We start from the raw sequence: 55,030 nt of genomic DNA on the forward strand, positions 1-55,030 counted from the left end.
GGGGCGGGCGTGGGCGCGTCCTGGGCGGGTTCGGTGTCCTCTGCGGGGGCATCCCCCTCCGCAGCGTCCTCCCCGCGCGTGGGCGCCGTGTCGGCCACCGGTGCGGCAGCCTCGGCGGCGGCGCGGCGCTCGGCGTTCCGGCGCGCGATCGCGGCCGCGCTCTGCTCGTCCTCATCCGGCGCATCGCCCGCGTTCGGGTCGATGCCGATAGCACGCAGCCCATCGTCGGTGATCTTCAGCAGCATCTCGTCGCCCTCAACCGTCCACTTCGCGATCGCGTCATCGGCGGGGTGGTGCACGCCGATCACCAGGTCCTGCTTCAGCAGCGCCTGCGCCACCTTCTGCCGCGCGCCGGCGGGGAGCCGCTCTGGCGGGTAGGCCAGGTGCTCGGGATGCTCGGCGGCGGCGGTGAGGATCGCGCGCTGGGTGTCGGAAAGCTTCATCGTCGGGGTCTCCGGTTCCGGGAGCCGACCCTCGGCCCCCGACTGCCGGGAGCCCCGCCGGGCAGAACCCGGTTGGGGCGGTGCGGTAGCGTCCCGCGCCAGGCGGGGTATTCGCCCCGCCGGAAGTGCTGATCCGCGATGTCCTTCAGCTTTGCCGTGGCGTCCGCGAGCCAGGCCGTCTCGCCTCAAAGCACCATCTCGGGATCCGCGCCGAAATGATCCGCACTGGCCTGCTGCAACTCGGCGATCAGAGTGTCGAACTCGGCCTTGTGCTTCAGGAACGCGGCGAGGCTGCGCTCCTGGTTGCGTGCGGCGCGGGCGTCTCGGTCGGTCATTGTCCTCTCCGTCTGCGGCGCGCTGCTCCGCGCGTGACGGACCATTCGCGCTGTGGCGAGGGCTGAGCCAAGCGCGATCGAGCGTCGCGTTGCTGCTATGAATAGGGGGTTCTGATCACATCATGATCGCTGTCGCGCAGCCGGGCCGCGTGGCCTCGCAGCGCGAGGTGGCGCGCCGCCTCGGCGTCTCCCACACGGCCCTGCAGAAGGCGCAGCGCGCCGGCCGCATCGCGCCAGAGTCCGATGGCGCTTGGGACGTCGAGAAGGTCCGCGCGCGACTGGCCGATAGCAGCGATCCCGTCCGGAAGACGGCGACGCTCGCGCAGCCGACGCCGGCAGCACCGCGGCCGGTCTCGCCGCCGATCGCAGCGCCCGCGCCCGATCCGCTGCCGCGTGCCGCCCAGAACACGTTTCCACGATGCGCGCACGGCGAACGAGGTGCTGAAGGCGCAGGAGCGCAGGCTGCGGCTCGATGAGCGCAAGGGGAAGCTGGTCGACAAGGCCCGCGCCCTGCTGCTGGTGCACCGCCTCGCCAAGGAGGAGCGCGACGCCATCCTCGCCTGGCCGGCCCGTGTGGCTGCCGAGATGGCCGCCGAGTTCGGTGTCGACACGCACCGCCTGCAGACCATGATGGACACGCGGCTCCGCGAGCATCTCGCGGCCCGGCATGATGTCCGGGCGAGCGTCGGCTGATGGCGGGCGAGCATCTGCTGGAGGAGGTCGGCCGCTTCGACGGCGACGCCGAGATCCTGCAGGCCTGGCGCGACGGCATGGCGCCGGAGCCGGCGCTGCTGGTCTCGGAGTGGGCGGACAAGCATCGCGTGCTCGGCTCGCGCGGCTCTGCCGAGCCCGGTCCGTGGCGCACGGTCCGCACGCCCTACCTGCGCGAGATTATGGATGCGCTGTCGCCGGCGCAGGCCGCGCGTCGCGTCGTCTTTATGAAGGGGGCGCAGGTTGGGGGTACGGAATGCGGCAACAACTGGATCGGTTACGTCATCCACCACGCGCCGGGCCCGATGCTCGCGGTGCAGCCGACGACGGAACTGGCGAAGCGCTTCTCCGATCAGCGCATCGATCCGCTGGTCGAGGAGACGCCGGCGATCCGCGAGCGGGTGGCGCCGGCCCGCTCGCGCGACAGCGGCAATCGCCAGCTGTCGAAGGAATTCCCCGGTGGCCAGCTGGTGATGACCGGCGCGAACAGCGCCGTCGGCCTGCGCTCCATGTCGGCGCGGTTCCTGTTCTTGGACGAGATCGACGCCTATCCCGGCGATGTCGAGGGCGAGGGTGACCCGATCGCGCTCGTCGAAGCGCGCCCGCACCTTCGGCTGGCGACGGAAGGTGTTCCTCGTCAGCACACCGACCATCGCCGGCCTGTCGCGGATCGAGCGTGAGCATCTGGCGACCGACCAGCGACGCTACTTCGTGCCCTGTCCGCATTGCGGCCACCGCCAGCACCTGCGCTTCGAGCGGCTGCTCTGGGACGCGGGCGAGCCCGAGACGGCGCGCTACCTCTGCGAGGACTGCGACGGCGCGATCGGCGAGCAGCACAAGGCGGCGATGCTGGCCGCGGGCGAATGGCGGGCCACGGCCACGGCGACGGACCCGCACGCGATCGGCTTCCACATCTCGGCGCTCTGCTCCCCGCCGGGCTGGATGCCCTGGTCTGAGATCGCCCGGCTCTGGCTCGCCGCGCAGGGCGACGACCGGGCGATCAAGACCTTCCGCAACACCGTCCTCGGCGAAACCTGGCAGGTGGCAGGCGAGGCACCGGACTGGCAGCGGCTCTACGACCGCCGCGAACACTGGCCCGCGGGCACCGTGCCGATGGGCGGGCTGCTGCTCACCGCCGGCGTGGACGTGCAGCGGGACTGCCTCGAAGCGAGCCTCTGGGCCTGGGGCCAGGATCGGCAGTCCTGGTTGGTGGAACACCGCGTGCTGGCGGGCAACCCGTTCGAGGCGCCGGTGTGGAAAGAGCTGCGCCTGCTGCTGCGCGAGAACTGGCGACACGCCAGCGGGCACCGACTGCCTGTGGCGATGGCGGCGATCGACAGTGGCGACGGCATGACCACCGCGGAGGTCTATTCGTTCGTCCGCCGGGCCGGTGCCGGCCGCGCGATCGCGGTGAAGGGCCAGGACGGTCTCAGCGCCGCGGTCGGCCAGCCGGCGGCGACGGAGGTGCGGCGGAACGGGCGGAAGCTCGGCGGGCTGAAGGTCTGGCCGGTCGGCTCCTCCTTCCTGAAGGGCGAGACCTACGGCTGGCTGAAGCTGGAGCGGCCGACGGAGGAGAGCGGCGATCCCTTCCCGCCGGGCTATGTGCACCTGCCGGTGCATGCGGCCGGGGAAGAATTCTGCCGCCAGCTCACGGCGGAGCAGCTCGTGGCCCGCGCTGGCCGCAACGGGTTTCGCCGACTGGAATGGGTGAAGACGCGTGAGCGGAACGAGGCGCCGGACTGCCGGGTCTATGCTCGCGCTGCCGCGGCGGCGCTTGGCATGGACGGCTGGGGCGAGGGTCGGTGGGCGCGCATGGCTGATGCGCTGTCCTTGCCGGCAGCCGAGCTTCCCACCGGCGTGAATGTCACTCGGCCATCGCCGTCGCCAGTCGCGACTGACGCCCACCGTCCGCGCGGCTGGCTCGCGCCGCGCAGCGAGTGGCTGCGCTAGCTAGGCCACATACGGCCTGCGCCGCAGCGGGCTAAGCTGGCCCCAATTGATCACGAGCGGAGCGCCGGCTCTATTGAAGGGCGTTGGCGATCGACGACGGATCGCGGCGACACGGGGGTGGGTCCGATGACGGCGGCAGCCATCGACTTCTGGTTCACGATGGGAAGCACCTACACCTTCCTTACGGTCAGCCGAATCGACGAAGCGGCTCGCGCGGCCGGCGTCCACGTTCGAATGCGGTGCTTCAAGAGTGTCGGCGCACTCACCGGCGGCACGCAACTGCCGTTTCTACCAGATACGGCGAAGATGAGGTACATGTGGCGCGACATCGCACGCCGCGCCGACAAGCTTGGACTGAAGGTCAGCCTGCCAGCGCCTTATCCGGCGCCGAGCCCGCCGCGCGCGAACCGTGTGGCGACGGTGGGCATGCGCGAGGGATGGGGTCCAGCCTATGTGCGGTCTGCGTATCGTCACTGGTTCGAGCGCGGCGTTGGCAATGGCGGCGAGGAGAACCTCCGGTTCGCGCTCATGGACTGTGGGCAGGGCGACGCGATCGATCGGATACTCACCCTGGCCGACAGCGACGAGGTCGTGCAGGACCTTGACCGCGCGACGGAGGAGGCGCGGGGGCTCGGCCTGTTTGGATCACCAAGTTTCGTCGTAGGGAAGGAAGTGTTCTGGGGTGACGACCACCTCGAAGAGGCACTTCGCTGGGCGAAGCACGGTCGCTTGTGATGGTTGCTCCGTCTGGTTGACCTTCTGCAGTCCACCTGAAGACGGCGAGCCATTTCCGAGGTGCTGAGGCGCCACTCGCGGCGCTGCCTGTGCCAGCGGCCCGACGCGTGATGCGGCCGTGATCGGCCAGAGTGCGCTGGCATGCAATTGCCTAGGCGCGATCCGGTATTTACGCCGAGCGGAGGCCGAACATGGATCCGACCGTGCTCGCCTGGGCGCTGGCGCAGCCCGTCGGCAGCCGCGCGGCGGCGCTCGCCGCGGCGTACACGGGCGGCACCACGCGCGTGACCTTCGACGGGCGCATGGTGGAGTACCGGAGCTTGGATGAGCTTGGTCGCGCGCTGGCCGTGCTGCGCGGTGCGGAGAGCAATGCTGCGCGTCGGCCATCCGTCACGCTGGCCAGCTTCTCGCGCGGGGGAAGCAGGTGATGGGGCGTCTCCGGGATGCCTGGCAGGCGCTGCGCGGCTACGCCGCCGCGCAGGACCAGCGTGCTTCCGCCTGGGCGCCCTCCGGTGGCAGCGCCACCTCTGAGGTCGGCACCGCCGCCGCGACGGTCGCACGGCGCGCCCGCGATGCCGTCCGCAATGATCCCTATGCCAGCCGCATCGTCGATCTCTGGACGGGGAACGCGGTAGGCGCCGGCATCACCACGCGCTGGCCGGACGCCGCGCACAGCGGTGCGTGGCAGCGATGGGCGGAGAGCACCGGCTGCGACACAGAGGGGCGGCTGGATCTCTACGGGCTGCAGGCGCTGGTCATGCGGGCGGTGGTCGAGAGCGGCGAATGCTTTGTGCGCTTCCTGATGGCGGAGCCGTCGCCCGCGAATCCGATTGGCCTGCGGCTGCAGGTATTGGAGGCGGACCACCTCGACACGTCGCGGAATGGCATGCTGGCGGGTGCCGCCACGATCCAGGGCATCGCCCTCGGCGAGGCCGGCGAGCCGATCGGCTACTGGCTGCACCGCGTGCATCCCGGCGCCGGCTGGATCCTGCCGAGTGCTACCTGGCTCGGCAGCGAGCGCATCCCGGCCGGCGACGTGCTGCACGTCTATCGCAAGCGCCGACCCGGCCAGCTGCGCGACGTGTCGTGGCTCGCTCCGGTGCTGCTCCGCCTGCGCGACCTCGGCGACTATGAGGCCGCCCTGCTGATGAAGGCGAAGATCGAGGCCTGCCTCGCGGCCGTGGTGACCGAGGAGGGCGCCGATGCGCTGACCGGCACTGCCGCCGGCCTGCTCCGGGACGCGCACGGCCGCACCGTCGAGAGCTTCGAGCCGGGAATGATCCTCTATCGCCGCGGCATGGGTAGCGTGGAGGTGGTGAACCCCTCCGGTGGTGGATCGCATGCTGCCTTTGCTCGCCGCGCGCTCGAGGCCGCCGCGGTCGGCGCTGGGCTGACCTACGACCAGGTCTCCGGCGATCTGACCCAGGCGAACTACTCCAGCCTCCGCGCCGGCAAGATCGAGTTCCACCGGCTCTGCGAGCAGGTCCAGTACGGCATGCTCATTCCCATGCTGGTGCGGCCCGTCGCGGACCGCTTCCACGCGCAGGGCGCGCTGCTCGGGCTGTGGGGCACGGACATGCCGGACGGCGTGTCACACGTCCCGCCGGCGCACGAGATGATCGACCCGCTGAAGGACGCCACGGCTCTGATAGCCCAGGTCCGCGCCGGCTTCGTACCGCAGCCGGAGGCCGCCGGCGCTTTCGGCTACGACTTCCGCGCGGCCGCGGAGATGATCCGCGAGGCCAACGCCCTGCTCGACGAGGCGGGAATCTCGCTCGACACCGATCCGCGCCGCGTCGCGAAATCCGGCAGTGCGCAGGATGCAGCACAGATGGCTGCGGTGGAGATCGCCGCAACAGGCGCCGCCGCACCGCCCCGCGAAGCACCAGCACAGGGCTGATCACGGCGGGGTCGAGCCACAGCGCGGGTTTCTCGGAAGTGCGGCGCAGCCTATCCGCCAGTGATGGGTGTTGTGGGCGGCGGGATGAGGTCGCCGGGCGGTCGATCACCCAGCCGGGAATCGAGCTCGCGGCGCAGCGCGTGCTCCTCGAAATCCAGCGTCGTGGTGTCCCGCGCCGACCCATGCCACCACCGCACAAGCGGGTTCTCCGATCGCGCAGCTGCGCGCTCTGCCTCGATCTCGCGCAGGCGCGCGCGGACCTCGGCGAGGCTCATCTCCTGGGGCAGCCGCTCATGGGCGCCCCCCGCTGGCAGCGGCAGCGGCAGGTTATGCCTGCCAAAGCTGGGTGGCTGAGCGTTCCACGCAGCTGCGGCGGCCACGAATGTCTCGCTTGGCGTACCTACGCTGGCCACCTCGACTGGTTCGAGCCGCGGCACGTTCTCAGCATCGGACCGCCACCCCCATCGGATCGATCCGTAGTAGGTGCCTGCCTGTCGACCCTCGACGGCCAGCGCCGCGGTCTCGAAAGTCTGCCGCGATTCCGGACCGTGCCCGGACAGCCGTGCCGTATCGTCCAACCGCGCCGGCTTCTCATGGGGTACGCCCGCCTCGTCGGTATAGCGACAGCCCCAGGCGATCTCGGCCATCGGCTCGGAGGCGCCCAGCGTCGGCTGCGCGGACGGCGGGTTCTCCATGCCGTAGATCGGTGTGTGATGGGCTGGGGGCCGATCGATCCAACTGCGCCCGCCGCCCTCTTCCGGCACGGAGCGGCTTTCTGCCCTGAGCGGGTTGTAGAAGGGGTTGCCGTTCCGCACAGTCGTCACCCGCTGCACGAACCCGATCCGCTCCGCGTCCACCTGCGGACCGGGCACCAAGGCCAGCGTGATGCTGCAGCCAGCATGGGCTGCCCCGTCCGGCTCGCTGGTCAGCTCATAGCGCGTGACGTCCCATGTGCCGCCGAGCGTCTCCAGCAGGGGCTGCAGAGCGAGCGGCGCAGCTTCGAGCCCAACCGCCGGCGCGCCGCCTGCCTGCTGGACCACATGCGCCAACTCATGTGCCAGGATCCCGCGTTCCGTCGTCGCCCCTGGCGCGCGGCGCCCCGGCGCGAAGGCGATGTCCGGCCCGAGTGTGAAGGCGACGGCACCCAGGCGGCCGGCCAACGTCCTGCTGCGCGGTCCATCATGCAGTCGAACCGCGCCCAGATCGCGGCCGAGGCGGCGTTCGAAATAGGCGCGGTCAGGCGCCGGCAACGGCACGCCAGCCTCGCCGAGCAAAGCGCGCAGCGGCGCGATACCGCCAACTGGGTTGCCGGCCCACAGCGGTGCTGGTGGTTCGGGACCGAGCAGCCGCGCCGCGGCCCGCTCGGCCGCCCGCTCACGGTCACCAGCCGCGCCGTCACGGGTAGCGCGCAAGACATGCACAGCTGCGAAATTATCGCCTGCGCTGTCAGCGCCGCAAGCTCCAAGCCGGCGCGACCTTGGCCGCTCGCTCCACCGCTTTGCTCCCGGCGCAGCTTGGCTGCCACGGTGTGAGAGTTCGATGCGTGGCCTGCGCGTCTCCGCAGCCGACGCCAGACGGCGGACGTGATCCGCCCAGGACGCCGCGCAGATGGCGGCGGTGGAGATCGCCGCCACTGGCGCTGCGCCGCTGGCACGCACTGAGTAGAACCGAGAGTATTCGCGGGACGGCAGAGGGCATCAGCACTGCCTATCGGCCCTGGGCAGTGCGGTCCTTGAAATGATCGTCCTACTCGGCGAAACGCAGAACCATGTTGTCGCCATCGGTGAGAACGCGATGGATCAGCTCTCGGTAGAAGGGCTGTCTTGAAGAGCGCGACGTGAATCTCTGAAAGCCCGCTTCATAACGGCTTCGCCAAGCGCCTGAGCAGGACAGTGGCTGCGGCGAGGACGAAGAAGGCGATGGCGGAGCTGTGCGTCGCTTCGTGGTCGCGAGCGAGGCGGCGGCATCGGGCGGTCCAGGCGAAGGTGCGTTCGATCACCCAGCGGCGGGGCTGCACGGCGAAGCCGCGGTGGCCAGGGTTCGGGCCGACGAGTTCGACGCGGACCTGCGTGGCGCCAGCGACGCGCTGTCCGGCATAGGCGCGATCTGCGTAGCACAACGCGATGAAGGGCCAGGGGCGACGCGAGGTGCGCAACAGCGCGACCCCGCCATGACTGTCATGCAGATCGGCGGGCGAGACGGCAGCCAGCAGCAGGCGCCCATCAGTGTCCACGAGCGCGTGGCGCTTGCGTCCGACGATGCGCTTGGCAGCGTCGTAGCCGCGCCGCCCGGCAACGCCGGTGCCGCCCGAGCGAGCTACCTGGGCGTCCACCACCGCAGCCGTTGGGGAGACGTCGCGCCCGGCCCGCTCGCGGTCGGCCGTCGCCAGCGCGTGGGCCATCCGCTCGAAGGCGCCGCTGCGGGCCAGCCGCAGGAACCAACGCAGGACAGTCTGCCAGGGCGGAAAGTCGCGCGGCAGGTGTCGCCAGGCGCAGCCGGTCCGCAGCACATAGAGCACACCGTCTAGCAGCGTGCGCATCGACCATCGGCGCGGCCTTCCGCAGCTCGCCGGGCCGGGCAGGAACGCCTGCGCGATCTGCCACTCCGCGTCAGTGAGCGACGTTGCATAGGGCTGGGCCAAGCGCACAAGCTTGGCCCGGGCGGCGGGGGTCCACATCGGCAGCCTCGAAGGACGTCAGACACCCCTCGAACGCTGCGGACCGCCGCTCACCCCGCCAACGAGCTAATCGTCGCTGTTCTGACGCGGTGCGAAGGCTTGGCCAAACGCGACGTCGCTCGTCCCGGCGAAGCGCGCGCGCAGCTCGCGCTTGAGCAGCTTGCCGGCCGTGTTGCGCGGCAGCGCGTCAGCCAGGATGACCCGTTTGGGTACTTTGAACGGCGCAAGGTGCGCGCGGGCGTGCGCGACGAGCTCCCGCTCCGCCTCCTCCGCCGTCATGCGCGGGGCCTCGGCTCGGAGCACCACCACGGCCGCGACCGCCTCGATCCAGCGCGGGTCGGGCACCGCGATCACCGCCACCTCCGCGATGGCGGGGTGGGTGAACAGCGCCTCTTCCACCTCCCGGCTGGCCACCAGGGTGCCGCCGGTGTTGATCAGGTCCTTCGTGCGGTCGACGATCGTCAGGTAGCCTTCCGCATCGGCTGTGGCGACGTCACCGGAGTGGAACCAGCCGCCCTCGAAGGCGCGCGCGGTCTCCTCCGGCATGTCCCAGTAGCCGACGAGGAGCTGCGGCGAGCGGTGCACGATCTCGCCCCGCTCGCCCGACGCCACGTCACGCATCTCCGCGTCCACGAGGCGGCTCTCGACGTTGAGCACGGGGCGGCCCACGGAGCCCGGGCGTGCGTCGTGCTCCTCGGGCTTCAGCACAGTCGCGAGCGGCGCGATCTCGCTCTGGCCGTAGCAATTGAATGGCCGAACGCCGGGAAGGCGGTCGCGGAGCTCATGCAGCACCGGCACGGGCATGATCGAGGCGCCATAGTAGATCTTGAGCAGAGAGCCGACGTCGCGCCGGCCGAAGTCGGCGTGGCGCAGCAGCCCGATCCAGACCGTTGGCGGCGCGAAGTAGGAGGTCACGCGGTGCCGCTCGAGCAGCTCCAGCACGCGCGCGGGCTCCGGCGCTTCGATCAGGATCGTCCAGGCGCCGACGAGGAGCGCCGGCATCATGAAGACGTGCATCTGCGCGGAGTGATAGAGCGGCAGGCTTCCGAGGATGCGGTCGCTGCCGGCCAATTCCAGGTCCACGATGCAGCTGATGTACTGCGAGATCAGCGCGCGGTGGGTCATCATCGCGCCCTTCGGTGCCCCGGTGGTGCCGGAGGTGTAGAGCAACTGGACGACGTCGCCGTCGCGCACGTCCTCGCCGGGGGGCTTGTCACCGGGTGAGCCCCAGCGAGGGTCTAGCGCCGTCGCCACCACGTCCAGCTCGCCGCCGTTGGCGCCGTCGAATGTGCCGGCGATGGCGATCCCGAGTCGATGGCGCACCTGCTCAGCCGTTGCGCGCAGCGCCGGCTGGGTCAGCAGGGCCGACGCACCGGACTGGCGAGCGATATACTCGAGCTCGCCCGCGGTCAGGGCGTAGTTGGCGGGCACGTGGACGAGCCCGGCCCGCGCGCAGCCGAGCCAGGCGAGGAGGTAGCCGTCGGAGTTGCGGCCGTAGGCGAGAACCCGATCGCCGGGCTTCAGCCCAGCGGCGAGCAACCGGCGCGCGACGCGGTCCGCGGCGAGGTCGAGCGCGGCGTAGGTCCAGGTCCGGTCATCGAACACGAGGGCGTCGCGGTCCCGGAAGCGCGCGGCGGAGCGCCGCAGCGCGTCTCCGATCGTGTCGCGCCGGATGCGGGGCAATGCCTCAGGGGCAGCCGAGCCTGCAGGGCCCATGGTCCTCTCCTCGAGCGGAGGCGCCCGGACGCCGGCGCGCCCGAAGACAGGCTAGGCGCCATGCGCCGGCGGAGTCACGCCAAATGGCCGGGCAGGGTATCCGCGGCACGAGTGGAGGTGACGATCGGCAGAGCGACCGCTCAGGCGCGGTCGCTCCGTCGAGCTACGTTGCGATGCGTTTCTGAATCGGGCTCTGAGCCGGACTCCGGCTCCGTTGGAGACACGCATGTGCTCGAAATCGGTTCGGCGATACCGCCATCAGGCCGCCCGGCGCCAAGACTTTCGATGCTGGTACTGCGCCTTCCCGATATGGGATGAGGATCCCGCCACCTTCGCTGAGCGGCACAGCCTTTCCGTACGGCTTGCGCAGCGCTTCCGCTGCACAGCGGAGCATCTGCAAGCTCGATCCACCGGCGGTGCGGACACGTCCGACAACATCGTGGCAGCTTGTGCGCACTGCAATTCGACGCGGCACAGGCGCAAGAACCCACCCTCGCCCGAAGTTTTCCGCACCCAGGTCGCGAGGCGGATGGAGCGGGGCCGCTGGCATCCTGCGCCGGCACACAGCGCGTTTGCGGTGAGCCGGGAAGCGACGCCGATGAAGGACGCGGAGATTGCTGCCACCGGCGCTGCGGCTCCGCAGCGCGAGACCCCAGCACAGGGCTGATCATGACCGCGACCGACGAACCGGGCTGCAGCGATGCCGCGCCGGAACCTGCTATTGCGGCCGCCGTGGCCGACGTTCCGCTCGTGGCGCACCGCGCGGCCACCGCGCCTGCCACCGTCGACCGTGCCGGACGCACCGTCGAGGTGGTGTGGTCCACCGGCGCGCGGGCCCGGAACTTCGTCCCCGCCCTCGGCCCCATCACCGAGGAGCTGGAGATGTCGCCGAACGCGGTGCGCATGGATGCGCTCCACTCCGGCAACGCGCCGGTGCTGAACACCCATCGCAGCATGGACGCCCGCGACGTGCTCGGCCGCGTCACCGCCGCCCGCCTCGATCGCGGCCGCAGCTACGCCACCCTGCAGTTTTCCGCCGCCGCGGACGTCGAGCCGGTCTGGCAGCGCATCGCGGACGGCACGCTGCGGGCCGTCAGCGTCGGCTACCGCGTGCATCGCTACGAGCTCCGGCCCGACGCCGCCACCGGCACCACCATCCACCGTGCGGTGGATTGGGAGCCCTTCGAGATCTCCGTCGTGCCGGTCCCGATCGACCGCGACGCCGCCGTCCGCGCGCAGGGGGACCAGGGCTCCCCCACGCCCGCCATCGAACTCGCCCTGCCCGCTGAGGATCCGCCCATGCCCAACACCACCGACACCCCGGCGGCGCCGGAACACCCGTCTCCGCCCGAGCCGGAGCGCACCGCGCCGTCGTCCCCGCCGCCCACCGACAACGCAGCGGAGGCCGTGCGCGCCGAGCGCGGCCGCATCGCCGGTATCGACACTGCCGTCGAGGCCGCCCGCGCCCTCCTGCCGGGCGACAGGGTGGCCGCCCTGCGCGCCGAGGCCGTCGAGCGCGGCTGGTCCCCGGACGACACCCGCCGCGCCCTGTTCGACGCCCTGGTCCGCCATGCGCCCCGTCCCTCCGTCCCGGCCAACCCCGCCGCCCACGGCGCGCCGCCGCGGACGGAAATCCTCGACGCCATGGCCGAGGCGATCGCCGCCCGCGCCATGCCGGGTTACCAGCCCCAGGGCACCGGCCGCCACGCCGAGTTCATGGGCTGGCGCCCCTCCGACATGGTCCGCGAACTCCTGTCGCTGGACGGGCAGACGCAGGTGCCGCGCGATCCGGTGCGCCCGGCAGAGCGCGCCTTCCACACCACTTCCGACTTCCCCGCGCTGCTCTCGGCCGCGGCGAACAAGATGCTGCTGGCCGCCTATGCGCCGGCGGCGCCGACCTACCGGCAGATCTTCCTCCGGCGCGATTTCCGGGACTTCAAGCCGCACCGGCACCTCCGCATCGGCGACTTCCCCGTCCTGCAGCCGCTGGCCGAGAACGGCGAGATCCAGGCCGGCACCATGTCCGAGAGCCAGGAGATCGTGCTCCTGCAGACCTTCGCCCGGCGCATCCGGGTGACCAGGCAGATGCTGGTCAACGACGACCTCGGCGCCTTCACCGACTTCGCCGCCATGATCGGCCGCCGCGTCGCCGACTTCGAGAACGCCACGGCCTATGCCCTGATCAACCTCGCCAATGGCGATGGCCCGACGCTCACCACTGGCAACGCCCCGGTCTTTGCCACGGCGGCGGGGCGGGCGAACAAGGCCGCGGCAGGGACGATCCTGAACGAGGACAACATCGCGGTCGGCCGAACCGCCATCATGAAGCAGCGCACGCTCGACGGCCTGCCCATCTCGCTCGGCCGCAGCATGCGGGTGCTGGTCGGCCCGACGCTGGAGCTGTCGGCGCTGAAGCTCACCGCGGCGATCACGCCGGGCAGCTCCGGTGCGGTGAACCCCTATGTCGGGCTGCTGCAGCCGGTGGTGGAGCCGCTGATCGCGGCGAACCGCTGGTATCTCTTCGCGGAGACGCCGACCACGCCGGTCTATGTCTACGGCTACCTCAACGGCGTCGAGGGGCCGCAGGTCACCACCGGGCCGGTATCCGGCGTCGATGGCATCGAGGTCGGCGTCATCTTCGACTTCGGCGTCGGCGCGATCGACTGGCGTGGCGCCTGGTTCAACCCGGGCAACTGATCCCCTTCAACCCACCACAGCCGCTTCGTCGAGGGCGCCCCCTGGGGCGCCTTCGGCGTTTCAGGAGACGCATAAAGCCATGCGCAACATGATTCGCCCCGAGGCGCGCTCCATCCCGATGGCGGTGCCCTATGCCGGGGGCATCCTCTCCGGCCAGGGCATGCTGGTCGGCGCCTTCTTCGGCGTCGCTGCTTCCGACGCGGCGCAGAACGCCACTTTCGAATGCGAGACCCGCGGCGAGTTCGATCTCGCCAAGGACCCGACTCAGGCGATGACGGCCGGGGCACGGGTGTTCTGGGACAACACCAATCGCCGCCTCACCACGACGGCCATCTGCAACTTCCAGGTGGGCATCGTCACCGAGGCCGCGCTCGCAGCCGACACCACCGTGCACGTCATGCTCGCCCGCGTGCCGGCTGCTGGGGCGTGACGGCCTTCGACGCCGCGCTGGCGGTGCTGGCGGCGGATCCGCACCTCGGGACCGACGCCACCTGGCAGCGCGGCGCGGAGCCGCCGGTCACGCTCCGCGTGCTGCGCTCGTCGCCGGACCAACTCCGGGACGCCTTCGGCACCACGCTGGTCCAGGCCACGGACGTGCTGACCGTGCGGGTCGATTCCCAGCCCGACATCCAGGCCGGCGACGTCTTCGCCCTCGGCGCCGAAGTCCTCACCGTGCAGCACACCGAGCGCGACGCCACGGGCGTGGCCTGGCGCGTCCTCTGCCAGCGATAGGAGCCGGCCATGCCGCACAACAGCCTGACCGGTTGGGCCATCCTGTTCGACCTGCTGCTGGGCGCCGCGGCAGGCCTCGCCGGCGGCTTCGTGCGCTGGAACCACCCGGAGCGGCGCCGGCTTGGCTTGTGCCTGGTCTGGGAGGTGCCCTCCGCGCCGCTGGTCGGCAGCGCCGGCTACGCGCTCGGTGGCCTGCTGGAGTTCAACGAATATGGCCGGTTCCTCTTTGCCTTCGTGTTCGGCTACCTCGGCCAGGCGGAGCTGAACGATCTCGCTGTCGCCCTGCTGCGCCATCGCGCCGGCCTGCCGCCGCGGGATCCGCCCGCGTGAGGCTTTCCGCCGTCGTCGGCGACCTGCGCAAGGTGCTGGCGGCGGAGGCGCGCACCGGCGAGCGCGCGGCCATGTCGGCGATCCGGACGGAAACCGATCAGGTGAAGGGTGAACTGAGCCAGCAGGTCACGGGCTCGCTCGGCGGCAATGCTCGTGGCATCGCCAATGCCTGGTGGTCACAGATCTTCCCGCGCACGGGGCGGTCGCTGCGGCCGGCCGGGCTGGTTTGGACGAAGGTGCCGGCGATTATCGACGCCTTCGAGCGCGGGGCTGTCATTCGCGCCAAGGGTGGCCGCAAGTTCCTGGCGATCCCAACCGGCTTCAACGCGGCCAGGGGACGGCGGGGGCGTGGTGAGAAGGGCATGCGCGTCACGCCTGGGCAGATGGTCGCCTCAGGCCAGGCCTTCCTCCGCCCGTTCAAGTCCGGCCGCGGCTATGTCTGGTGCTTGCCGCTGCGCGCGGGCGAGCAGACCGGCCGGCGCCGGCGCACCCGCCTCATCGCCGGTGGCGTGGCCGAGATCGGCACGAGCAACCGCAAGGGGCGCGAGGCCTGGGCGCGCGGCATGCTGGAGCGCGGCATGGCGCCGATGGTCCTGCTGCTGCCGCAGGTGACGCTCACCAAGCGCCTCGACGTGAAGGGCGCCGCCGAGCGCGGCCTGCGGCGGCTGCCCGGCAGATTTGCCGCTGCTTGGGACCGCGAGAGCGGGAGGGCAGCATGAGCAAGCGGGAGAACGCCATCGCAGCGTTGCACAGCCGGCTCGTGACGTCTCTCACGACTCAGAACCCGGCTCCCGTCGTGCTGCGCAGCGAGACAATCCCGCAACGCATCCCGCACGGCGGGCTCGTCGTGCTGCGTGACGGTGACACGGTGGAGGAGACGGCGATCCTTTCGCCGCTCTGCTGGGCCATTGAGCATCGAGCTGACGTCGAGGTCACCGTCGTGGGCGCGACGCCCGCGGCGCGCTCCGCGCTGCTCGACGCGCTGCTCGTCGTCATCAGCGACGCCATCACTGCCGACCGCACGCTCAGCGGGGCGGTGGAATGGGCACAGCCCGGGTCGCCCGAGTTCCAGGACACCGAGTTCGAAGGCGCCGCGGCGGCGCGATCCGCCCTCGTGCTCGTCACCCTCTGGTTCACCACCGCCGGCACCACGCTGGCCTGAGACCCTGCCGAAAGGACGACACCCATGCCGCGTGCCATCGGCGCCAACTGCCGCCTGCTCATGCTGCCGGAGGAAACCTACGGCACCGCGCCGACCGACGACTTCCGGCGCATGCCCTTCCTGTCCTGCGATCTCGGCGCTGAGCAGCCGCTGCTCGATGCCGACGTCCTCGGCGTCGGCAATGGGCGCGATCCGGCCGCGCCCTTCCTCGACACCGTGACGGTGCAGGGGCAGGTCGTCGTGCCGGTGGACTTGAACAACATCGGTCACTGGCTGCGGCTGCTGCTCGGCCCGCCCATCACCACCGGCACCAGCCCGAACTTCACCCACAGCTTCGGCTCGGGCGCCGCCATGCTGCCGTCGAACAGCATCGAGATCTGCTACCCCGACGTGCCGAGCTACGATCTCTGCACCGGCGTGCGCGCCGACACGCTGGAGATCGACTTCTCGCCGAGCGGGCCGGCCACGGCGACCTTCGGCCTCATGGGCCAGGGCTCGGCACGTGGCGCGTCCTCCACCGGTGGCACGCCCGTCACCGCCGCCTACACCGCTTTCAACAAGGCGCAGGGCGCCATCAGCCGCGGCAGCAGCCCGCTCGCGCAGGTAACTGGGGCGCGGCTCAACTACGCGAACAGCATGGAGATGGTGCGCACCATCCGCGTCGGCCGAAAGGTGGAAGGCGTCGATCCTGGCATCGCGCGCGCCACGGGCCAGATCACCGCGCGCTTCGCAGACACTACGCTGCTGACGCAGGCGCAGAATGGCACGCCAGCGGAGTTCGCCTTCAACTACACGATCGACGCGAACCGCAGCATCACCTTCACGATGCACGAGGTCTACCTGGCGCTGGCCAAGACGCCGATTGAAGGGCCGGCCGGTGTCGAGGCGAGATTCGAGTTTCGCGCCGCCTTCAACTCCACGGCGACGCGCATGATGACCGCGGTGCTCAAGAATGATCTGGCCGCGGCCGTGTACTCGTGAGGGCTATTCGGTGCGGCCGATCTGCCGCAGGCTTCGAGGCCGCCCTCGCTGCTGGCGCTGGCGGCGCGACGCATCGTCACTCGATGCGGACGCCCGCGCGCTCCACGACGCCTCGCCACTTGTCCATCTCGGCCAGCACGAAGCGCGCGAAGGCCGCGCGGTCGAGGGTGCCGGGCTCGGCGCCTTGCCCCGCAAAGCGCTCGCGCACTGCGGGGCTGGTCAGTACCTCCCGCGCCTCCGCGGCGACCCGGTCCGCCACTGGGGGCGCCATGCCGCCGGGGCCGTACAGGCCGAACCAGGCTGTTGCCTCGAAGCCCCTGATGCCGGCCTCGTCCATCGTCGGCAGGTCCGGCGCGGAGGGCGCCCGCGTTGCGCTGGTGACCGCGAGCGCCCGCAGCCTGCCAGTAGCGAGATGCGGCAGCACCGTCGGCAGGCTGTCGAACATCATCGGGATCTGCCCGCCGAGGAGGTCGGTCATCGCTGGGGCCGCGCCGCGGTAAGGCACGTGGACGATGTCGAGCCCCGCCATTGCCTTGAACAGCTCTCCCGCCAGGTGGTTGGCGCCGCCGACGCCAGTGGAGCCGAAGCTGAGCCTCCCGGGATTGGCCTTGACGTAGGCAACAAGCTCCGCGACCGACCTCGCGGGCACGGAGGGATGCACCACGAGCGCGTTCGGAACGGTCGCGACCAGCGCTAACGGCGTGAAGTCCGCGCGCGGGTCGTAAGGTAAGCTGCGCATGAGGCTCGGGTTGATCACGTGGTGCGTCGCGGTCAGCAGGAGCGTCGTGCCGTCCGGCACTGCGCGCGCGACGTCGGCAGAGCCGATCGTCCCGCCGGCGCCGCTCTTGTTCTCAACCACGACGGTCGTGCCGCGGCCCTCCGCCATGAGCTGCGCGAGGTCCCGCGCCAGGATGTCCGTCGTGCCGCCGGGCGGGAAGGGCACGATGATGCGCGTAGCGCGTGCTGGCGCCTGGGCGCGGGCCGCCGCGGCTGCCAGCGGTGAGCCCGCGGTGGCGAGGAGCAGGGTTCGGCGCAGCAGGGGCATCTCGTCCTCCCTTGGTGGCCGCCTTGCCCGGCGGCCGCATTATTGGCGCCCACCAGATGAAGCGCCGCCGGCGGGCGAAAGCGGCTGTCGCGTCGTGGCCTCAGACGGCGGCTAGGTCCTTCGGGAACTCGGCCATGGCCTCACCCTGGGCGATGAGCTCGCCGCGCTGGTTGCGCACTTCCACCTCCAGCGTCGCCCAGCGACCCTTCACCGTCTCGAGCTTGCGTGTCACGCGTGCCGTCGGCGTGATGGTGTCACCGGGGCGAACGGGCGCCTTCCAGCGTGTCTCAAGCCGTCGATGCTGGCCACCGCGGGCATAGGTCCAGTCCGTCAGCATCCGGCTGATCAGGCCGAAGTTCGTCATCCCATGCATGATGATGCCGCCGAACTGTGTCTTGCCGAAGCTGCCCTTCATGTAGTCGTCGTCGAGGTGCAGCGGGTTGTAGTCGAGCGAGGCATCGCAAAAGGCACGGATGGTCTCCCGCGTGACGGCGAAGGGCTCGCCGCGCACCGCCTCGCCCTCGGCGATGGCGTCCCAGGCGTCGGTCATAATCCTGGCGCTCCTGCTCACATCGGGCGGATGGTCTGACCGCGGCCTGCGCAGATCACCTCGTCCCTCTCATTGAAGAACACGTTGTCGTGCACGGCGAAGAGCCGGTCCTTCCGGATGAACTTGTCCAGGCACCGCGCCTCCAGCCGGATCAGGTCGCCGGGCCGGGCGGGTCGGTGATAGGTCCAGCACTGCCCCGCGTTGATCGTGCCCGGGCTGCGCATCCAGTCGTCCGGCGGCGTACAAGAGAACATCAGCAGGATGTGGATCGAGGGCGGGGCGATCAGCCCGCCATACGGCGAGCGCCGCGCGTAGTCCTCGTCGAAGTAGAGCGGGTGCATGTCGCCGACGGCGCGGCAGTAGCCGTGGATTGCTTCTAGCGTCAGCCTGTAGGGGAGAGTCCGGCGGGGCTCGCCAGGGACCAGATCGTCCCAAGTCTTTCGCGCCGCGGCATCCTTCCAGAAATCCGTCTCGAAACTTGGCTCCCTGGCCGGGGCTGTCGTGCCAGTCGGCTGCGACATCGCGCTTCCTCCGCTCCGTTTGTCCGATGGTGATGCGGCGCGCCTGCCGGCGCAATGGGCAGCGCCGTGAGGCTATATGCGCCGCGCGCCTCATCGCCCTTGGCTGACGGCAGTTTTCCACTTCCTGAACGGGGTTCCGCTGCATGCTCACCCTCGACATCCCCGTCGAGCCGTATTGGCTCGACCTGCCACGCGGCGTGCGCGTCGAGATCCGGCCAGTCACCACCGCAGTGGTGGCTGCGGCGCAGGCCGCCGCGTCGCGCCGGCTCGGCGCGATCCGCGCCGCAACGCCGGATCTCGATCAGGACATGTCGCGCGGCCTGTCCTTCGCCTTCCTGGTCAAGGCGCTCGCGCGCCACGCCGTTACCGCCTGGGAGGGCATCGGCGACGCGGCGGGTTCGCCGCTGCCGCTGTCGCCTGAGGCGGTCGAGCGCCTGATGGACCTCGACGACATCGCCGCCGCCTTCTGGGACCGAGCCACAGCGCCGGTCGCCGCCGTGGCCGCCGAGGGAAACGGCTAAGGGCTCGCGCCGTCTGGCACTTCGGCCGTGGGTCCGATTACTGCCGCGGCTGCGATGCGCTCAGCCGCGATTGCGGCAACGCCTGCCCCTACACCGCCCATGTACCCTGCACGGTTGAGGGCGCGGCCGTGTGGAGCGCCGGCACCGCCTGCGTGACGGCGAGCAGCGTCGGCGCTGATCTCGATCTCGCCTGCGCGCTGGCGATGGCGCGCGAGCTAGGCGCCTCCGGCTGGGCCGTCGCTGAACTGCTGACCGCGCTGCGCCTTGGCCTCGCCGAGGGTCTGGCGGCACGGAACACTCCCACCCCGGACGCCGGAGGTGTCGCCCATGGCGGATAGCACCCGCCGCGTCTCGGTGCGGCTCTCGCTGGATGACGCCGCGCGCGTGAAAGCCGGGCTGCGCGAGGTCGGCGAAACCGGACAGCGGAGCCTGGAGCGGATCCAGGACGGCGCCGACAAGGCCTCGCGCGCGCTGTCGCTGATGGACGTCGCCACCCGCGGCATCCAGGTCGCCGGCGATGCCGTCGCCGCACGCGCCCTGGTCCAGGCCGGTGACGCGCTCACCCAGAGTCTCTCCCGCCCGCAGAACGCCACCGGCTCGGTGGAGCGCGCGGGGCAGGTCTGCGAGGCGCTCTACCGCAACGCGCTGCAGACCGGCGTCGCGGTCGGCGAGAGCGTCGATGCCTTCCAGCGCTTCTCGATCGCCGCCCGCGAGATCGGCGCCACCTCCGACCAAGTGGTGCGCCTCGTCGGCGGCCTGCAGCGCGTCGCCATCGTCTCCGGCGCCTCGGCAGGGGAGATCAGCAGCGCCACGCTGCAGCTCGCCCAGGCGCTGGCCTCCGGCGTCCTCCAGGGCGACGAGCTGCGCTCCATCCTCGAGGCCATGCCGCTGCTGGCCGAGGGCCTCGCGCGTGAGCTCGGCGTCTCCATCGGCCAGCTGCGGCAGATAGGCTCGGAGGGCGCCGATCAACGTGGTGTTCAACGTCAGCACGCCCGACGTCGGTGGGTTCCGCGCCAGCCAGGGGGCAATCCTGGCCGAGTTCCACCGGGCGCTGCGGCGGAGCCAGCGGAGCATCTGATGGCCTTCGACGATGTGCGCTTTCCCGACCGCATCGCGCTGGGTGCGGAGGGCGGCCCGACCTTTGCCACCATCATCACCACCTCGACCGGCGGCCACGAGCAGCGCCAGGCCAACTGGGCGGAGGCACGGCGGCGCTACAACGTTGCGACGGGCCTCAAAGGGCGGGCCGACGTCGAGGCGCTGCTCGCCTTCTACATCGCCCGGCGCGGCCAGCTGCGCGGCTTCCGGTTCAAGGACTGGTCCGACTACCAGCTGCCGCGCCAGCTGATCGGCATCACCGACGGCACGCAGGCCACGTTCCCGCTGGTGAAGCTCTACAGCAGCGGCGGGAGCAGGTGGCGCGGCGCATCACGTGCCCGGTCGCTGGCAGCGTGCGCTGCTGGGTGGCCGGCACGGAGCGCAGCCTCGGCCCCGGCTCGGCGCAGGTCCAGGTCGATGTCGCGACCGGCATGATCACCCTCGGGACGGCACTGCGCGCCCTGGCGGACCAGGTGGTCGAGGCGCAGTGCGAGTTCGACGTGCCGGCGCGGTTCGACACCGACGCGCTGTCGCTGACGCTGCGCACCCATGACATCGGCGAGTGGTCCAGCATCCCCGTGGTGGAACTGCGCGAGCCGGATGAACCCGAGACGCTCTAACCGCGCCCAAGCACCCTCAGGCCGGCAGTCCGAGCTCAACAAACTGATCAAGCCGCGATTTCCAGGCATCGAGTATGGGACCTGGGAGCGACGCCGCTACACGCTCCACCGAGATTCCTGCATAGGCGTCACGCAGGCGACGGACCGCTACGCGCGCCTCCTGGCGCGCATCGAGCGCGATGAGGCACGGCACCAGCGTGACGTTCAGCCAGTTCGCACGAGGGTTCTCCGTGAGCGCCCTGCGATGCCAAACTGCAGCCTCCGCGTGGCGGCCAGCGCTGAGATACGCGCCGCCAAGGCCAGCCCAACAGTTCGCAAGCGGCGCACCTCGCTCCTTCAGCGATATAGCTCGCCGATACTGCGTGATGGATCGCTGCGCCTTGCCGTAGTTCAATTGCAGGCAGGCACTCCGCTCCCATGCCCAGGCGAACGACGGATTAATGGCCAAGGCGCGCGCCAGCAAAGCGTCGGCCAAGTCCGCCTGGCCTGCCCAGGTGGCAACGCAGCTGCGCGCCGTCAGCACGGACGGGTCACCGACCTGATCAAGCTCTGCCGCACGGGCTGCTAGGGCCTGCGCCTCGGACCGCCCAGCGGCTGGATCGCGCATCTGGTGATAAAGCACCAGCTGCATGCGGCACCATGCTTGCAGGGCGACGGGGGCTGCTGCCAGAGGATCCAGGTCTGCTGCCTGCTCCACGAGTTCGAGGGCACGCCTTGCGCTGTCCGAGTCAGCCGCCAGCACGAACGGCATCGCACGCGAAAGCAGGCCGCACGCGTTGAGCTCGGCCGGCGACCGCACGAGCTCGACCCTCTGATCTGCCCCCTTCAGACACTGCTGGATCGCGAGACCAGCCGACAGGACGATCCGATCTCGCAGCCCGAATATGTCACTCTCTGCGCCCTCGAATGCGTCGCCCCAGACGTGACGTCCCTCAGCCGCCAGGTCGACAAGGTAAAGGACAACGCGCATTCCGCCGCTTGCCAAGGACGACACCTGCCCGGCCAGACAGTGGCGTGCAGCAGGCAGCCGGGCACCCTGCGCTGGCGATGAGCGCGCGAGGCGTACGGAGATTCCGTACGATTGGAAAAGTGTCTTGGCGAGTTCCTCGGCCACTGCCTCGGCGAGCAATCGCTCATCCATTCGGGCAGCGACGGAGCGTATTGGCATCATCACAAGCGAAGGCGCCTGCCGATGGACTGCCACATGAGGCAGCCGGAAATCCGCGGCACTGCACTGTCGAGAGAATTGTAGCTGAGAGCGAGCGTCTTTCGGATCGAGTGTCGCCTGCGCAGCCGTGCCTTGGCCTCGCATGAGCGTCGCGGACGGGTTCTCACCGAACCGCCGTCGATAGGCAGCAGAAAAGCGGCCGAGGTGCGCGAAGCCGAAACGCGTGGCGACGTCAGTGACGGTAATCGCATTGTGAGCAGGTGAGAGGAGCGCGTCATGCACGGCGCTGAGGCGCATGCTCTGGAAGTGCGCAAGCGGCGCCTCGCCAACGAACGCCAGAAACTGCCGGTGCAGAGTTCGTGGCACCACACCGGTGACCCGAGAGAGTTCCTCTGCTGTGATGCGCCGTTCCAGCGCCTCACGCATATAGAGGATGGCGATCCGCACACCGCGCGGAACGGCTCGTGCAGCGTTCGGAATGACGGGGCGGTTTGTCTCCATCGAGATCGCTCCGACCGGCTCGGACGTCAGCCTTGCGTCAGCGCTGTCCTGGGCAAGCGGCCGACACAGGTTAGCGGACCGCGGCTGCGGCGGGGTGCCGAATCTGTCCGATACCGGCTGGAGTTGACCGAAAGCGGATAGTGGCCTTGCGCCCCGCCGCCGCACGCTCTCGCCCGGCAGCGATTTCAGCCGAACCAACGCGCCGCGCGAGGAGAGACGTCATGTCCCTGCCGAACTGCCTGGCAGCCGTCGTGCTCTTGATCGACGTCTCGGGGTCGATCGACAACTCGCACTACGCCGCGCAAAGGGACGGTACCGCGGCGGCTTTCGAGCATCCTCAGGTGATCACCGCGATCGAATCGTCGGGGGGCATCGCGGCGACTGTGGTGGAGTTCGCGTATCGGTCTACCACGCAGCTGTCCTGGACGATCATTCGAGATGAAATGTCTGCACGGCAGTTCGCCACCGACATTCGGGCACTCGGCCGCAGCGACAATGGCTTCATCACCGCAATCGGTGATGCGATAGAGCACGGCCGTGCGCTGCTGCGATCGGCGCCCTGCCTGGCGGAGCGCCGTGTCGTCGATGTCTCCACCGATGGTTATGCGGAGGGTGGCCGCATCGGTCCGGTTCAAGCGCGCGATGCGGCGGTCGCCGATGGAATCGAGATCAATGCACTTCTCTTCGATGCGACCGTAGACCCGGATGCTGAGCCGTATGACATGGATGAGATTCACGCCGCAGAGGATTGGCTGCGACGCAATGTGGCGACGGGGTTTGTTCGCCTTACACACCGGACGGGCACCTATGGTGACGCATTCCGGCACAAGCTGGTCCTGGAGATTGCTGGTCACCCGAGATGATCCGGTGCGCTCGCCCTGGACATTGCGCACCCATGACCTGGGCGAGTGGTCCAGCATCCCCGTCGTGGAGCTGCGAGAATGAAATCTGTCTCCGCCGGCCTCGCCGCGCATCTCGCCGGCCAGGCTACCACGGTGGCGACGCTCTGGCGTGTCCAGCGCCGCGACGGTGCCGTGTTCACCTTCACCGACCACGACCGCGACATCGTCTATGGCGGCGAGACGTACTTGGCCGCGCCCGGCTACCAGCGGGCGGCGATCGCCACCGGGGCTAGCCTGGCCGTCGACGAGACGGAGTTGCTCGGCCTGCTGGACAGCGCGGCGCTCGATCCAGCCGAGCTCCGCGCGGGCCTCTGGGACCACGCCGAGGTGCGGATCTTCGCGGTGAACTGCGCGAACCTGGCGGACGGCGAGCTCAAGCTTCGCCGAGGCCGACTGGGCGAGGTCGTCGCGCGCGACGACGGGTCCTTCAGTGCCGAGCTGCGTGGCCTGGCGCAGCCGCTTCAGGCGGTGATCGGCTCGGTCTACCAGCCCGAGTGCCGCGCCGACCTCGGAGATAGCAGGTGCAAGCTGGACCTCGCCTATGGCGCCTGCTGGACGCAGCAGGCCGCGGTCGAGGCGGCGATGGACAGCACGACGCTGGTCTTGGCCGATGACGGCATTGGTGCCTTCGCCGGCAGCTATTTCGCCGGCGGCGTGGCGATCTGGCAGTCCGGCCCGAACGCCGGCATCGCGCGCGAGGTGCTCGCGTGGGACCAGGCCAGCCGCACCATCGCACTCTTCGCGCCGCCACCGGTTGCGCCGGCCGTCGGCGACGTGCTGCACCTCCAGCCCGGCTGCGACAAGCGCAAGGCGACCTGCCAGGCCGTCTTCGGCAACTACCTCAACTTTCGCGGCGAGCCCTTCGTGCCGGGCGTGCTGGCCACGGTCAGCGCGCCGGCATGACCATCGATGAGGCGGCGCGCGCCTATCTGGGCACGCCCTGGCGGCATCTCGGCCGCAGCACCACCGGCCTCGACTGCATCGGCCTGGTGCTGCTCGCCGCGCGCGACAACGGCCACGCTCTGCCCGACCCGGCGCCTTATGCCCGCGAGCCGCAAGGGACGGCATTGCTGGAGGGCATCCTGGCCCACGCGGTGCGCGTCCCCACGGTGGAGCCAGGCGACGTGCTGCTGTTCCGCATGGGCCTGTATGGCGGGCATGTCGGCATCGCCTCCACCCATCCCGCTTGGCGCGCCCCCGCCTGCATCCACGCCTACGCGCCGCACCGCCGCGTCGTCGAGCAGCCCATGGAGGGTGAGCTCGCCGCCGCCCTCATCGGCGCCTTTCGCCTGACGGAGTAACCGATGGCCCAGCTTGCCGTGGCCGGAGGCGGCGCCGCGCTCGGTGCGGCCCTCGGCTTCGTCATCCCCGGCGTCGGCACCCTGCTCGGCGCCCAGATCGGCTGGGCGCTGGGCGGCGTCGCCGGCGCGCAGCTCTTCCCGCAGCGCGGCCAGGACACCCAGGGCCCGCGCCTCACCGACCTCACCGTCCAGACCTCGAGCTACGGCGTGCCCATCCGGGTCGCGACCGGCCGGATCAAGCTCGCCGGCAACGTCATCTGGACCACCGAGATCGAGGAGGTCGCTTCGAGCCAAAGGGTGCGCGGCGGCAAGGGCGGCAGCCGCGGCCCCCGGCAGACCACCTACAGCTACGTCCTCTCCTGGGCGGTGGGCTTGTGCGAATGGCTCTCGCCCTCGCCGAACGCGCAGCTCCTCAAGATCTGGCTCGACGACAGGCTGGTCTTCGACGCCGAGGCCGCCACCGGCGTCATCCAGGTCCCGGGCCTGACCTGGCGCTTCTATCCCGGTAACGAGACCCAGCTGCCCGACCCGCTCACCGCCAGCATCGAAGGGGACGACGCACCCGCGCACCGTGGCCTGGCCTATCTCGTCTTCGAGCGCGTCCCGTTGGACCGCTTCGGCAACCGCATGCCGAACGTCACCGTGGAAATCGCCGGCACAGCCACGCGCAGCTTTCCCGAGCAGCCGGGCCAGCCGCCGGCCGCGCCGCTCTTCGCCTCCAGCCCGAGCGACTTCTTCATGGGCTCGGGCTGGAGCAACCGGGTCGCCGTCGATTACCGCCGCGGCCGCCTCTACGAGGGCCGCCGCCGGGCAGGGACGTTTGGTGGCGGCGCCGACGAGATGATCCGGGTCTACGACCTCGTCACCATGCGGACCATCGGCGAGCACCGCATCGACCAGGTGCTCGGCCACGTCTTCCCCGAAGGCGGCCCGCCGGACGACAGCAGCACCACCGCCAGCATCCTGCATGTCGGGGTGGACGGCTTCCTCTACATGACGGGCGGGCAGACCATGCGCGTGCCGCTCTGGAAGATCGATCCGGACACCATGCGAGGGGTGGCCTATTTCGGGCCGCTGCAGGGGTCGAACCCGGTCTTCGACAGCGACGACACCATCGCGCTGTTCGTGCCGATGCAGATCGCGAGCGTCGCCGTGCCGCAGCCCGATGGCAGCACCCGCTCGCTGGTGATCGTGCAGGGCGGGCAGGCCGGCGCGGTGACGATCGACGCCGCGATGATGAGCTACGTTTGGGGTGGGCGAGACGCCGTCTCGCCGCCGGCCATCCCCGGCGTGCACGGCATCTTCCACACCGACCGGCTGGACGTGCAGCTCGTGCCGGGCGACCGCCGCCCTGACGGCGCCGATCTCTGGTATCTCCGCGGCACCGGCTGGGACATCGACCCGCGGATCGAGGTCATCCGGCTGACCTACAGCCCCGCCCTCGCGGTCACCCGGACCGACGTCCCGCCGATCGACGTCCAAGCCGAGATCGATACGGGCGGGGCGCGGCCGCTGATTCACCATGCGTGGTGGGACGCCAGCGACGGGACCCTCGTCCTGACCATCAGGTCGTGTCCCATGGCGTGGTGTAGGAGCGCGATGATCCTCGGCGGGTTTTGCCGCCGGGTCAGGCTGGCACGGCCGAGAGCCTGACGGCGGCAGTATCGCTGAGGGTGCTGATGGCTTCCAGGGTCATGTAGCGCGACCGCCGGGTGGCCCATTCGTCGAACTGCTCGAGCAGGATGGCGCCGACGCGGCGGATGACGGCGGTCTCGTTGGGAGAGATCCCGACCACGTCGGTGCGGCGCTTGATCTCGCCGTTGAGGCGTTCGATCGGGTTGGTGCTGTGCAGCTTCGTCCGGTGTGCGGCAGGGAAGTGCATGTAGGCCAGGACGTCCTCCTCGGCACTGTCCATCAGGGTGGCGAGCTTCGGCACCTTGGGGCAGAGCTGGTCGGCAACGGTGCGCCACTGGGCGTGGGCGGCGGCTGCGTCCTCCTGGGCTTAGGCGGTGCCGATCCAGGCCGAGACGATGCGGCGCTGGGCCTTGCCAGCGTGCGCCAGCGCGTTGCGGGCGAAGTGCACGCGGCAGCGTTGCCAGGTGGCGCGCAGCACTTTCGTCACGGCGGCCTTCAGGCCGTCATGAGCGTCGGAGACGACGAGCTTCACGCCAGCCAGGCCGCGCCTCTTCAGGGAGCGCAGGAAGTCGAGCCAGAAGGGCTCCGCCTCGGAACTGCCGACCGCCATGCCGAGGACCTCGCGCCGCCCGTCAGCATTGACGCCGACCGCGATGGTCACCGCGACGGGGACGATCCGTCCGGCCTCGCGGACCTTCACGTAGGTGGCGTCGAGCCAGAGATAGGGCCAGTCGCCCTCGATGGGGCGGGCGAGGAAGTCGCGCACCCGCTCGTCGATCTCGGCGCAGAGGCGGCTGACCTGGCTGCGGCTGATGCCCTCCATCCCCATGGCGCGCACCAAGTCGTCCACGGAGCGCATCGAGATGCCCTGGACGTAGGCCTCCTAGATCACCGCCGTCAGTGCCTTCTCCGCCGTCCGGCGGAGCTCCAGGAAGGCCGGGAAATAGGAGCCGCGCCGGAGCTTCGGAATCCGCAGCTCGACTGTGCCGACGCGGGTCTGCCAGTCGCGGTCGCGGTAGCCGTTCCGCTGCACCAGCCGGTCCGGGCTGCGCTCGCCATGGGCGGCGCCCGTCACCTCGCCCACCTCCAGTTCCATCAGGCGCTGCGCGGCGAAGCCGATCATCTCCCTGAGGAAGGTCGCGTCGGAGCCCTTCTCCAGCATCCGCCGAAGGGCCATCGTCTCGTCGGTCATCGTGGTCGGTCCAAGGTCAGGGGTTGTAGGTCTCGACAACCCAACCCTACCGAGGATCACCGCGGTGGCCGCCCGGGGCGCTCCGCTTCGCTCAGCCAGGGGCTTCGCTACGCGCCCCGCGCTCTCCCACTCCTACACCACCACCCGGGACGCGACCGACAATCAGCAACGCCGGCAGCAGCGCCGGACCCTACAGCCGCTACTCGACCTTCAAGTACGCCCCCGGTTCGGGGGTGATCTGGAAGCTGGTCGACCACGCGCCGGTGGGTCGCTTCAACGGCGGGCCGGGCCGGATGGAGCGGGTGCTCGGCAGCACCTGGGGCCTGGGCGGCGACCTGGTACTGCAGACCGGCACCGGGCTGGCGACCTGGAACGCCGACGGCGCCGACTTCTCCAACCGCTTCTGGCTCGACGAGCAGGCCGCGGTGATCGGCTTCCCCGCCGGCTCGGATCTCCCGACCAAGCGCTTCCTGACCCGCGCCACGGCCACCGAGCTCACCCTTGGCGATGTCGTCCAGCAGCTCTGCGTCCGGGCCGGCCTCGCGCCGGGGGACATCAACGTCGCGGGCCTCACCGACAGCCTGCGCGGCTACCTCCTGCCGCCCCCCATGTCCGCCCGGGACGCGATCACCCCGCTGGCCAGCGCCTTCCTGTTCGACGCCGTCGAGCAGGACGACATGCTGCTGTTCCGCAAGCGCGCCGGCGGCGTGGCGGTCACCGTCCCCTACCCCGACCTGGTGCAGCAGCGGGCGGACGCGCCGGCGCTGAGCGAGCAGCGGGCCCAGGATGCCGAGCTGCCGCGCGAGCTGACCGTGCGCTTCCTCGATGTCGACCGGGCCGGGGAGCCGAACGCACAGTCCTGGCGCCGGCCGGTCAGCCCAACGCCGACGGTCGCGGCCACCGCCAGCAGCACGCTCGACCTGCCGATCCCCCTCACCGGCGGCGAGGCGAAGGCGATCGCACGGCGGCTCATCACAGCGACCTGGCGCGAGCGCACCCGGCTGACCTTTGCCGTGGGCCCGCGCCACGCCCGGCTGGTGCCGACTGACCCGATCACCCTCGGACTGGCCGACGGCGCCACGATCCGCTGTCGCGTGCTCTCGACGCAGCTCGGCGCCAACTGGACGACGCGGATCGAGGCGGTGACGGAGGACGCCGCAGCCCACGTGCTGACCGCCCCGGCGGACGGCGGCGCGGGCTGGGTGCCGCCGATGCTGCCGCTGCCCTATGCCGCCCGCCTGCTGCTGCCCGACCTGCCGCTGATCCTTGACGCCGATGATCTCGGCGGCGCGGGCCTGCGCGAATAAGCGCTGCTCGGCGGCTATCGCGGCCAGGCGTTTCGCGGGGCGGCCCTGCTTCGCAGCCCGGACCTGCTGGCCTGGGACGAGATCGGCGCCGTCACCCGCTCGGCTACCTGGGGTGTGGTCACCGCCATGCCGGCGCCACCGCTCAGCCCTTGGACCTGGGACGAGGCTGGGGTGCTGGAAGTCGTGCTGGAGAGCGGCGTGCTGGAGGGCGCCACGGCGCTGGAGGTGCTGAACGGCGAGAACACGGCGGCGCTGGTCGGTCCCGGCGGCACGGCCGAGGTGGTCCAGTTCCGGGATGGCGCCGATCTCGGCGGCGGGCGCTATCGGATGACAGGCCTGCTGCGTGGCCGGCGTGGCACCGAGGACCAGATCCCCGCCCGCGACACGGGCGACCTCTTTGTGCTGCTCGACGACGCGCTGCGGTTCCAGGCCGCGACTTCGGAGATCACGGCTACCCGCCACCATCGCGCGCCGACGATCTAAGAAACGGTGGAGACCGCGCCGGCCACGGTCAGCAAATTGGCGCGCGGCCGGGCGGAGCGGCCCTACGCGCCCGCGCATGTCACCGGCACCCGCGACGCCAGCGGCAACCTGACGATTACCTGTGTGCGTCGGACGCGGATGGATGGCGGCTGGGCCGACTACACCCGCGAGGTGCCGCTCAATGAGACCGCTGAAGCCTACGAGGTTGAAATCCTCGAAGGCGGCACCGTGGTGCGGACCATCACCGGATTGTTCGCACCCACCGCCACCTACAGCGCCGCTGACCAGACAACGGACTTCGGCTTGGCCCAGGCCTCCGTCCCCGTCCGCGTCTACCAGCTCAGCGCCATCGTCGGCCGCGGCATCGCAGCAAGGGCCACCCTATGACCACCCCGAACCTTGCCATCCCGCTCATCGTCGCCAGCCAGAGCCATAAGGAGGTCACGGCCAACGCGGCCTTCTCGGCGCTCGATCGCGCCGTCACCGGCACCTTCGTCGCGGATGTCGCGGCCGGTAACGTCACGCTCACGGCCACGCAGTATCGTGAGGCCCTCGGCGTGCGCGTCATCAACGCCACCGTCCCAGGCCGCGCAGTCGCCCTGCCGCAGGTGGAGCGGTATTCGATCATCAGCGTGGACGAGGCGACCTCGACCGAGGGCATCACGGTCCAGCGCGGCACGACGTCAGTGGTCGTCTCCGCCGGCGGCGCCGCGCTGATCCGCACTGATGGCACCGCGAACGGGCTCGCTGTGATCCTGCAGGGGGCGGATGGCGCGGCCGGTGACTTACTGGCGCTCAGCGACACGCCGGACAGCTATGCCGGCCAGGCGCTCCGCATGCTGCGCGTCAACAGCACCGAGGACGGGCTGGAGTTCACCGAGGCGGGCGGATCAGGGGCGGAAACCTTCCCCAATCTCACCAACACGCCGAGCAGCTACGCCGGGCAAGCCGGCCGCGCGGTGGTGGTCGCAGCCGGCGAAACCGGGCTCGGCTTTGGCGTGCCGACCACGCCCGTCGTGACGCACGCCGACCCCACCCTCGCGCCTGCCCTGACCCAGGCGGGCCAGTGGTTCCGCTGCACCAGCGCCTGCACGATCACCCTGCCGGCCGATGCCACCACCGCCTTCCCGGTCGGGACGTCGCTCACCTTCTCGCAGGCCTCCGCCGGCGCGCTCACCTTCGCCGTCGGCGCGGGTGCGACGGTGAACGTTGCGGCGACCCACTTGGCCAGCACCAACGTCCTGCACGCCGTCGTTCAGGCAACCAAGCTCGCCGCCAACACCTGGGTGCTGTTCGGCAACCTGAGGACCGCCTGATGATCCACCCCGGCGCCGTCGCCTCGATGCAGCGGTCCCTGATCGGTGAACTCTGGATCTACGGCAGCTACACCAGCTCGCAGTCGCTCTCTCTCGGGCGAGTGTTCTGGAACGCCGAGGTCGTCGACACCCTCAACGTCTTCGGCGCCAGCAGCAGCACCGTCACCGTGCCGGCCGGGGTGGGATCTGCACGCATCTGGGCGCGCGTCATGCAGGATGGGCTGGGCGGATCACCCGCTGGCACGATCTACGCCCGCCTCGAGCGCAGCACGAATGCCGGCTCGACCTGGACGACGGTCAGCGAAGCGATGGGCTTTCACCCCGGCGACACGGCGGACCAGACGCTCGATGTGCCGAAAGTCACCCTCGCGGTTTCGCCCGGCCACCAGTTCCGCGTCGTCTGCGGCCCGAGCGGCACCTTCGGGCGCGTCTCCTACAACAATGACCCGAGCCGCAGCTTTCTGCGGTTTCAGTGGGAGGCGTGAGAAGATGCGCGGCCTGTGCAGATCAGGATCATGGGCTCCGACGGGCAGATCGAGCTCGGGGCGCTGCGGCTCTACAGCTGCCGGAGGACGCGCCGGCCATCCTACACGGCTACGTGTCGCTGCCGGTCGCGAACGCAGGCCATTGCGTCGGAGATGAGCTGAGTGCGAACGAGCATGGCCGGCGCGTCGCTCGCCGGCCACCTTCCCCCAGGGCGGTGCAGATCGGCCCCTGGATGGTGAATCAGGCGGGACGCATTCCGGCCGCCCTTGCCGCCTCGCCCCAGCGGGTGGTCTCCTCTGCGATGAAACGGCGGAACTCGGTCGAGCTGCTGCCGACCGGGTCGAACCCGCGCATCGCCAGCTGTGCGCCAAGCCCCCCCTGCACCGCTGCGCGCACGTCGCGCTCCAGCTTCTCGACCAGCGGCGCAGGCAGCGCCGCTGGCCCGAGCAAGCCGACCCAGCCGCCCCCCGCGAAATCGCGTACGCCCAGTTCGGCGAGGGTGGCGATGTCTGGTGCCTGCGGCGAGCGTGTCGCGGACGTCACTCCGATGGCACGGACGCGGCCAGCCTCGATCTGCGGCAGCATGACGGAGATGGCATCGAATGTCATGTGGACCCGCCCGGCCTGCAGATCGGCTTGGAGATCGCCCGAGCCACGATACGGCACATGCTCGATGTTCGCCCCGCTACGTAGCTTGAACAACTCGGCCACGAAGTGCGTCGCAGTGCCGACGCCGCCGCTGGCGTAGGAGAGCGGCTGACGCTTCGCAAGGTCCAGCAACTCCTGCAGGTTGCGCACCGGAAGGCTGGCAGGAACCACCAGCACGAGGGGGTTACGCGCGATCAAACTAATCGGCGTGAGGTCCTTCTGCGGATCATAGGGCAGGTTCGCCATCGTGTAGGGCGCGCCCACGATCTCGCCGGCGGCGGAAACCAGGAGCGTGTAGCCGTCCGGCTCTGACCGGGCCACGGCGGCGGCGGCGATGGTTCCGCCAGCGCCGACGCGGTTCTCGATCACCACCGACTGCCCCCAACCCGCGCCGAGCGTATCGCCCAGAAGGCGTGCCGCGATGGTGATGCTGCCGCCCGCGGCATAGCCGACCTGGAAGCGCACGGGGCGTGCCGGCCAACCCTGTGCACGCGCCTGAACGTAAAGCAGCGGTAGCGCGCCAAATGCGGCGACGAGGCCGCGTCTGGAAGGCGTCATGGTCTGGTCTCCCTGCGATCGTCGGACGGATGTCGAACACGGGGCCGACGTATTGCGCCGCGAAGCGGGGTCCTATTTAACCACTTCGAAGAAGCGTTTGCGGAAACGCCAGCGACCGTCCCGCTTGATCAGCGTGTCGTGATAGAGACCCAGCATCTCGAAGCGGATCGGCTGGCCTGCCGGCCGCATGAAGATCGCGCACTCCGCGAGTGACTCGCAGCGGTCCACGGTCAGGGTGATGATCGCCGGAGTGGCCGTGATCCGCCGCTCGCGGAAATCCGCGGCCTCGTGCCGGGCCATCAGGCGTTCCCAGTTCGCCTTGACGCCCTTGCGTGGCGGGATGGAGGGGTCGGACGATGCGAGTTCCGTATCTTCGTCGAACACCTGCTCCAGTAGGTCCTTGCGTCGGTCATCGATGGCAATGCCATAGCGGCTGTAGACGTCCAGAATCTGCAGCCGGTCTGTGATCTCCTCAAGGCTGAACGTGGCTGCGGTCATCCGATTGCACTCGCGCTCTCGGTGCCAGCCGGCTCGCGGCTGGGGCGATCAGCAAAGTCCGGAGACGTGCCCATGACCTTCCTCCACCCCTGCCCATCCCTACAGCAGCACGGCACAGCCGCACCACATGGTCGGGCTGCTCGCCGGCATTGTGCGCCGTGCGTATCCTCGTTCGGATGGTGCACAGGTGGCAGCGTTCAGACAAGCGGAGAAACGATCTGACGCGCGTTGTCCGCTGGGCCGCGTATGCTGGCCTCCACCTGTCCGATCCCCGCGAGATGCGCTGTCAGCCGAGCGCCGCGGGATGGCAAGCTCAGTGGATGGATGCGGGCGCCGGTGATCACGACCTGCCCTGCACGCAAGCCGCCGGTCCGGTCGCAGGCATGGTTGGCCAGCCAAGCAAGGGTGCCCAGCACGTCCGCGGTCGAGGGTCCACCGGTCGCAGCGCCGACCACCGTGTCGTCGAACGTGAGCGACATCGCCACGTCGGCGAATTCCACGGTCTCGAAACGGGCAGTGCCGTCGCCCTTCACCACGCCCGCGCTGCTGAGAAGGTCCGCCAGGCTCTCGGTTCGCGACACCGCGGTCCGGTCGGCAAACCGGGATCCGAGCAGTTCGAACGCGCCCGTGACATAGGCGATGGCGCGCCGCAGATCCTTCGGCTCATAGGGAACGGAGCGCGGCGGCAGGTCGCGTCCGATGACAACCGCGAGTTCCACCTCGACTTCCGGCCAGAGCAGCGCATCCCAAGCGATGCTGGCGCCGGACTCCATGATCTCGGAAGCCGGGATGGGTGAGCAGCGCGGGGCTGCCCCGGCTGCAGGGTGAACGATCTTCCAACCGCCGATCCCGCCGAGCCGCGAGACCACAAGGTCCTGGATCGCATAGGCCTGCTCGACGCTGCGCGGCGCGAGGTCCGGCGGAAGGCCGGCGGGCCTGGTGCGGGTTCTGCGGATCTCCAGAAGGAGTTGCGCGGCCTCCTCGGCGGGAAACGTCATGGTCGGTCCGTGATCTGCCATTCTCGCCAGCCCATGCTTTGTACGACACGTCGCGCGGGAATCCGGGCCGCCCGTCGACGTGTCCAACCCGGGGGTTTAAAGCCAAATTTGGTCAGCGGTCGTACCGTGGGCACGTCGACACCCGGAACCGTCAGGTCGCGGATCTGCACACCAGGCGGTGGTTGCGAAGCAGCGGATCTGGCGCCGTGGCATCCCCGAGGATGTGGCGGAACTGGTCGCGTTCCCGAGGCGCGCAGGGCATTGCAAGTCCGAGGTGTCGCGATGCGGGTGAACGGTGGATCCAAGACAGCAAAGTTCGCGATCACGTTCGCGTACCGGACTGCTTTACGCAATCCGAACGCCTTGATAGCGTCCGCAACATGGTTGCTGGCGCCGGGCGTTCTTCGCGCACCGTTCTCGTCACCGGGGCTGCCGGCGGGCTGGGATCGATCATGGTCCGGGCCCTCCTGTCTGATGGGCATCGCGTCGCCGGCGCCGATGCCGATGATGCGGCACTTGGCGCGCTCAGCGAGAGCCTGGGCCGCCCGCCAGGATTGCTCGCCATCGCGTGCGACCTGGCCGCGCCGGCGGCCTGCCGCGAGGCGGTACAGGCCACTGTCGCAGCTTTCGGCAGCCTCCACGCCGTAATCAACAATGCGGGCATCGGCAGTCGCAGCGTTCCCGCCGCGCGGGTGCAGAGCCAGCCCGCCCTCGATGAGATTCCCTGCGATGTGTGGGACCGCTTCTTCGCGATCAACACGCGTGCCCCGATGCTGCTGTGCCAGGAGGCTCTTCCCTTTATGCGCGCGGCGCAATGGGGACGAATCGTCAACGTAACCACAAGCTTTCGGTCGATGCTCAACGCGCTTCCATACGGCGCCTCGAAAGCGGCACTGGAATGCATGTCCGCTGTCTGGGCACGCGAACTGGGTCAGCTCGGCATCGGCGTGAACGTCTTGGTTCCCGGTGGTCCGACTGACACGGCCTTCGTGCCCGACATCGGCATGGCGCGCAGCAGCATGTTGCGACCGGAGATCATGGCCGCGCCGATACGCTGGCTACTGTCCGATTCATCGGACGGCTTCCACGGCCGCCGCATCACGGCCGCGCGCTGGCCTGACGGAGGCGTCGGTGTCGAGGCGGCCGTCGTCGCCAGCAGGCCGATCGGCTGGCCGGAGCTGGCCGGCGACGCCGTATGGGGACATGCACCGACCGCGGCCGAGAATGGCGGTGCTTCGACGTGATCAGGATCTGGGGTCGACAGTCGTCGGTGAATGTTCAGAAGGTGCTCTGGACCTGTGACGAACTCGGTGTTCCGTTCGAGCGCATCGACGCTGGCGGCCTCTTCTCGGACCTGCAGACGGCGTCGTTCCGAGCGCTAAATCCGAACGCTCGCGTCCCGGTGCTGGAGGATTCCGGCTTCGTCCTCTGGGAATCGAACGCCATCGTCCGCTACGTCGCCGCGACATTCGGCGCGGGCCAGCTCTGTCCGCTCGATCCACGCGCGCGCGCCGACGCCGAACGCTGGATGGATTGGCAGCTGACGGACATTCTTCCAAGCATGCGGACCCTGTTCTTCCAGCTCGTTCGTGCGCGCGACGACGAGAAGGACCCGGCAGCCACGGAACGCGCCCTGGCAGCCGCCGCAACCTCGTGGCGGCTCCTGGACGAGCACCTCAGGGGCAGACGGTTCGTGACCGGTGACGACCTCTCGATCGCCGACATCCCGCTCGGCACATTCGTGTACCGCTGGATGGCGTTGCCGGTCGAGCGCCCGCCGTTGCCATCGCTCATGGCCTGGTTCGAGCGCCTGTGCGGAAGCCCGCACTACGCCAGGAACGTAATGCGGCCGCTCGAATGAACGGGTGTGGCGCTGCGTCCGCGCCGGACGGCGCGTCGGATCCGAGCCTCCCGCCGCTCGAGCGCCTCCTCCGGTCGGGCGCGATCGGCAGCGGTGCGGCGGTGAGCCTCATGGCCGCCGCGACCGCGCATGGGCTGGTCCACATCACCGACAGCGACGACGGCAGCCCGCGTGGCTTCTTCTGCGGCATGGGCGTCTGCGGAGAGTGCACGGTGACGCTCTTCGACGGGTCATGCGTCAGGGCCTGCATGACATCGTGCGGGCAAATCGGAGCCTCGGCCGCCGGGCAGCCCTCGCCCGATGTCCCGGAAGAGCCGGATCTACTGGTCATCGGTGGCGGGCCGGCCGGCCTCGCGGCTGCCCGTGCGGGTGCGCTGCATGGCCTGCGCGTCGTGCTGCTGGACGAGCGGGACAAGCTGGGTGGGCAGTATTACAAGCAACCCAGTGACGCGGCAGCCGGAGTCACGCCGGATTTCCAGATGACGTCAGGCGCGCGCCTGATCGCGGATGTGCGTGGCCTTTGTGTCCAGGTCGTCACGCAGGCTGTCGTCTGGGGCGCATTTAGACCAATGGAGTTCGCGGTCCTCATCGGGCATCGCACCGTTCGTATCCGCCCTCGGCGCGCCGTGCTCGCCACCGGCGCCTTCGAGCGCGGCCTGCCGCTGCCAGGCTGGACCTTGCCCGGCGTTATGACCACCGGCGCTGCCCAGACTTTGCTCCGCGCCCATGGCATCCCGCCGGGTCGACGCGTCTTGATTGCCGGAAACGGCCCCCTGAACTTCCAGCTCGCCTACGAGCTCTTGAAAGCAGGCGCGCAGGTCGTCGCCCTGGCAGAGGCGGCCTCCACTCCGGGCTGGGCCTCGCTTCGGAGCGTTGCCGGCCTGATGCACGCACCGCCGTTGCTGGCGCAGGGCTTCCGCTACCTCGCCTCCATTGTGAGGGCCGGGACGCACCTTCACTACACGACGGTGCTGGCGGGCATCGAAGGCGACGGCCGAGCGCAGCGCGCGCGATTGCGCCGGATCGACGCGAGCGGCAGGCCAAGCGCCTACGATGTCGCGACCTACGACGTGGATCTTGTGTGCATGGGCTATGGGCTCGAGCCTCAGAACGAGCTCGCGCGGCTGCTTGGATGCGATCTTCGCCACGATGCGGGGCGCGGGACCTTCGCCGTGGCGACTGACGAGGATGGCGCGACGAGCGTTCCGGGCGTTCTCGTCGCCGGCGACGGTGGAGGACGGGTGGGCGCTCATGCGGCCTTGGCGCAGGGCTGGCTAGCTGGCTGCCGTGCCGCGAGGGACCTCGATCGTCCAACCCCGCCCGAGCTGCTCACCGAGACGCGGCGTTGCCGTGCGCGCCTCGCGCAGCACCGGAAGTTCCAGTCGGCACTCTGGAGCCTCTTCCGCGCTCCGGAGCTGCGCCACGAGCTCGCGGCGGCGGATACGCCGATCTGCCGATGCGAGAATGTCAGCTTGGCCGAGATTGAGGCCGAGCTCGATGGCGGCGTCACCACGATTGGCGCCCTCAAGCGGGCAACGCGCGCCGGCATGGGGCGCTGCCAGGGGCGCTACTGCGGGCCGGTTCTCATCCGCCTGCTCGCCACCCGTTCTGGCACCCCTTTGGCCGAGCCTCGCGCCTTCGCGCCAAGACCCCCGGTGCGGCCGGTTCCGATCGCGTCGGTGGCGCGAGGCCCGGAGTCCTGAGGCATGGCGGCGGAGGTAGCAGCGGGGGACGACGAAGCCGACATTCTCATCATCGGGGCGGGCATCGTCGGAGCCCTGATCGGATTGCGCCTGGCGCAGTGCGGCCAAGATGTGCTGGTTCTCGATGCAGCGGACATCGGTGCCGGAGCATCGGGGGCGAACGCCGGAAGCCTGCACGTCCAGATCAACTCCCACTTCGCCATCGCGACTGAGGCGCATGTCATTCGCGGGGTGGACCACGCCGCGCCCCTGCATGTGGCCGCGATTGAATCGTGGCGCCGGCTGAACGACGAGCTCGGCGACTCGATCGAGCTCGGATGCGAAGGCGGCCTCATGGTGGCGATGGCCGACCGGACGGATCTTCTGGCCGCGATGCTTGATCGGCAGCGCCGGCTCGGCATACCGGTGGAGCTTGTCACGGGCAGCGCGGTGCGGAGGCTTGCGCCCTACCTTTCTCCCGAGGTGGAGGCGGTCCTGTTCTGTGCGCTTGAGGGCCGGGTCAATCCCATTCTGGCCACGCCGGCGGCGATCCGGGCAGCCCGCCGTGCCGGAGCACGATTTGCGTTCTCGACACCCGTACTTGACCTAACGCGCCTGACCGGCAGCTTCGTGGTCAGGACGCCGACGGGCGTCGTTCGCAGCCGCATCGTCGTTAACGCAGCGGGAGCAGGCGCCGCGGACATCGCGAAACGTGCCGGCGTGTTCCTGCCGGTCGAAGCCCGCCCATTCCTGATGAATGTTACCGAAGCGACCTCTGCCTTCGTGCCGCATCTGGTTCAGCAAGCCGGTCAGCGGTTGACCCTGAAGCAGGCTAGACGTGGCAATCTCATCATTGGTGGCGGCTGGCCGAGCACATACGGCGAGCGCGGCGTGGAGGTGCAGCGGGCAAGCGTGGAAGGGAACTTGGCAGTCGCGCTCGCCTTGGTCCCGCGCCTCGGCAGGATCAATCTTCTTCGCAGCTGGGGCGCAGACATCTATCGGGTTCCCGACATCTGTCCCGTGTTGGGTCCGAGCGCAGCCTGCCCTGGCTTCTTTGTCGCTGCAGCAGTTCCCAACGGCTACACGCTTGCACCCCTCTGTGCCGAGATTACGGCGGCCCTAGTGCAGGGAAACGCGCATCCGCTGTTTCACGATGGACTGTCGGTAGACCGGTATCCGCCGAGTATACGGCACGGCATCCAGTAGGATGCGGCTGGCGAGCGAACCCAAGCTGATGTGAGGGTCCGGATCGGGGCACGACGCACCTTGTTCTCTGATATGCGCCCGCTGCTCCACGGGCGCGGACGGATCGTCCGCCTCGACCGGCGACGGTTCAAACCCCGGTGCACCCGCCCCGCCAGTTACGCTCTGGTTCGCCACTCTACGCCGCGTTTCGCTCAGGGTCGCGCGGTGCCCTTCACACGCCTTCGACCCCGCTCGATAATCTGTGAGGAATCGCATGTCGCCGCTCGCGCTTGTTGCGCCAGCCGGCTCGGGCGCACCGGGGCCAGCCATGGTCGGGGCCGCCGCCCTCGGGGAAACCGCATCCGTGACGGCCTTGAGGTGGCGTAAGCCGCGCAGGCTCAGCGCGGGTCGATGATGCTGACCACCGCGCTCCCGCGCTTGCCGCCGCTGTCCACGTGGCGATGCGCTTCCGCGATCTCGTCGAGCCGATAGCGCGCCCCGATCACGGGGCGCAGTAGGCCCGCCGCCAGCATGTCCGCGACGCAGGCAAGCTTGCCGGGGTCGTTCGCGGCGAAGCCGCACAGCACGCGCGGCCCCTGCCCCAAGGACGTCAGCATCATCTGCACCAGCTCCCCCAGGCCGAAGGAGAGGAACAGGTGGCGCCCGCGCGGTGCCAGTGCCGGCCGCCATGCCGCGAAGCGGGTCACACCGATCGTATCGAGGAGGATGTCGTAGCCGCCTGGCGTCGCACCATCCGGACCCGCCCGCCGATCGATCACCGCGTCGGCCCCGAGGTCACGCACCAGCGCGGCGTTCTCCGCGCTGCACAGGCCCGTCACATGGGCACCGAGATGCTTCGCGAGTTGCACGGCGAAGACCCCGACGCCGCCCGCAGCGCCGACCACCAGCACCCGCTCCCCCGGCACCAGCCGCGCCACGTCCCGCAGGAAGACCAGCGCGGCGAGCGCACCGAAGGGTGCGGCAGCCGCCTCGGCATGGGTCAGGCCGGGCGGCTTCGGGACGATCGCCGCGTCGTCGCGAACCGACAGGTATTCCGCATTGGCGCCGCGCGTCGTGATGCCGAACACCGCCTGGCCCGGTCGGAAGCGCGTGACATCGGCACCGACCGCCTCGACCTCCCCCGCGAACTCCATGCCGGGAATCGGCTGCCTGGGCCCTCGCAGGCCGAAGGCGAGACGGATCGGCAGCGCGAAGATCGCCGGCGTACGCGCGGCGCGCAGGCGGGCATCGCCCGAGGTGACGGTGGTGGCATGGACCCGCACGCGGACGTGCCGCCGACCGACGGGCGGCATCGGGACCTCCTCGATCCGCAGCACCTCCGGCGGTCCGTAGCGGCGGTGGATGGCGGCCTTCATCGTGGTCTCCCGGTCAGCGGGATCCGTCCTGCTCCTGCGTCCCTGCAGGAGAAATTGCCGGAAATCGCAGATAATCCATACAGTTTCGCATGATTCGGCAGATGCCACCTTTCGACTGGACCCTCGCGCGGGCCTTCCTGGCCACGGCGGAGACCGGCTCGCTGTCCGCCGCCGCACGTCTGCTCGGGCAGGCGCAACCCACGATCGGGCGCCAGGTCGCGGCGCTGGAGCGGGCGCTAGGTATTGTGCTGTTCGAGCGTGTCGGCCGCGGCCTCGCCCTGACGCCCACCGGACGGGAGGTGCTGGAGCATGTCCGCGCCATGGGCGAGGCCGCGGGCCGGGTGTCGCTCGTTGCGTCGGGGCGGTCGCAGGCGATCGAGGGGCCGATCCGCATCACGGCGAGCGAGGTCTATGCAGCGCACCTGCTGCCGCCCATCGTGGCGCGGCTGCGTGCCGCGCATCCCGGCATCACGGTGGAGATCGTCGCCGACAACCGCCCGATAAGCCTGCTGCGGCGCGAGGCCGACATCGCCGTCCGCAACTTCGAGTCCCGCGATGCCGACCTCATCGTGCGCAAGGTCGCGGATGATCATGCGCGGCCCTATGCCACGCCGGAGTGCCTGCATCGTCTGGGCCGCCCGAGCCGCTGGACGGACCTGACGGAGGCGCCGTTCGTGGGCTTCGACCGAACGGAGCTGATCATCGAAGGCCTGCGCGCCCTGGGGCTGCATCTCACGGCCCGGAACTTCCCCGTCCACGCCGACAGCCACCTCGTGCACTGGGCCCTGGTGCGACAGGGGTTGGGCATCGGCCTGATCACCGAATCCGTGGGCGACGCGGAGCCCAAGGTGCGCAGGGTGCTGCCGGAGGAGCCGCCGCTCGCCTTTCCGATCTGGCTCGCCACGCATCGCGAGCTCCACACAAGCCGCCGGGTGCGGCTGGTGTTCGATCTCCTCGCCGATGCGCTGGCGTCGGCCTGGCCGTTGGTCCAGGGATGACAGGGCTTGGTCGGCTTGTGCTCTATGCTGTGCTGATCGGAGACGCGGTCAAGGATGTGGCTGCCGCAGATGGCCTCCATGGCGGCGTGGCGGCCGCGGTTCTTCGGCCGGTCGGCGAAGGCCATGCCGTTGTCGGTCAGCACGGTGTGGATCCGGCAAGGGAAGACTTGGACCACCGCGCGGAGGAACGCGGCGCCATTGGCCTTGGTGTTGGCGCCGAGGGGCAGCCGAGTGCGGCGGCGGAACTCGACGACGATTGCCTCCTCGGCCTCGGTCAGGCTGGTGCTGCGGGGCTGTGAGGGCCGCATCGGGGCGCCGGCGCCACTTGGCAACGGTCTTGGGGTTCAGCCCGTAGCGCGCGGCCCGGGCGCGGGTGCCCTCTTTCGCTGCTTGGAGCTCGGCTCGAACACGCGGCGTCGTGCGGGCTGAGCCGTGAAGACCAACTGCCCCAGGGCGTCCTCCTGCTCACGGGAGAACGCACCACGACACCCCGGGACTGCACACCCCTAATGCCCTGAGGCGAAGGATGGCGGCGTCGCCGCCGGGCTACGCGATGCCGCGATGGCGGCCGCCGGATCGGCCCGGGTCGTCACGGCGCCGGGCCGGCCGCGGGCTAAGGCAGGCCGATGAAGCCCAGTAGCTGCGGCATGCCGAGCGTGCGGCGTTCCAGCCGGAACACGCCGGTCCCCTCGCGCGAGCCGCCGTCGTTGGAATTACCCTCGATGGTGACCAGGCGGCCGCCGTCGCGGGCCTCCACGAAGCCGGTGTGGCCGGTGGTCTCGCTGAACCGCATGATGAAGATCATGCCGGCGGTCACCATCGCGGGCTGCGCGCGGGCCGCCTCGGCGGTGATGCAGGGCAGGCCGACCTGTTTCGCGCGCCGCCACATCTCCAGCACGCCGCCGGTGCGCGGCAGGGTATTGGCGGCGCCGATCTTCTTCGCACCTTCCGCCGCGCAGAAATAGACGAAGGCCGCGCACCAGGCGAAGCCGCCACCCAGGCCGACCGAGGCAAGGTAGCGCTCCACCTCCGGCCCCTTGTTGGAGCCGGGCGGCTTCTCGCTCACGCCGAGCTGGCCGCGCGCCACATCGAGCGCCGCCTCGGCCAGCTTGCCGCCGGGTGCGATTGGGGGCAGCGAGGCGGCGCCGAACAGCGCCCCCCAGCTCAGCTCGCCCACCTCGCCATCGGCCGAGAGCGGGTTTCCCTTCAGGTCGTTGAACAGGCCCTGGAAGCGCTTGACGGCGGCTTCGGTTGCGCCGTCGAACAGGCCGTTGACTGGCAGCTGCGCCATGCCGAGGGCGTTCAGGCGCTGCTGCACGGCGATCACGGCATCCGTATGCGCAGAGTTCCGCTTGATGACGGTGCCCGGGAAGACCGGGCCGGGCGGCGGCTTGGCGGGCATGTGATCCTCCTGGCCGGAAACCGGCCCGGGGACGCTACCGCAGCGCGATGAGGCGGAACAACGACTCCGTGCCCTGACGGACCGGGCACAACCGGACCGGACACAACCGGACCGGGCGCGAGCGGACCGACGCTACAGCACGGGCCTGATGCGGCGCCGGCGCATCCGCACCCAGACGAAGGCGGCGACCAGCGGGACCAGCAGTGCCAGCACCGCATCTCCGGTCACAGCGCCGGGCCAGGACAGCGGCTTCAGCGCATAACCCAGCAGGGACAGCACGTAGTAGCTGATCGCCGCGACGGAGAGGCCCTCCACCGTCTCCTGCAGCTTCAACTGGGCGCGCCCGGTATCGGCCATCGCTGCCAGAAGCTTCTGCGTCTGCGCCTCCTGCGCCACGGCGACGCGGGCGCGCAGCAGCTCCACCGCCCGGGCGCACCGGGTGGACAGCGTCTGGATGCGTGTGCGCGCCGCATCCACCGTGGACATCGCCGGATCCAGCCGGCGCTCCAGGTATTCCGAAAGGGTCGGCAGGCCGTGCAGCCGCTGCTCCCGCAGCACCTGCAGGCGGCGCCCGACCAGAACGTGGTACGCCCGCGCCGCGGAGAAGCGGTCCGCGGTGGTGGCCGCCTGCTGCTCGATGCTGGTGGCCAGCGCGGTCAGCTCCTCCAGCGCGTGCCGCTCGTCCTCCAACGCGGTCAGCCCGGGGAGGCGGCTGGCGATGGCGGCCAGCTGCTCCGAGGCGCGGCCGAGCTCGCCGGAGACGGCGCGCGCCGCCGGCAGGGCCAGCAGCGCCAGCATCCGGTAGGTCTCGATCTCCCACAGGGCCTGGGCCAGCCGGCCGGCCAGCGCCGGCGTCATGCCGTGGTCCTGCAGCAGCAGCCGGGTGAAGCCGTCGGTGCCCAGCCGGAAGTCGGTCCAGCAGGTGGCGGCGCCGGCCGAGAGGTTCGCGCCGGCCAGGTTGTCGGGAACGAAACAGTTGGGTGGCGGCGGCTCGTCCTCGCCCTCGGTGCGGACCACGGCGATGTGGCAGGCCACCAGGGTGCGGCCCGGCAGATCCGCCAGCCAGTCCGTCGGCACGGCGTCGATCGCCGGCTCGACGAAGGGGTCGGGGGCGGAGGCGTCCGGGCCGGCCCGGAAGAAGGTCCAGCCGTCGAATTCGGTGTGGCGCTCGTAGCGCAGGCTGAACCGGCCGAAATCGGCCAGCACGAAGTCGGCACCCGGCGCCGGCGGCGTCACGCCGTAGCGCCGGCACAGCACGGCCAGGTGCTCCACGGCAGCCCCGCGGTCGGCCCCGGGCTCGTTGACGTTCGCCAGCCGGCTGATGGCCACCGGGGTGGCGAGCGGCAGGGGCGGGCGGGCGTGCAGCTCCCCGGCCAGCAGGTCGCGGTCGGGGTGCAGGGGGAGGGGGCGAATCATGTCGTGAACGGGGATATAGCCGGCTCAAGCGCCGAGCGGCCAGCGCAGATGCCAGCCATGCGCGCGCGGGTTGCGGTTTCGGGTCTTGTTCCCTGCCCACTGCCTCAATACATGGCAGGCTGCGAGGGCCGGTGATCGGCCCGGCGCCACTCACCTACCACCCCCACCATCCGCACCGCGCCGCCGGCGCGGCAGCAGCCAAGGGGGCGGGCGCGGTGCCTCAGGGCGGGCGGGTATCCCCCTCCCGCTGGGCCGCCCCCGTCCGCCGCAGAGGAGATTGAACGGATGAGCAAGGTCATCGGGATCGACCTCGGTACCACGAACTCCTGCGTCGCCATCATGGAAGGCAAGGACGTCAGGGTGATCGAGAACGCCGAGGGCGCCCGCACCACCCCCTCCATGGTCGCCTTCGCCAAGAACGGCGAGCGGCTGGTCGGCCAGTCCGCCAAGCGGCAGGCCGTGACCAACCCCATGAACACGCTCTACGCGGTGAAGCGCCTGATCGGCCGTCGCTTCGACGACCCGATGGTCGCCAAGGACAAGGGCCTGGTGCCCTACACCATCACCCGCGCGGCCAACGGCGACGCCTGGGTCGAGGCGAATGGCGAGAAGTTCGCACCCCAGCAGATCAGCGCCAACGTCCTGACCAAGATGAAGGAGACGGCCGAGGCCTATCTCGGCGAGAAGGTGACGCAGGCCGTCATCACCGTCCCCGCCTACTTCAACGACGCCCAGCGCCAGGCCACCAAGGAAGCCGGCGCGATCGCCGGGCTCGAGGTGCTGCGCATCATCAACGAGCCGACGGCCGCCGCGCTGGCCTACGGCATGGACCAGAAGAAGGGCGGCACCATCGCGGTGTACGACCTGGGCGGCGGCACCTTCGACGTCTCCATCCTGGAGATCGGCGACGGCGTCTTCGAGGTGAAGTCCACCAACGGCGACACCTTCCTGGGCGGCGAGGACTTCGACGCGCGCGTCATCGACTACCTGGCCGACGAGTTCAAGAAGGAGCAGGGCATCGACCTGCGCGGCGACAAGCTCGCCCTGCAGCGCCTGAAGGAGGCAGCCGAGAAGGCCAAGATCGAGCTCTCCTCCTCCAAGCAGACCGAGATCAACCTGCCCTTCATCACCGCCGACGCCAGCGGGCCAAAGCACCTGGTGCTGACTCTGACGCGCGCCAAGCTGGAGGCGCTGGTGGACGACTTGGTCCAGAAGACTCTGGAGCCCTGCCGCCAGGCGCTGAAGGATGCCGGCCTCGCTGCCAACGAGGTGGACGAGGTGATCCTGGTCGGCGGCATGACCCGCATGCCGAAGGTCATCGAGGCGGTGAAGCAGTTCTTCGGCAAGGAGCCCGCGCGCAACGTCAACCCGGACGAGGTCGTCGCCATCGGCGCCGCCATCCAGGGCGGCGTGCTGAAGGGCGACGTCAAGGACGTGCTGCTGCTGGACGTCACGCCGCTGTCGCTCGGCATCGAGACGCTGGGCGGCGTCTTCACCCGCCTGATCGACCGCAACACCACCATCCCGACCAAGAAGTCCCAGGTGTTCAGCACCGCGGACGACAACCAGTCGGCGGTGACCATCAAGGTGTTCCAGGGCGAGCGCGAGATGGCGGCGGACAACAAGCTGCTCGGCCAGTTCGACCTGCAGGGCATCCCGCCCGCGCCGCGCGGCGTGCCGCAGATCGAGGTGACCTTCGACATCGACGCCAACGGCATCGTCAGCGTCAGCGCGAAGGACAAGGCGACCGGCAAGGAGCAGCAGATCCGCATCCAGGCCAAGTCGGGCCTGTCCGACGCCGACATCGAGCGCATGGTGCGCGAGGCCGAGGCGAATGCGGACGCCGACAAGAAGCGCCGCGAGGCGGTGGAGGCCCGCAACAGCCTCGACGCGCTGGTGCACCAGACCGAGAAGACGCTGAAGGAGAGCGGCGACAAGGTCGGCGCGGCCGAGAAGGCCGATGTGGAGTCCGCGATCGCGGAAGCCCGCACGGCGATGGAAGGCCAGGACGCCGAGGCGATCCGCGCCGCCAACGAGCGCCTGTCCCAGGCCGCGATGAAGATGGGCGAGGCGCTCTACAAGGCGCAGCAGGCCGAGGCCCAGCAGACCGCCGGCGAAGGGGCCGCCGGCCCGCAGTCCGCTGGCGGCAAGCCGAACGACAAGGTGGTGGACGCCGAGTTCGAGGAAGTGGACCCGAACAAGAAGAAGCCCTCGTAAGGGCATCCTCGGATCGGCTAGTGAACGGCGCGCCCGGCTTCCGAAAGGGGGTCGGGCGTCGCCCTGTTGACCGCTCTGCGCATCGAGGACCGTCGGCCCCATGGCCAAGCGTGACTACTACCAGGTGCTGGGCGTCGCCCGCGACGCGAGCGAGGAGGACCTGAAGAAGGCCTACCGCAAGCTCGCCATGCAGTACCACCCGGATCGCAACCAGGGCGACGCGGCGGCCGAGACGAAGTTCAAGGAGCTGAACGAGGCCTACGACGTCCTGAAGGACGCCGAGAAGCGCGCGGCCTACGATCGCTTCGGCCATGCCGCCTTCGAGCAGGGCAATGGCGGGGGCGCGGGCGGCGGCTTCGGCGGCGGCAACCCCTTCGGCGGCGCCTTCGAGGACATCTTCGAGGAGATGTTCGGCGGCCTTCGCGGCGGCGCGCGCGGCCGCGGGCCGGTCGGCCGCGGGAGCGACCTGCGCACCTCTGTCGAGGTGACGCTGGAAGAGGCCTTCGCCGGCGCGAAGAAGACCATCCGCGTCGGCACCACCGTCGCCTGCGAGGCCTGCAAGGGCACCGGAGCGGAAGGCCCGGCGGCGCAGGCTGCGGCGACCTGCGGCACCTGCGGCGGGTCGGGCAAGGTCCGCGCCCAGCAAGGCTTCTTCCTGATCGAGCGCACCTGCCCCACCTGCGGCGGCGCCGGGCGCGTGGTGAAGAACCCCTGCAAGGTCTGCGCCGGCCAGGGCCGCGTGCAGCGCGACCGCACGTTGTCCGTCACCATCCCGGCCGGGGTCGAGGACGGCACACGCATCCGCCTATCCGGCGAGGGCGAGGCCGGGCTGCGCGGGGCGCCGGCGGGCGACCTCTATGTGGATGTCGGCGTGCGGTCCCACCCGATCTTCCAGCGCGATGGCGCCAACATCTTCGTCCGCGTGCCCCTGCGCATGACGCAGGCTGCGCTTGGCGGCGCGGTGGAGGTGCCGACGGTGGATGGCGGCCGCGCCAAGGTGACGATCCCCGCCGGGACCCAGACCGGCGACCAGTTCCGCCTGCGCGGCAAGGGCTTCTCCGTCCTGCGCAGCGCGGCCCGCGGCGACATGTATGTGCAGGTCGCCGTGGAGACGCCGCAGAACCTGACCAAGCGACAGCAGGAGCTGCTGGCGGAGTTCGAGCGGGAATGCGACGGCAACAGCCGCTCTTCGCCCGAAAGCGAAGGCTTCTTCGCCAAGGTGAAGGAGTTCTGGGACGGGCTCGGTCGCTAGCCCGGCCCACCTGCGCAGCGCGCCGCCAACGCGCATGTGACGCGCACGCCCCCGGTTGAGGCTTGTCCGGCTGGGAAACCTGGGGCAGCTGCCCACGTTGTAACCTGCGACCGTCGCATCCCCCCAGCGGCGGCTCCGGCAGGCGGCGGCACGGAGACGGTCCCACCCGTGTCGCCGCCCGCCCCCCTTCGACGCCCCAGCCTGAGCACGGCCGCCCGCGCCACCTGGCGCGGCAGGCGCGTCGTCGTCCGCCGCCGCCTTGACCCCCTCCCCTGGGCGCGCGAAAGCCAGCCCGACAGCTTCGGAGGGAACAGGCATGCGCATCGGCATCGCCGGCATTGCCGGCCGCATGGGCCGCTTGCTGGCCGAGGAGGTCGCCGCGGCCGGCCTCACCCTCGCCGGCGGCACCATCCGCCCGGGCTCGGCCAAGGCCCCACCCGCAGGAATCCCGCTGCTGCCCGACGCCGGCGCCCTGTTCGCCGAGTCGGATGTCGTCATCGACTTCACCCATGCCGAGGAAGCGGCGCCGCATGCCGCCCTGGCGGCGGCCTCCGGCAAGGGGTTCGTGCTCGGCTCATCCGGTCTGAACGCCGCGCAGGAACGCGCGGTGGCCGAGGCCGCGCAGCGCGTCCCGGTGGTCTATGCCGCCAATTTCGCGCCCGGCGTGAACCTGGTGCTGGCCCTTGCCGAGCGGATGGCCGCCGCCCTGCCGGGCACGCAGTACGACGCCGAGATCGTCGAGATGCACCACCGGCAGAAGGTGGACGCCCCCTCCGGCACGGCCGTCGCGATGGGTCGCGCGGTGGCGCGGGGCCGCGGCACCACGCTGGAGGAAGCCGGGATCGAGAGCGGGCGGGATGGCCACACCGGGCCGCGCGCCAGCGGCGCCATCGGCTTCGCCGCACTGCGCGGCGGCCAGGTGGTGGGCGAGCACACGCTGCTCTTCGCCGCCGCGACCGAGCATATCGCGCTGACGCATCGCAGCTTCGACCGCCGCGCCTATGCCACCGGCGCGGTGCGCGCGGCGCTCTGGCTGCGGGGCCGGGCGCCGGGACTCTACGGCATGAAGGACGTGCTCGGGATGTAGCCGACCGGATCGCTCGTTCCGGCCGTGTTGCGGCCCTGGCGGGCGTCGGGTCATGCTGCGTCCCGTGCCGTGGGAGGGCCGCATGACGACCACCGGATCGACGCCGCCGGCCGAGGGATTGTCGAAGCAGACGGCGCGGAAGCTCGACCGGCTGCGCCGCAAGATCGAGGAGCAGACGCGCACCTGGGACAGCGTCGTCGCCTTCGTCACGGAGCGCTGCCAGAAGAACTACGCGATCAACGGCGTGCAGATCCAGGGCCAGGTGGATGTCGGCTACATCGCGGAGTTGCACGGCAACTACATCCTTCAGGCCGGCTTCCGCACACGGTCGGGCGCCGATCCCGCCGAGCAGGACCAGACCATCTACTTCGTCTACTTCCCCAACCGGACCGAGCCGGAACTCAGCTCCTTCAGCACGCTCGAGGACGCGGTCGAGCAGTTCCTGAGCATCATCGAGGAGGATGACCGGCGGGAGAGCAGCGGGTTCCGGCGCTTCCTGCTGGAGCAGTACCTGTCGCGCGTGGGCGTGCCGGGCACGCTGGCCGTCCTGGCGCTGGTGCTGGCCGTGCTGCTGGAGATAGTCAGCACGACGCCGAATGAGCTGTGGACGCTCTGCGTCGCGGCCTTCGCCTTCTACTTCGGCACCCGCAGCGGCGAGCGCAGCTCGCGGGTCCCGCCCGACGAGCCGCCGGCGGGGAAGACGGGAGCCACGGGCGGCACCAGCGCCACGGGTTAGCGCCGGCGTCGGCGCGGCGGCCCCTGGATGCCTTGACCCTGCCTCACTCCGCTGCGATACGCGCCCGTCCCGGATCCGCCGGGTCCGTCCTGGCCGGGACATGCCGGCCGTCCCACGCGACAAGAGGCCGAACCACGCCATGCGCGATACCGGCGAGTATCTCTTCACCTCGGAAAGCGTCTCCGAGGGCCATCCCGACAAGGTGGCCGACCGCATCTCCGACACGGTGCTGGACGCCTTCCTGACGGCCGATCCCTACTCGCGCGTGGCCTGCGAGACACTGGTGACGACCAACCGCGTCGTCCTCGCGGGCGAGGTCCGCGGCCCCGGCAGCGTCACGGCGGACCTGCTGCAGCACCTGGCCCGCATGGCCATCCACGACATCGGCTACGAGCAGGACGGCTTCCACTGGCAGAACGCCCATGTGGAATGCCACCTCCACGCCCAGTCCGCGCACATCGCGCAGGGCGTGGACGCCGCCGGCAACAAGGACGAGGGCGCCGGCGACCAGGGCATCATGTTCGGCTACGCCTGCCGCGAGACGCCGGACCTGATGCCGGCGCCGCTCTACTACGCGCACATGATCCTGCGCCGCATCAGCGAGCTGCGCCGCAACAAGGACAAGTCGGTGGAGGGCCTGCTGCCCGACGCCAAGTCCCAGGTGACGCTGCGCTACGTGGACGGCAAGCCGGTCGGCGCGACCTCCGTCGTCGTCTCCACCCAGCATGTCGAGGGGCTGGAGCAGGCCGAGATCAAGCGCATGCTCCGCCCGCTGGTGGAAAGCACGCTGCCGAAGGGCTGGATGTGCCCGGACAACGAGTTCTACGTGAACCCTACCGGCAAGTTCGTCATCGGCGGGCCGGACGGCGACTGCGGCCTGACCGGGCGCAAGATCATCGTGGACACCTATGGCGGCGCGGCCCCGCACGGTGGGGGCGCGTTCAGCGGCAAGGACCCGACGAAGGTGGACCGCTCGGCGGCCTATGCCGCCCGCTACGTGGCGAAGAACGTCGTCGCGGCGGGCCTGGCCGACAAGTGCACCATCCAGGTCAGCTACGCGATCGGCGTCTCCAAGCCGCTGTCGGTCTATTTCGACCTGCACGGCACGGGCAAGGACATCGACGAGGTGAAGCTGGCCAAGGTGGTGGACGGGCTGGTCAACCTCTCCCCACGCGGCATCCGCGAGCACCTGCACCTGAACCGGCCGATCTACGTGCCGACCAGCGCCTACGGCCATTTCGGCCGCACGCCGGACCCGGAGAAGGGCACCTTCACCTGGGAGCGGACCGACCTGGTGGACGATCTGAAGCGGGCCTTCGGGCGGTAACCCACGACCAGCCGCCCGCGGCCGCCTCGGCGGCCGCGGGCGCTATCGCGGCAAGCCTGGGAGGCGCAGGGCGTGGCGGGTCAGCACTGGATTCGCGTGGTGATGGAGCGGCGGCTCGAGGAACTGGGCCGCCAGCTGCCGCTCAAGCGGATGACGGCCGCGGAGATCTCTGGCCGGGCCTGGAAGCGGCGCGGCTTCCGCTCGTATGAGACGCTGGCCTACCCCAGCTTCGACATCTGCCGCGACCGCGGCGAGAAGCGCTACGACTGCATCATCGCCGAGCAGGTCTGGGAGCACTTGATCGACCCGGTCGCCGCGACGGCGAACGTCTTCGCGATGCTCAACCCGGGCGGCACCTTCATCATCAGCACGCCCTTCCTCATCAAGCTGCATGCCGGGCCGCTCGATTGCTCGCGCTGGTCGCCGACCGGCATGCGCAGCATGCTGGTGCGCGCCGGCTTCGAGGATAAGGGCATGATCGTGGAAAGCTGGGGCAACCGCGCCTGCCTGATCGCCAACCTCGACAAATGGGCGATCTACGATCCTGAGAAGCACGACCTGAAGAACGAGCCGGACGTGCCTCTGGTGGTCTGGGCCATCGCCCGCAAGCCGGCCGAGGCCGCTGCCGAGGCCCCGGCGCAGGCGCCCGCCAAGCAGGTCGCGACAGCTGCCGGCTGAGGCGGGCGCGGCGCGTCCGGGTCTCGCCGAGGGCGTCCCCGACCGGTTATACGGCCGCCGCCGCGGCCATCCGCTGCGACCGCGCCAGCAGCGCCTTCTCGACATCACCCTGCCGCGCCTGCGCCTGACAGCGGAGCAGGCCGGGGATCCGCGCGCCGCCTTCGGCATGCCCGGCGCGCCGCTGTGGCTCGAGGTCGGCTTCGGCGGCGGGGAGCATGCGCTGGACCAGATCGCGGCCCACCCCGAAGTGGCCTACATCGCGTCCGAGGTTTTCGAGAACGGCCTCTGCTCGCTGCTGTCGCGCCTGGTCGCGGAGGGGGAGGAAGCCACCGGCGCCCTGCCCCGCAACCTGCGCCTCTGGCCTCGGGACGCGCGGCACCTGCTGGCCGCCCTGCCAGACGCCGCGCTGGACCGGCTGTTCCTGCTGTTTCCAGACCCCTGGCCGAAGGCGCGCCATGCCAAGCGGCGCTTCGTGCACCCGGCGCTGCTGCCGCTGGTCGCGCGTGCGCTGCGCCCGGGCGGCGAATGGCGCATCGCTTCCGACGACCCGACCTACCAGCTCTGGGTCGAGGAGGTGATGGCCGGCGCCGCCGACTTCGCCCTGCTCTCCCGCAACACGGCACGACCCCCGGGCTGGCCCGGCACCCGCTATGAGGCGAAGGCCCTGCGGGAGGGGCGGACGCCGATCTATTGGGTGTTCGCGCGCCGCTGAGACCATCTTCGCGATTGTGTGATCGTATACTTCACGCTATTGTGAGCGCCTGCGTTTCCCTTGCAGGTCCTCCCGATGCCGTTGATCTCCGCGAACGACGACCACCCCCGCCGCCTGCGCCGGCCCGAGGACTTCGCCGGCGAGCGCGGCGGACATGCGCCCTGGTGCGGGCCAGCCGCGGTCGCGACGGCGGCTGGGCTGTCCTATGCCAGTGCCTGCGAACTGCTCGCCCGCGTTGCGCCCACGCGCTATCCGGCGGGACGTGAGATCGTGACCGCCTGGTGGCGCGATCTGGTCGGCGCGCTGGACCAGATCGGCATCCGGGCCGAGCCTCACCCGCTGGAAGGGCGGCCGACGCTCTGCCGGGCGGTCAGGCAGGGGCTGCCGGAAGGCTGGTGGCTGACCCGTGTGACCGACCATTTCTGCCTGGTGCGCGTCGCCCGTCGCGGCCACGCGGAGGTGTTCGACAACCGCCTCCACGCCGCGCCCCTGTCGGTGAAGACGCATGGGCGCCGCCGCGTGACGCATCTGGCGCGCGTGCCGGCACCGCCGGGCGCGGAGTGACGCCGGCGCTGCCCGGGCCGTCCTGACGCGGTTCTTGCCCCGAGGTGAGGGTCGGCCTATATAGGCTGTAGATCGCTTTCCGAGCTCAACGGAAGGTGGCCCGAAAGGGCCACCTTTTTTGTTGGCCGGCGGCGCCAGACATTTTGCGCATGACCCAGCCCGACCCCGCCCTGCCGACCGACGACGACGTGCCCCGCCACGAGGGCCTGGAGGCGCGCATCGCCGCCGCCATCCTGCCCAGCCTGCGGCAGATGGGCTATGAGCTCGTGCGGGTGCAGGTCAGCGGCAAGGAACGCCCGACCGTGCAGATCATGGCCGACCGTACCGACGACGCCCCCTTCCGCGTCGAGGATTGCGAGGCGATCAGCCACGCCATCGGCGCCGTGCTCGACGTGGAGGACCCGATCCGGGGCGAATGGATGCTGGAAGTGTCCTCCGCCGGCATCGACCGCCCCTTGACCCGGATCAAGGACTGGAACCGCTTTGCCGGACACGTTGCGACCGTCGAACTGGTCGTGCCGCAGGAGGGGCGCAAGCGCTTCAAGGGCATTGCCCTCGGCGCGGATGCCGAGGTCGCGCGCCTGAAGCTGGAAGACGGCAGCGAAGTCGCCTTCCAGCGCGGCAACATCCGCAAGGCGAAGCTCGTGCTCACCGATGAACTCATCGCGGCAACCGCCGCCACTCCGAAGGGACACTGATCCATGGCCCTCGACGTCGCCATCGCACGCCCCGAGCTGTTGCAGGTCGCCGACGCCGTCGCGCGCGAGAAGATGATCGAGCGCGAGGAGGTTCTGGAGGCCATGGAGCAGGCCATCCAGAAGGCCGGCCGCGCCAAGTACGGGCACGAGAAGGACATCCGCGCCGTCATCGACCGCAAGTCCGGCGAGGTGAAGCTCTCCCGCTGGACCGAGGTGGTGGAGCAGGAGCCGGTGGAGAACGAGGCCACCCAGATCCCCCACCGCATCGCCCAGAAGATCAAGCCGGGCATCGCGGTCGGCGAGTTCATCGTGGACCCGCTGCCGCCCATCGACTTCGGCCGCATCGCCGCGCAGACCGCCAAGCAGGTGATCGTGCAGCGCGTGCGCGAGGTGGAGCGCAGCAAGCAGTACCACGAGTACAAGGACCGCGTCGGCGAGATCATCAACGGCATCGTCAAGCGCACCGAGTACGGCAACCTCATGGTGGACCTCGGCCGCGCCGAGGCCCTGCTGCGCCGCGACGAGACGATCCCGCGCGAGGCCTTCAAGAACGGCGACCGCGTGCGCGCCTACATCTACGACGTGCGCGAGGAGCCGCGCGGGCCGCAGATCTTCCTCAGCCGCACGCATCCCGGCTTCCTGGCCAAGCTCTTCGCGCAGGAAGTGCCGGAGATCTACGACGGCATCATCGAGATCAAGGCGGTCGCCCGCGACCCCGGCAGCCGCGCCAAGATGGCGGTGATCAGCCGCGACAGCTCGATCGACCCGGTCGGCGCCTGCGTCGGCATGCGCGGCAGCCGCGTGCAGGCGGTGGTGCAGGAGCTGCAGGGCGAGAAGATCGACATCATCCCCTGGTCGCCCGACCAGGCGACCTTCATCGTCAACGCCCTCGCCCCCGCCGAAGTCAGCAAGGTCGTGCTGGACGACGAGGGGCGCCGTGTCGAGGTGGTGGTGCCGGACGACCAGCTCAGCCTGGCCATCGGCCGCCGCGGCCAGAACGTGCGCCTTGCCTCGCAGCTCACGCGCTACGACATCGACATCCTGACGGAAGCCGAGGAATCCGAGCGCCGGCAGGAGGATTTCCGCAAGCGCAGCGGCCTCTTCGTCGAGGGCCTGGACGTGGACGACGTGATTGCCGGCCTGCTGGTGACCGAGGGCTTCGGGACGATCGAGGAGATCGTCAACGTGGACGACGAGGAGCTCGCCGGCATCGAGGGCTTCGACGAGAACATCGCCGCCGAGCTGAAGCGCCGCGCCAGCGCCTTCCTGGAGAAGCGCGACGCGGAGTTCGACGAGAAGCGCCGCGAGCTGGGCGTGGAGGATGCGGTCGCCGAGGTCGGCGGCTTCACCCCGGCCATGCTGGTCGCGCTGGGCGAGAAGGGCGTCAAGACGCTCGAGGACCTGGCGGACCTGGCCGGCGACGAGCTGATCGAGATCCTCGGCGCCGAGGCGGTGGACGAGGAGACGGCCAACGCCGTGATCATGGCCGCCCGCCAGTCGGCCGGCTGGTTCGGCGACGAACCGCTGGAGGAGGCGCAGGGCGATTCCGAGGACGGCGTCGCCGAAGGCGAGGGCGACGCGGCAGGCGGGGAGACGGACGACGCACGCGGCGGCTGAGATCCTGCCCGTCCTGCCGGAGGCAGGCGGCGACGGGGCTGCGGATGAGGAGGAGACGGAGCGGGGTCCGCTCCGCCGATGCCTCGTCACGCGCGAGCGGCTGCCGAAGGAGGCGATGATCCGCTTCGTGCTCGACCCGGATCGCCGGATCGTGCCCGATCTGGCCGAACGACTGCCCGGCCGGGGAATGTGGTTGAGCGCAAGGGCCGATGTGATAGAACAGGCTGCGCGCCGCGGGGCCTTTGCGAAGGCAGCCCGCGGCGAGGTGCTTGTGCCCCCCGACCTTCGCGCATGCATCGAGGACGGCCTTCGGGGGCGCGTCCGGGATCTCGTCGGTTTCGCGCGGCGCGCGGGGCAGGCGGTGAGCGGTTGGCAGGCGGCCCGCGAATGGCTGCAGGCCGGCCGGGTCGGCCTGCTGGTGCAGGCGGCGGACGGCAGCCCGGCGGAGAAGGCCAGGCTGGTCGGCCTCCGCCAGTTGCCGGCGGTGGCGCCGCTGACCGCGGCG

The 55,030-nt window shown here is 70.3% G+C and carries 56 protein-coding genes and 4 pseudogenes (1 of these 60 cut by a window edge); 43 read left to right on the forward strand and 17 right to left on the reverse strand.

Annotation, left to right across the window (positions count from 1 at the left end; all coding sequences use genetic code 11):
- A partial coding sequence (locus tag OZN99_RS01365; RefSeq protein ID WP_270933368.1) for a hypothetical protein occupies window positions 1–443 on the reverse strand: 443 nt, incomplete at its 3' end.
- A gap of 185 nt (window positions 444–628) precedes the next feature.
- Window positions 629–778: a hypothetical protein gene (locus tag OZN99_RS01370; protein WP_270933369.1), complete on the reverse strand. Its 150-nt coding sequence runs from the start codon at window positions 776–778 to the stop codon at window positions 629–631.
- Window positions 779–900: 122 nt separating this feature from the next.
- On the opposite strand from OZN99_RS01370, the gene OZN99_RS01375 reads away from it, so the two are divergent.
- From OZN99_RS01375 to OZN99_RS01400, 7 genes and pseudogenes are all read left to right on the forward strand, one after another.
- On the forward strand, window positions 901–1,254 hold the full coding sequence (locus OZN99_RS01375) for a hypothetical protein (RefSeq protein ID WP_270933370.1): 354 nt from the start codon (window positions 901–903) through the stop codon (window positions 1,252–1,254).
- Window positions 1,217–1,471: a hypothetical protein gene (locus OZN99_RS01380; RefSeq protein WP_270933371.1), complete on the forward strand. Its 255-nt coding sequence runs from the start codon at window positions 1,217–1,219 to the stop codon at window positions 1,469–1,471. Before OZN99_RS01375 ends, OZN99_RS01380 begins: the two co-directional genes overlap by 38 nt.
- Window positions 1,472–1,671: 200 nt before the next feature.
- Window positions 1,672–2,296: pseudogene (locus tag OZN99_RS33400) on the forward strand (phage terminase large subunit family protein); the annotation flags it as partial.
- Window positions 2,297–2,431: 135 nt separating this feature from the next.
- The gene (locus OZN99_RS33405; RefSeq protein ID WP_333779710.1) at window positions 2,432–3,439 is read left to right on the forward strand and encodes a terminase gpA endonuclease subunit; all 1,008 of its coding nucleotides are present in this window, start codon (window positions 2,432–2,434) and stop codon (window positions 3,437–3,439) included.
- 126 nt (window positions 3,440–3,565) lie between these two features.
- A complete protein-coding gene (locus OZN99_RS01390) occupies window positions 3,566–4,174 on the forward strand; it encodes a 2-hydroxychromene-2-carboxylate isomerase (protein WP_270933372.1) in 609 nt (202 codons plus the stop codon).
- A 191-nt stretch (window positions 4,175–4,365) separates the two neighbouring features.
- The gene (locus OZN99_RS01395) at window positions 4,366–4,602 is read left to right on the forward strand and encodes a phage head-tail joining protein (protein WP_270933373.1); all 237 of its coding nucleotides are present in this window, start codon (window positions 4,366–4,368) and stop codon (window positions 4,600–4,602) included.
- Entirely contained in the window at window positions 4,602–6,074 is a 1,473-nt protein-coding gene (locus OZN99_RS01400; RefSeq protein WP_270933374.1) for a phage portal protein, read from the forward strand. The genes OZN99_RS01395 and OZN99_RS01400 overlap by 1 nt, the downstream gene beginning before the upstream one ends.
- 50 nt (window positions 6,075–6,124) lie before the next feature.
- On the opposite strand, the gene OZN99_RS01405 is transcribed toward OZN99_RS01400, so the two are convergent.
- From OZN99_RS01405 to OZN99_RS01415, 3 genes are all read right to left on the reverse strand, one after another.
- Window positions 6,125–7,495 carry an eCIS core domain-containing protein gene (locus tag OZN99_RS01405; RefSeq protein ID WP_270933375.1) on the reverse strand — a complete coding sequence of 457 codons (1,371 nt, stop codon included), beginning with the start codon at window positions 7,493–7,495 and terminating at the stop codon, window positions 6,125–6,127.
- Between the two features lie 437 nt (window positions 7,496–7,932).
- Window positions 7,933–8,751 (reverse strand): IS5 family transposase, encoded by an 819-nt coding sequence (locus OZN99_RS01410; protein ID WP_270933376.1) that lies wholly within the window; start codon window positions 8,749–8,751, stop codon window positions 7,933–7,935.
- A gap of 66 nt (window positions 8,752–8,817) precedes the next feature.
- A complete protein-coding gene (locus OZN99_RS01415) occupies window positions 8,818–10,467 on the reverse strand; it encodes a fatty acyl-CoA synthetase (protein WP_270933377.1) in 1,650 nt (549 codons plus the stop codon).
- A 226-nt stretch (window positions 10,468–10,693) separates the two neighbouring features.
- On the opposite strand from OZN99_RS01415, the gene OZN99_RS33475 reads away from it, so the two are divergent.
- The 8 genes from OZN99_RS33475 (at window position 10,694) to OZN99_RS01450 (ending at window position 16,369) form a co-directional block, all read left to right on the forward strand.
- Window positions 10,694–11,134 carry an HNH endonuclease gene (locus tag OZN99_RS33475; protein WP_408611794.1) on the forward strand — a complete coding sequence of 147 codons (441 nt, stop codon included), beginning with the start codon at window positions 10,694–10,696 and terminating at the stop codon, window positions 11,132–11,134.
- Between the two features lie 2 nt (window positions 11,135–11,136).
- Window positions 11,137–13,164, forward strand: a complete 2,028-nt coding sequence (locus tag OZN99_RS01420; protein WP_270933378.1) for a prohead protease/major capsid protein fusion protein — start codon at window positions 11,137–11,139, stop codon at window positions 13,162–13,164.
- A gap of 79 nt (window positions 13,165–13,243) precedes the next feature.
- Entirely contained in the window at window positions 13,244–13,594 is a 351-nt protein-coding gene (locus OZN99_RS01425; protein ID WP_270933379.1) for a DUF2190 family protein, read from the forward strand.
- On the forward strand, window positions 13,591–13,896 hold the full coding sequence (locus tag OZN99_RS01430; RefSeq protein WP_270933380.1) for a head-tail joining protein: 306 nt from the start codon (window positions 13,591–13,593) through the stop codon (window positions 13,894–13,896). The genes OZN99_RS01425 and OZN99_RS01430 overlap by 4 nt, the downstream gene beginning before the upstream one ends.
- Before the next feature lie 9 nt (window positions 13,897–13,905).
- The gene (locus OZN99_RS01435; protein WP_270933381.1) at window positions 13,906–14,226 is read left to right on the forward strand and encodes a phage holin family protein; all 321 of its coding nucleotides are present in this window, start codon (window positions 13,906–13,908) and stop codon (window positions 14,224–14,226) included.
- Window positions 14,227–14,258: 32 nt separating this feature from the next.
- Window positions 14,259–14,945: a DUF6441 family protein gene (locus tag OZN99_RS01440; RefSeq protein ID WP_408611795.1), complete on the forward strand. Its 687-nt coding sequence runs from the start codon at window positions 14,259–14,261 to the stop codon at window positions 14,943–14,945.
- Window positions 14,942–15,388, forward strand: a complete 447-nt coding sequence (locus OZN99_RS01445) for a hypothetical protein (RefSeq protein ID WP_270933383.1) — start codon at window positions 14,942–14,944, stop codon at window positions 15,386–15,388. Before OZN99_RS01440 ends, OZN99_RS01445 begins: the two co-directional genes overlap by 4 nt.
- A 24-nt stretch (window positions 15,389–15,412) precedes the next feature.
- Window positions 15,413–16,369, forward strand: a complete 957-nt coding sequence (locus OZN99_RS01450) for a phage tail tube protein (protein WP_270933384.1) — start codon at window positions 15,413–15,415, stop codon at window positions 16,367–16,369.
- Window positions 16,370–16,445: 76 nt separating this feature from the next.
- On the opposite strand, the gene OZN99_RS01455 is transcribed toward OZN99_RS01450, so the two are convergent.
- From OZN99_RS01455 to OZN99_RS01465, 3 genes are all read right to left on the reverse strand, one after another.
- Window positions 16,446–17,414, reverse strand: a complete 969-nt coding sequence (locus OZN99_RS01455) for a tripartite tricarboxylate transporter substrate binding protein (RefSeq protein ID WP_270933385.1) — start codon at window positions 17,412–17,414, stop codon at window positions 16,446–16,448.
- A gap of 100 nt (window positions 17,415–17,514) precedes the next feature.
- Window positions 17,515–17,964 carry a MaoC family dehydratase gene (locus OZN99_RS01460; protein WP_270933386.1) on the reverse strand — a complete coding sequence of 150 codons (450 nt, stop codon included), beginning with the start codon at window positions 17,962–17,964 and terminating at the stop codon, window positions 17,515–17,517.
- 17 nt (window positions 17,965–17,981) lie between these two features.
- A complete protein-coding gene (locus tag OZN99_RS01465) occupies window positions 17,982–18,485 on the reverse strand; it encodes a MaoC family dehydratase (RefSeq protein ID WP_270933387.1) in 504 nt (167 codons plus the stop codon).
- A gap of 143 nt (window positions 18,486–18,628) precedes the next feature.
- Here OZN99_RS01465 and OZN99_RS01470 point away from each other — a divergent pair, with 143 nt between their 5' ends.
- The 3 genes and pseudogenes from OZN99_RS01470 to OZN99_RS01480 all read left to right on the forward strand — a co-directional run bounded on the left by OZN99_RS01470 (window position 18,629) and on the right by OZN99_RS01480 (window position 20,724).
- Window positions 18,629–19,006: a hypothetical protein gene (locus tag OZN99_RS01470; protein ID WP_270933388.1), complete on the forward strand. Its 378-nt coding sequence runs from the start codon at window positions 18,629–18,631 to the stop codon at window positions 19,004–19,006.
- A 152-nt stretch (window positions 19,007–19,158) separates the two neighbouring features.
- Window positions 19,159–19,344 carry a hypothetical protein gene (locus tag OZN99_RS01475; RefSeq protein WP_270933389.1) on the forward strand — a complete coding sequence of 62 codons (186 nt, stop codon included), beginning with the start codon at window positions 19,159–19,161 and terminating at the stop codon, window positions 19,342–19,344.
- 142 nt (window positions 19,345–19,486) lie between these two features.
- Window positions 19,487–20,724 (forward strand): annotated as a pseudogene (locus tag OZN99_RS01480) (phage distal tail protein, Rcc01695 family).
- A gap of 16 nt (window positions 20,725–20,740) precedes the next feature.
- Here the strand turns inward: OZN99_RS01480 and OZN99_RS01485 are convergent.
- A complete protein-coding gene (locus OZN99_RS01485; protein WP_270933390.1) occupies window positions 20,741–22,393 on the reverse strand; it encodes a helix-turn-helix domain-containing protein in 1,653 nt (550 codons plus the stop codon).
- Window positions 22,394–22,614: 221 nt separating this feature from the next.
- Between OZN99_RS01485 and OZN99_RS01490 the strand changes: the two genes are divergently transcribed.
- The 4 genes from OZN99_RS01490 to OZN99_RS01505 all read left to right on the forward strand — a co-directional run bounded on the left by OZN99_RS01490 (window position 22,615) and on the right by OZN99_RS01505 (window position 26,249).
- Window positions 22,615–23,256, forward strand: a complete 642-nt coding sequence (locus OZN99_RS01490; protein ID WP_270933391.1) for a DUF1194 domain-containing protein — start codon at window positions 22,615–22,617, stop codon at window positions 23,254–23,256.
- A gap of 78 nt (window positions 23,257–23,334) precedes the next feature.
- Window positions 23,335–24,198 carry a DUF2163 domain-containing protein gene (locus tag OZN99_RS01495; protein WP_270933392.1) on the forward strand — a complete coding sequence of 288 codons (864 nt, stop codon included), beginning with the start codon at window positions 23,335–23,337 and terminating at the stop codon, window positions 24,196–24,198.
- Window positions 24,195–24,596 (forward strand): C40 family peptidase, encoded by a 402-nt coding sequence (locus OZN99_RS01500; RefSeq protein ID WP_270933393.1) that lies wholly within the window; start codon window positions 24,195–24,197, stop codon window positions 24,594–24,596. Before OZN99_RS01495 ends, OZN99_RS01500 begins: the two co-directional genes overlap by 4 nt.
- A gap of 3 nt (window positions 24,597–24,599) precedes the next feature.
- On the forward strand, window positions 24,600–26,249 hold the full coding sequence (locus tag OZN99_RS01505; RefSeq protein ID WP_270933395.1) for a hypothetical protein: 1,650 nt from the start codon (window positions 24,600–24,602) through the stop codon (window positions 26,247–26,249).
- On the opposite strand, the pseudogene OZN99_RS01510 reads toward OZN99_RS01505, so the two are convergent.
- Window positions 26,224–27,423, reverse strand: a pseudogene (locus tag OZN99_RS01510) (IS256 family transposase). The gene OZN99_RS01505 and the pseudogene OZN99_RS01510 overlap by 26 nt on opposite strands.
- A gap of 233 nt (window positions 27,424–27,656) precedes the next feature.
- Here OZN99_RS01510 and OZN99_RS01515 point away from each other — a divergent pair.
- From OZN99_RS01515 to OZN99_RS01535, 5 genes are all read left to right on the forward strand, one after another.
- Window positions 27,657–28,730, forward strand: a complete 1,074-nt coding sequence (locus OZN99_RS01515) for a phage tail protein (protein ID WP_270933396.1) — start codon at window positions 27,657–27,659, stop codon at window positions 28,728–28,730.
- A gap of 114 nt (window positions 28,731–28,844) precedes the next feature.
- On the forward strand, window positions 28,845–29,213 hold the full coding sequence (locus OZN99_RS01520) for a GTA baseplate fiber-binding domain-containing protein (protein WP_456299864.1): 369 nt from the start codon (window positions 28,845–28,847) through the stop codon (window positions 29,211–29,213).
- A gap of 6 nt (window positions 29,214–29,219) precedes the next feature.
- Window positions 29,220–29,600, forward strand: coding sequence for a hypothetical protein (locus tag OZN99_RS01525; protein ID WP_270933398.1), 381 nt, complete (start codon window positions 29,220–29,222; stop codon window positions 29,598–29,600).
- On the forward strand, window positions 29,597–30,529 hold the full coding sequence (locus tag OZN99_RS01530) for a hypothetical protein (RefSeq protein WP_270933399.1): 933 nt from the start codon (window positions 29,597–29,599) through the stop codon (window positions 30,527–30,529). The genes OZN99_RS01525 and OZN99_RS01530 overlap by 4 nt, the downstream gene beginning before the upstream one ends.
- Window positions 30,529–31,014 (forward strand): hypothetical protein, encoded by a 486-nt coding sequence (locus OZN99_RS01535; protein WP_270933400.1) that lies wholly within the window; start codon window positions 30,529–30,531, stop codon window positions 31,012–31,014. The genes OZN99_RS01530 and OZN99_RS01535 overlap by 1 nt, the downstream gene beginning before the upstream one ends.
- 241 nt (window positions 31,015–31,255) lie before the next feature.
- Here OZN99_RS01535 and OZN99_RS01540 read toward each other — a convergent pair whose 3' ends face one another.
- From OZN99_RS01540 to OZN99_RS01550, 3 genes are all read right to left on the reverse strand, one after another.
- Window positions 31,256–32,221, reverse strand: a complete 966-nt coding sequence (locus OZN99_RS01540) for a Bug family tripartite tricarboxylate transporter substrate binding protein (RefSeq protein WP_270933401.1) — start codon at window positions 32,219–32,221, stop codon at window positions 31,256–31,258.
- 72 nt (window positions 32,222–32,293) lie between these two features.
- Entirely contained in the window at window positions 32,294–32,719 is a 426-nt protein-coding gene (locus OZN99_RS01545) for a nuclear transport factor 2 family protein (protein WP_270933402.1), read from the reverse strand.
- 197 nt (window positions 32,720–32,916) lie between these two features.
- Complete coding sequence (locus OZN99_RS01550; protein WP_270933403.1) at window positions 32,917–33,717, reverse strand: 2-keto-4-pentenoate hydratase; 801 nt, start codon at window positions 33,715–33,717, stop codon at window positions 32,917–32,919.
- A 380-nt stretch (window positions 33,718–34,097) separates the two neighbouring features.
- Between OZN99_RS01550 and OZN99_RS01555 the strand changes: the two genes are divergently transcribed.
- The 4 genes from OZN99_RS01555 (at window position 34,098) to OZN99_RS01570 (ending at window position 38,466) form a co-directional block, all read left to right on the forward strand.
- Window positions 34,098–34,961 carry an SDR family oxidoreductase gene (locus OZN99_RS01555; protein WP_270933404.1) on the forward strand — a complete coding sequence of 288 codons (864 nt, stop codon included), beginning with the start codon at window positions 34,098–34,100 and terminating at the stop codon, window positions 34,959–34,961.
- Window positions 34,958–35,578 carry a glutathione S-transferase family protein gene (locus tag OZN99_RS01560; RefSeq protein WP_270933405.1) on the forward strand — a complete coding sequence of 207 codons (621 nt, stop codon included), beginning with the start codon at window positions 34,958–34,960 and terminating at the stop codon, window positions 35,576–35,578. Before OZN99_RS01555 ends, OZN99_RS01560 begins: the two co-directional genes overlap by 4 nt.
- Window positions 35,579–35,688: 110 nt before the next feature.
- The gene (locus OZN99_RS01565) at window positions 35,689–37,281 is read left to right on the forward strand and encodes an FAD-dependent oxidoreductase (protein ID WP_270933406.1); all 1,593 of its coding nucleotides are present in this window, start codon (window positions 35,689–35,691) and stop codon (window positions 37,279–37,281) included.
- A 3-nt stretch (window positions 37,282–37,284) separates the two neighbouring features.
- Window positions 37,285–38,466 (forward strand): NAD(P)/FAD-dependent oxidoreductase, encoded by a 1,182-nt coding sequence (locus tag OZN99_RS01570; protein WP_270933407.1) that lies wholly within the window; start codon window positions 37,285–37,287, stop codon window positions 38,464–38,466.
- A gap of 377 nt (window positions 38,467–38,843) precedes the next feature.
- On the opposite strand, the gene OZN99_RS01575 is transcribed toward OZN99_RS01570, so the two are convergent.
- Window positions 38,844–39,821 carry an NAD(P)-dependent alcohol dehydrogenase gene (locus tag OZN99_RS01575; protein ID WP_270933408.1) on the reverse strand — a complete coding sequence of 326 codons (978 nt, stop codon included), beginning with the start codon at window positions 39,819–39,821 and terminating at the stop codon, window positions 38,844–38,846.
- 101 nt (window positions 39,822–39,922) lie between these two features.
- Between OZN99_RS01575 and OZN99_RS01580 the strand changes: the two genes are divergently transcribed.
- Complete coding sequence (locus OZN99_RS01580; protein WP_270933409.1) at window positions 39,923–40,819, forward strand: LysR family transcriptional regulator; 897 nt, start codon at window positions 39,923–39,925, stop codon at window positions 40,817–40,819.
- Here the strand turns inward: OZN99_RS01580 and OZN99_RS01585 are convergent.
- The 3 genes and pseudogenes from OZN99_RS01585 to OZN99_RS01595 all read right to left on the reverse strand — a co-directional run.
- A pseudogene (locus OZN99_RS01585) lies at window positions 40,792–41,257 on the reverse strand (IS481 family transposase); the annotation flags it as partial. The gene OZN99_RS01580 and the pseudogene OZN99_RS01585 overlap by 28 nt on opposite strands.
- A gap of 175 nt (window positions 41,258–41,432) precedes the next feature.
- Complete coding sequence (locus OZN99_RS01590; protein WP_270933410.1) at window positions 41,433–42,221, reverse strand: peptidoglycan-binding protein; 789 nt, start codon at window positions 42,219–42,221, stop codon at window positions 41,433–41,435.
- A 132-nt stretch (window positions 42,222–42,353) separates the two neighbouring features.
- Window positions 42,354–43,637 carry a DUF3422 family protein gene (locus OZN99_RS01595; protein ID WP_270933412.1) on the reverse strand — a complete coding sequence of 428 codons (1,284 nt, stop codon included), beginning with the start codon at window positions 43,635–43,637 and terminating at the stop codon, window positions 42,354–42,356.
- A gap of 285 nt (window positions 43,638–43,922) precedes the next feature.
- Here OZN99_RS01595 and dnaK point away from each other — a divergent pair, with 285 nt between their 5' ends.
- From dnaK to OZN99_RS01650, 11 genes are all read left to right on the forward strand, one after another.
- Window positions 43,923–45,854, forward strand: coding sequence for a molecular chaperone DnaK (gene dnaK / locus OZN99_RS01600; protein WP_270933413.1), 1,932 nt, complete (start codon window positions 43,923–43,925; stop codon window positions 45,852–45,854).
- A 100-nt stretch (window positions 45,855–45,954) separates the two neighbouring features.
- A complete protein-coding gene (dnaJ, locus tag OZN99_RS01605) occupies window positions 45,955–47,106 on the forward strand; it encodes a molecular chaperone DnaJ (RefSeq protein WP_270933414.1) in 1,152 nt (383 codons plus the stop codon).
- Window positions 47,107–47,422: 316 nt separating this feature from the next.
- Window positions 47,423–48,193, forward strand: coding sequence for a 4-hydroxy-tetrahydrodipicolinate reductase (gene dapB, locus OZN99_RS01610; RefSeq protein ID WP_270933415.1), 771 nt, complete (start codon window positions 47,423–47,425; stop codon window positions 48,191–48,193).
- Window positions 48,194–48,275: 82 nt separating this feature from the next.
- Window positions 48,276–48,929 carry a hypothetical protein gene (locus OZN99_RS01615; RefSeq protein WP_270933416.1) on the forward strand — a complete coding sequence of 218 codons (654 nt, stop codon included), beginning with the start codon at window positions 48,276–48,278 and terminating at the stop codon, window positions 48,927–48,929.
- A 139-nt stretch (window positions 48,930–49,068) separates the two neighbouring features.
- Complete coding sequence (gene metK, locus OZN99_RS01620) at window positions 49,069–50,256, forward strand: methionine adenosyltransferase (RefSeq protein WP_270933417.1); 1,188 nt, start codon at window positions 49,069–49,071, stop codon at window positions 50,254–50,256.
- 72 nt (window positions 50,257–50,328) lie between these two features.
- Window positions 50,329–50,934 carry a methyltransferase domain-containing protein gene (locus OZN99_RS01625; RefSeq protein ID WP_270933418.1) on the forward strand — a complete coding sequence of 202 codons (606 nt, stop codon included), beginning with the start codon at window positions 50,329–50,331 and terminating at the stop codon, window positions 50,932–50,934.
- Window positions 50,924–51,646 carry a tRNA (guanine(46)-N(7))-methyltransferase TrmB gene (gene trmB, locus OZN99_RS01630; RefSeq protein ID WP_270933423.1) on the forward strand — a complete coding sequence of 241 codons (723 nt, stop codon included), beginning with the start codon at window positions 50,924–50,926 and terminating at the stop codon, window positions 51,644–51,646. Before OZN99_RS01625 ends, trmB begins: the two co-directional genes overlap by 11 nt.
- Window positions 51,647–51,721: 75 nt before the next feature.
- The gene (locus tag OZN99_RS01635) at window positions 51,722–52,210 is read left to right on the forward strand and encodes a hypothetical protein (RefSeq protein ID WP_270933419.1); all 489 of its coding nucleotides are present in this window, start codon (window positions 51,722–51,724) and stop codon (window positions 52,208–52,210) included.
- A 149-nt stretch (window positions 52,211–52,359) separates the two neighbouring features.
- Window positions 52,360–52,908, forward strand: a complete 549-nt coding sequence (gene rimP / locus OZN99_RS01640) for a ribosome maturation factor RimP (RefSeq protein ID WP_270933420.1) — start codon at window positions 52,360–52,362, stop codon at window positions 52,906–52,908.
- Window positions 52,909–52,911: 3 nt separating this feature from the next.
- The gene (nusA, locus tag OZN99_RS01645; protein ID WP_270933421.1) at window positions 52,912–54,525 is read left to right on the forward strand and encodes a transcription termination factor NusA; all 1,614 of its coding nucleotides are present in this window, start codon (window positions 52,912–52,914) and stop codon (window positions 54,523–54,525) included.
- A 13-nt stretch (window positions 54,526–54,538) separates the two neighbouring features.
- Window positions 54,539–55,030 carry the 5' portion of an RNA-binding protein gene (locus OZN99_RS01650; RefSeq protein WP_333779711.1) on the forward strand. It continues 246 nt past the right edge of the window, so only the first 492 of its 738 coding nucleotides appear in the window; its start codon is at window positions 54,539–54,541; the stop codon falls past the right edge of the window.

It is taken from the genome of Falsiroseomonas oryzae (assembly GCF_027856955.1).
GTDB classification, from domain to species: domain Bacteria; phylum Pseudomonadota; class Alphaproteobacteria; order Acetobacterales; family Acetobacteraceae; genus Falsiroseomonas; species Falsiroseomonas oryzae.

Bases quoted from the DNA above. Each gene is read 5' to 3' on its own strand.
- OZN99_RS01535 (WP_270933400.1), top strand. From the start codon at position 30,529: ATGATCCACCCCGGCGCCGTCGCCTCGATGCAGCGGTCCCTGATCGGT.
- OZN99_RS01565 (WP_270933406.1), top strand. From the start codon at position 35,689: ATGGCCGCCGCGACCGCGCATGGGCTGGTCCACATCACCGACAGCGAC.
- OZN99_RS01465 (WP_270933387.1), bottom strand. From the start codon at position 18,485: ATGTCGCAGCCGACTGGCACGACAGCCCCGGCCAGGGAGCCAAGTTTC.
- OZN99_RS01370 (WP_270933369.1), bottom strand. From the start codon at position 778: ATGACCGACCGAGACGCCCGCGCCGCACGCAACCAGGAGCGCAGCCTC.
- OZN99_RS01595 (WP_270933412.1), bottom strand. From the start codon at position 43,637: ATGATTCGCCCCCTCCCCCTGCACCCCGACCGCGACCTGCTGGCCGGG.
- dnaJ (WP_270933414.1), top strand. From the start codon at position 45,955: ATGGCCAAGCGTGACTACTACCAGGTGCTGGGCGTCGCCCGCGACGCG.
- OZN99_RS01420 (WP_270933378.1), top strand. From the start codon at position 11,137: ATGACCGCGACCGACGAACCGGGCTGCAGCGATGCCGCGCCGGAACCT.
- nusA (WP_270933421.1), top strand. From the start codon at position 52,912: ATGGCCCTCGACGTCGCCATCGCACGCCCCGAGCTGTTGCAGGTCGCC.
- OZN99_RS01425 (WP_270933379.1), top strand. From the start codon at position 13,244: ATGCGCAACATGATTCGCCCCGAGGCGCGCTCCATCCCGATGGCGGTG.
- OZN99_RS01555 (WP_270933404.1), top strand. From the start codon at position 34,098: ATGGTTGCTGGCGCCGGGCGTTCTTCGCGCACCGTTCTCGTCACCGGG.
- OZN99_RS33475 (WP_408611794.1), top strand. From the start codon at position 10,694: ATGTGCTCGAAATCGGTTCGGCGATACCGCCATCAGGCCGCCCGGCGC.
- dapB (WP_270933415.1), top strand. From the start codon at position 47,423: ATGCGCATCGGCATCGCCGGCATTGCCGGCCGCATGGGCCGCTTGCTG.
- OZN99_RS01635 (WP_270933419.1), top strand. From the start codon at position 51,722: ATGCCGTTGATCTCCGCGAACGACGACCACCCCCGCCGCCTGCGCCGG.
- OZN99_RS01395 (WP_270933373.1), top strand. From the start codon at position 4,366: ATGGATCCGACCGTGCTCGCCTGGGCGCTGGCGCAGCCCGTCGGCAGC.
- OZN99_RS33405 (WP_333779710.1), top strand. From the start codon at position 2,432: ATGCCCTGGTCTGAGATCGCCCGGCTCTGGCTCGCCGCGCAGGGCGAC.
- OZN99_RS01490 (WP_270933391.1), top strand. From the start codon at position 22,615: ATGTCCCTGCCGAACTGCCTGGCAGCCGTCGTGCTCTTGATCGACGTC.
- OZN99_RS01485 (WP_270933390.1), bottom strand. From the start codon at position 22,393: ATGGAGACAAACCGCCCCGTCATTCCGAACGCTGCACGAGCCGTTCCG.
- OZN99_RS01415 (WP_270933377.1), bottom strand. From the start codon at position 10,467: ATGGGCCCTGCAGGCTCGGCTGCCCCTGAGGCATTGCCCCGCATCCGG.
- OZN99_RS01495 (WP_270933392.1), top strand. From the start codon at position 23,335: ATGAAATCTGTCTCCGCCGGCCTCGCCGCGCATCTCGCCGGCCAGGCT.
- OZN99_RS01435 (WP_270933381.1), top strand. From the start codon at position 13,906: ATGCCGCACAACAGCCTGACCGGTTGGGCCATCCTGTTCGACCTGCTG.
- OZN99_RS01375 (WP_270933370.1), top strand. From the start codon at position 901: ATGATCGCTGTCGCGCAGCCGGGCCGCGTGGCCTCGCAGCGCGAGGTG.
- OZN99_RS01570 (WP_270933407.1), top strand. From the start codon at position 37,285: ATGGCGGCGGAGGTAGCAGCGGGGGACGACGAAGCCGACATTCTCATC.
- OZN99_RS01550 (WP_270933403.1), bottom strand. From the start codon at position 33,717: ATGACGTTTCCCGCCGAGGAGGCCGCGCAACTCCTTCTGGAGATCCGC.
- OZN99_RS01575 (WP_270933408.1), bottom strand. From the start codon at position 39,821: ATGAAGGCCGCCATCCACCGCCGCTACGGACCGCCGGAGGTGCTGCGG.
- OZN99_RS01460 (WP_270933386.1), bottom strand. From the start codon at position 17,964: ATGACCGACGCCTGGGACGCCATCGCCGAGGGCGAGGCGGTGCGCGGC.
- metK (WP_270933417.1), top strand. From the start codon at position 49,069: ATGCGCGATACCGGCGAGTATCTCTTCACCTCGGAAAGCGTCTCCGAG.
- OZN99_RS01590 (WP_270933410.1), bottom strand. From the start codon at position 42,221: ATGCCCGCCAAGCCGCCGCCCGGCCCGGTCTTCCCGGGCACCGTCATC.
- OZN99_RS01390 (WP_270933372.1), top strand. From the start codon at position 3,566: ATGACGGCGGCAGCCATCGACTTCTGGTTCACGATGGGAAGCACCTAC.
- OZN99_RS01530 (WP_270933399.1), top strand. From the start codon at position 29,597: ATGACCACCCCGAACCTTGCCATCCCGCTCATCGTCGCCAGCCAGAGC.
- OZN99_RS01400 (WP_270933374.1), top strand. From the start codon at position 4,602: ATGGGGCGTCTCCGGGATGCCTGGCAGGCGCTGCGCGGCTACGCCGCC.
- OZN99_RS01505 (WP_270933395.1), top strand. From the start codon at position 24,600: ATGGCCCAGCTTGCCGTGGCCGGAGGCGGCGCCGCGCTCGGTGCGGCC.
- OZN99_RS01545 (WP_270933402.1), bottom strand. From the start codon at position 32,719: ATGACCGCAGCCACGTTCAGCCTTGAGGAGATCACAGACCGGCTGCAG.
- OZN99_RS01450 (WP_270933384.1), top strand. From the start codon at position 15,413: ATGCCGCGTGCCATCGGCGCCAACTGCCGCCTGCTCATGCTGCCGGAG.
- rimP (WP_270933420.1), top strand. From the start codon at position 52,360: ATGACCCAGCCCGACCCCGCCCTGCCGACCGACGACGACGTGCCCCGC.
- OZN99_RS01540 (WP_270933401.1), bottom strand. From the start codon at position 32,221: ATGACGCCTTCCAGACGCGGCCTCGTCGCCGCATTTGGCGCGCTACCG.
- OZN99_RS01445 (WP_270933383.1), top strand. From the start codon at position 14,942: ATGAGCAAGCGGGAGAACGCCATCGCAGCGTTGCACAGCCGGCTCGTG.
- OZN99_RS01470 (WP_270933388.1), top strand. From the start codon at position 18,629: ATGCTCACCCTCGACATCCCCGTCGAGCCGTATTGGCTCGACCTGCCA.
- OZN99_RS01500 (WP_270933393.1), top strand. From the start codon at position 24,195: ATGACCATCGATGAGGCGGCGCGCGCCTATCTGGGCACGCCCTGGCGG.
- OZN99_RS01455 (WP_270933385.1), bottom strand. From the start codon at position 17,414: ATGCCCCTGCTGCGCCGAACCCTGCTCCTCGCCACCGCGGGCTCACCG.
- OZN99_RS01580 (WP_270933409.1), top strand. From the start codon at position 39,923: ATGCCACCTTTCGACTGGACCCTCGCGCGGGCCTTCCTGGCCACGGCG.
- OZN99_RS01615 (WP_270933416.1), top strand. From the start codon at position 48,276: ATGACGACCACCGGATCGACGCCGCCGGCCGAGGGATTGTCGAAGCAG.
- OZN99_RS01410 (WP_270933376.1), bottom strand. From the start codon at position 8,751: ATGTGGACCCCCGCCGCCCGGGCCAAGCTTGTGCGCTTGGCCCAGCCC.
- dnaK (WP_270933413.1), top strand. From the start codon at position 43,923: ATGAGCAAGGTCATCGGGATCGACCTCGGTACCACGAACTCCTGCGTC.